Consider the following 53,853-nt stretch of genomic DNA (forward strand, 5'->3'; position numbering starts at 1 on the left):
TGTTGCTTGATTTACTGCCATTGTCCAAATATCAGTACCTGCTGCCCCTGTGTACAACATATTTACGGCTAAATCTCGATTATATGAATAAAGAGAATTGACCAAACTTGTTATTCCGTCAGGAGTCTCAGCATATATTGAAGTAATTTCACCTTTTGGTTCCTCTTCCAAATAATCTTCACACCCTGTAAATGCAATCAATACTACAATTAGTAAAATTAATTTATAAAGTTTCATAATATTATAGTTTAAAGGTTAAGGTTAATATTCATACCAAATAGCATTGTAAATGGGATGGTCCGCTGAAGGTCAGGAGCCTCTGGATGAACGTCCTTATTAGCCGCTTTATAAAGAAAAAACGGATTATTTACTTGTACATAAGCCCTAACGCGATTTATTGGGGAAAACTTAGAAAATGCTTCGCCAAGATCATAACCTAGAGTTATTTGACGCACTCTAAAAAAGTCTCCTGACATATAATTCAAAACCTGTTGATTATTGTACAAGTTAGCGCCAGCATTGGCAGCGGGGTATTGATTCGATGGATTATCAGGTGTCCAATAATTAATATTGGGCAACCATCTTGATCCAGAAAATGACAAATCGGATCCAAAAGTATCAGATGAAATTAAATATCCCCACCGCGCATTGGCGTTGACCAACAAATCGAAATTTTTATATCTTAAAGATGTGGTGAAACCAAGTATATGTTTTGGCATTAACTGACCAAGAACTCGTCTATCATCTTCAGGACTAATATTACCATTATCATTTTGATCTTTGAGTTTAATCATGCCTGGTATTTCGCCATATTCAGCGGCTTCATCTACTTCGTCGGTCTGCCAAATTCCATCAAACTCATAGTCGTAAATGATATTTAATGGTTGTCCTACAATTAAGGAATTTTCGGCACCATTGATAATTCGATCGGTATCTCCTGTTAGTTTTAAGATTTCCTGTTGATTATTTGCGTAGTTGACGTCAAATGACCAAGTTACATTATCAGTTTGAACGGGAACAAATCCCAATGACACCTCAAGACCTTCATTTTGAGTTTCTGCAATGTTTTGGGTTGTTGAAGTATAGCCGGATAGTATGGGCAGGTTTCGTGCTAAAATGACATCATTTGTATTTGTTCTATAAACATCAACGGTTAGTTTAATTCTATTATTTAATAAACCAACATCAAGTCCAAAATCTATTGTCTTTGAAATTTCCCAACCTAAATTAGGATTGGAAAGAGATGAACTTGGGTTATAATAGTAAGCACCCATTTCATCAAAACTATATTGTAGAGGCGATAAGGATGGCAGGGTCGAATAAGGATCCACAGATGTATTTCCAACGGAACCATAAGAAGCTCTTAATTTAAGGTTGTTAACAAAGTCATTAGAAACAAATTCCTCTTCACTTAATCTCCAGGCAGCAGAAACACCAGGAAAATTTGACCATTTTCTTCCATCGGATAACCTACTTGATCCATCGCGTCTAATAGAAGCATTTAATAAGTACTTGTTTTTATAATTATAACGTACCCTACCAACCAAAGAGGCTAAATTCCATTTTGTAAAATTACTTGCTATGCGTACATCTTCTGTGCTAGATTCTAATCTATTATAGCCAGTTGCCTCAACAGGTTGATTTCTACCAAAAGCTTCCGTGCTTTCTGATTTCCATGATACTGTTTCGAAAATACCGTCAATATCGAAAGAATGATCATCGATATCATGATGATAGTTCGCTACAACGTTAAACGTATTATTATTTAGAGTACTATTAAATTTCCTTGCTTCATTTACCTTATTACTTCTTTCAAAAGATTTACTCCCATAGAAACGATTTTCCTCTGAGTTTCGATCTCGTATCCCAATTGTCGGTTTAATACTTAAACCTTTAAAGGGTCGATAATTCAAAAAGAATAAATATTCTTTCGTTTTTTCTACCCTAAAATCCTCATAAACATTAGATCTTGTATTCGCTAAAATATTATACGCCGCACCTTCTACGGCAGAAGGAAAATCGATTAAATCACCGTTATCATCATAAGGATTACTAAAGGGATTCATAAAGAAAAGTTCTGCATTGCTAGGGGTTGCCAAGCCTTCAAGCTTATTTCTAGTGTAACGTAAGGTGGCGCCAAAATCTAATTTGTCGGATAAACTATGATCAATGGAGAAATTTAAATTATCCTTTGTAAATTCATTGGTTGGAATATACCCTTTATCATTCATCAATGTACCTGAAAGAGTAAATGATGTTTTTGCCTCTTTATATCCTAAATTAAAATTATGTTGTTGAACCCATCCATCACGAAAAAATAAATCTTGCCAGTCATTATATTGTCCTGAATCAATCGTTTCAATTTCTTCAGGGAAGAAAACCGCATCATTTGTAGGTTCACCTGATGCCCAGCCATTATTAAATCGAACACCATCACGTCTAAATTGAGCATATTCTTCACCAGACATCATGTTGACTAAATTGGGTTTATTAATACCTATAGAAGTATTATAGCTAACAGAATATTTGGTATTTGGAGCCCGCTTAGTAGTAACCAATATTACACCATTGGCCGCTCGAGTTCCGAATACAGCTGCAGATGAAGCATCTTTCAAAACTTCAATCGATTTTATATCATAAGGACTAATAGTAGCCAGACTCCCGGGTACACCATCAACAATTACCAAAGGACTATTAGAAGCATTAAGAGATCGAACCCCTCTAATGGTAATATTTGGCTGTTCTCCTGAATATGTAGAACTGGAGATATCTACACCAGCCATTTTACCAATCAAACCTTCAGAAATTACCGCGGAAGAAGGTTCTAATAATTTTTCACCTTTTAAAGATTCAATCGCACCTGTTTGACTGCTTTTACTGGTGACTCCATATCCAATAATTACAACTTCCTCTAGACCCTGTGAGTCCGGTAACATTTGGATATCGATGACCGAAGTTTGGTATACCACTTTCTCCTGACTTTGAAACCCTAAATAAGAGAAAATCAACACAGGTGCTTCACCTTCCAAACTTATGGTATAATTACCATCAAAATCAGTCTGAGTACCATTGGTCGTTCCTTTTTCAATTATGTTAGCACCCGGTAGGGGTTGACCATTATCATCTGTAACTTTTCCTGAAATTGAGAATTGAACGTTTGAGAGTTTTTCGCCAACGACGTTTGATGTTTGCATGGCTATAGAAAAACTCTTTAGTACTATTTGCCTCTTTATAACTTTATAAGACACATTCTGATTCTCAAAAAGAAGTTGTAGAATTTCCTTAATTGAAGTGTCTGTCACTTTAATTGTTACCTTTCTATTGACATCAATTTCTTCAGTTTTATAGAAAAAATTGAACTTGCTTTGGGATTCAATTTTCTCTAAAACACTTTCAATAGATTCATCATTTGCTTCCAATGATATTTTCTTGTTTTGCGCATAAGAATTGGCATGTAGATTGAAAAGTGCCAAGGCAAACAAAAGAAAGGAAAGCTTCATTGTTCGGTTTTTATTAAGTATTCTTCCCATAAATAGGAGAAACCAATGCTTTTTTTGCATAATTTTGTTTGGTTTTAATTAGTTAATTGTATCTGGTTAAAATTTATATTGGTCGGGAAACGTTGCCGCGTTTCTCGACTTTTTTTAAGTTACTTATCTTCCATAGGGTCTATCATTATTTTATTGTCAACTATTTTATATTCGAAACCTGCGCTTTCTTGAAATGTATTTAATATGTCAGTTATGGTTTCTTCTTGTTTAAATTCACCTCTGAATTTCACCTCGTTGATATCCGTATAATTATTCTCAATCGACACTCCGAAATGGCGCTCTATTTTACTAACTATATTTACAAATGATTCGTTAGTAAAAGTCAAACGGCCTTCACGCCAACTTAAATAGTCATGTATATTCACCTTATCAACTGAAATAGCATTTTGATCCAAAGTTGCTATTTCTCCAGGGAGTATAATAGTAGGTTTTCGTAAATCATTTTTCTGATGATGTACAGCGACACTTCCTTCTGCTAATAGTGCATACGGTTTAGCTCCATCATAAGAACTCACACTAAAATGTGTGCCCAATACTTCAATTTCGATTTCATCTGTAGTCACAAGAAAACGTGTTAATGAATCTTTTGCAACTTCAAAATATGCTTCCCCTTGTAAGAACACTTGTCTTTCTTCTCCAGTAATAAAGTTTACGGGATATTTAAGCGTAGACCGAGAATTCATATGTACCAATGTGCCATCAGAAAGTGTAATTTCAAATTTCTTACCATCAGGGACAATTAACTCATTAAATACTAATTCCTGTAATTGTTCATTGTCATTGTATATTAATTGATTTCCTTTTTGCTTACCAATAACTTTACCTTCTTTGTCAAATAAATCTTGTTCAGCATCCGAGCTTATATTTTTTACAGCATTATTCGACGTTTTTAAAATCACTTCGGCATCCGAAACCGCATTAGTACTAGGTATTTCTTCTTTAGTATATGATTGATACCATAAAAAACTTCCAACTAATCCAATAAAAACAGCAGCGTATTTTAAGTATTGCTTTATTGAAAATCTATTTTCTTCACCTTTGGAATCAATGTCGGACTTAATTTTCATCCATAATTGATCCTTAATTTCTTCATCATACCTTAACTCAGACCATAGCCTTTCTTTATCTTGGTATGATTGCAAATACTTATCAAGCATCTCAATTTCTTGAACTGAACACTCATTTTTTAAATACTTATCAAAAAGTTGCTTTGCTTGTTTTTTGTTCATCAAATAGTTAATTACAATTATGGCCGTAAATAGTGTCGTTATAAATAAGTACCCAAAAACCAAAAAAGGTACACGTCCAATGTTAACTTTTTTTGAATATTTGGTAATTAATAGTGCTTTATATTGATATTATATCAGATAATTTACAATTAAATGTCAATTTAATAATACACCTGTACTAACCTAAAATCTCCCTAAAATGCTATTAGCGAACATTTTAGATTTAATATAGATTAATGTATATAAGAGAATAGAAGGCTAAAAAGTAGTTGCGAAAAAAATAAGATATAAAACTCCCTCTTCTAAAACGATGTTCTTTCTTAAAAAGGAAAGTGCTTTTGAAATTTGATTTTTTACCGCCTGTACAGAAATGCCTAGTTCGGATGCTATTTCTTTATTTGACATGTGCTGAAATCGACTGAGCACAAAAATCTGCTGACACCTCGTAGGAAGTTTATTTACTTGAATGTTTATTAACTCCTGTAGCTCATCAAATTCCAATTTTTGTGTAATGCTCATGGAAATATCAACAATTGTAAGTCTTGTTAAATCTTCATCCGAAATTTTACGATTTCTAAGTTGATTGAAAATTTGATATTTCACCGCTTGAAAAAGATAAGGTTTCAATTGTTTAACCTCTACTTCTTTTCGTTTCGTCCAAAAGTCTATAAACACATTTTGAACTATATCTTCGCAAATTTCTCTCTTTTTAAAAATGTTCATCGCAAAAAGAAACATGCTTTTAGAATATCTGTCATATATAGTCTCGAATGCTGGAACATTATCTTGAGCTATAAGTTTTAATAAATCACAATCATTGAGCTGAGCAGTCATTAAGTTGTTTAATAAGTTGAGTTGAATATATTAATTTGACAACATAAACATACAAATAATATTAATACCGTAATTACCTAATTAAAAACTGTAGCTCATAAAGAGCAGAAATAAATTGTAAAAACATCAAACTTTTACATTTATTCCCACTTTATTTTAAGCACCCTAACTTCGCTTAAAATACTTTAAATAATTAGGATTGCTAAACTCATAAAAAGAAATAACAAGAAAATCAAAAACCTTTATTTTTTGGTCTTAACTTTTACCACAGTACTTTTTTGATTTCTAAAAATAGTTATATTCACAACTCCTTTCCACTGATGTTCCTGTACCACCTTTAATAAATCATAAATAGTTTCAACCTCATTTTCTTCTGCTGAAATTATAACATCACCCAACTCCATTTCTGAATAAGATAAAATACTTTTCTCGTCAATTTCTGTTAGCAAAACTCCGGAGGTTTTACTCAGACCAAAAGCAGATCTATCGGCCAGCGATTCTATATTTTTAAAATTACCACCTAACCAATTTACTGTTTTATTTCCACCTACTTTTTCATCAGAAAGAGACCATAATTTTGGCAGTAAAGGTTGCTTGGACAATTTACGAAGACTTGGTTTTTTTACTCCAAAACTATCCATAGAAAAATTCTTAAATCCGATAGTATATGCAGGTGAATCTTCTGCTACGGTATAATCTCCGTTTAAAGGATCAATAAAATTTGGATTACCATACACACTATGCTTGTCAGTCCCATTTTCATGTGCTTCGGTAAGGGATTCGGCATCTGGAAAAAGATTATAATCTACTTCTTTACCCCATGCGTGCAGTCGAATATCTTTATGATCTGTCATAACAATATTTCTTCTAAAAATATCGCCACTATTTTTAAACCAAACATGCGGATGAAAACCATTATTAATCATAATATTATTCTCAACTGTTCTATAGAAACCTTCTCTCAGTTTTAGGCCCCCATTTAAGCATACATTATTATAAATTTTATAATTACTTGATCCATCATCCAAATCTATATCCCAACCATGTTCACATTTGAATCGATTATTTCGGATGATGGTCGTATGCACAGCATCCCACAAAGGCATAGTTGGATTTTCCATTGCTAAACTATCCATAGTAGGTCTATCTGGATGCCAAAATCGATCCCTCCCCCAGGAATTAAAGGCCCCATGATCGCCAGATTCCAAAACAGTTTTAAAGACATCATTATATTCAATTACATGACCGCCCCATGTTCCTTCACTTATATTAATTCCTGCTCTTGGGACTTCATAAACACTATTATTGCTAACCGTAATATCCATAGCCATGGAAATTTCGACACCTGCAGTTTGTTTTTCTAATCTACCAATTCGATATATTAAATTATTATCTACGAAACACTTACTTGGATACTTATTATTAAGCGGACCTTTAATGGTATCTAGTTTTGAAAATGCAACAAACTCCCGGTATTGAAACGAAGGTGAGCGAACTGCGCTAGGACTCCCAACAAAGCTAACACCAGATGCACCGCAATTGTAAATATGGTTGCCTACTATAGTTGCATTTCGGTTATAATTACTAACAAAAATTGCATTTCCTCCCAAATTTGTAAACGTACAATCCTTTATTTCCACTTGCTCAGAACCTTCAATTAATACTGCCCCTCCTCTATAAATGGTCCAATCGCTACGTAATAAAGGTTCATATTTTTCATTTATAGTTCGTTGAGCATGTTCAAAGTTTATACCTTCAATTACGATGTTCGTTACTGGATTTTCCTCACTTCCTTTTACAGTAATTAAATTCTTTAATCGAACCCCTTCAAAAACACTTTCAGCAATATTTTCCTCTTCTAATGGCCAATAATATAAAATGCGATTACTTCTATTAAAAAACCATTCTCCAGTGCTATCTAGTTCTTCGTAAACATTTTCAACCATGCGATAATTTTCATGTATTCCTGCACTTTTACGATTGTTTTGATGACCTCCTTTTAAAATGGCTTCCCCATTTTCATCTACTCCAGATACCTCAAAATGAAAACCTCCCCACTCTCCTGTATGCATTACATGAAAAATAGCACCTACAGGATTTGACCATGTTTTAATACGTTCAGGTGAAATAGCATCTGCAGCATGACCTTGCCAATGCCCGCCGTCTTCATTGTAATTTGGATACCGAGCTAAATTTTGCTTTTTATTGTTTACAAATAACTGATCGAACTCAATGCTATCTGGCAGTTTAGCTTGCCATAAATTTTCATCTTTTTTCGTCCATGCTAAATCTAGTTTTTGAGATCCTTTTATTGTTACATTCCCATCACTTTTAATATGTAGCCCATTTAATTCTGGAGTAATTAGTATAGGAGCTTTTAGGTAATAATTTTCGTTTGTTAGATTAATAACCAAAGGGCTTTCGTTATCGTTTTCACGAATCTTTTTTGCAGCTTGTAAGGCCTCTTCAATCGTTTTAAAAGAATACTCCGCAGAATTAGTTGCCGCTTTGTTTACTTGAATTTCTATAACTTCCTTTTTATTATCACAGCTTTGAAATAGAAAAATTACAAACACGCAAAACAAATGCTTTACCCTAGAGTTCATTTTTAAAATTTTAAACTTAATGTATATTGATGAAAATTGAGACTTTTTAAAAATCTCAGATGGAAGATATTCAATTTAAAAGAATTTTAATCTAATAAATAGATGTTGAATTATTTTTGTAGCGAAATATTGAAAGTAGAATAACCTTATTTTCTACTCAACTTCTTTTTGGTAAAATCAGTTTTAAAGTAAACTGCCATTCTCAAACGGTCGTAATTACCACTATCGAAATGGTTATTTAAGTAACCTATATCCAACAGCAAATTTTTTGAAAAACGATAACCTAATCCACAGAAAAATCTATTCTGATTAAAATAAGGCGATTTTAAATTAATAAAAATCTCGTTGTAAGATTTCAAGTAAAAATTTTCAGTTAACGGAAATTTACCTTGTAATCTGTATCTAATTCGATCATTTACATATATGTTTTCTGAATTACTAATCCATCTCGATTCTAAACGTACTCTATTCGAAATGGATACTTTTTTAATTTTTGACAAATAAGTCACTTCCTCGTATATCCATATTTGCCTATTTGGCATTGCCGTTGCACTTTCAACATAAGGATCAGAATCTAAATATGCCGCACCACCAGAAACATAAAAATTGTTATTTACCTTATATGTAAGGCCTGTTCTAAAAAATGAAAACTCATAATTTTCGAACATCTTATAATGCCTCAAAATACCTACCGTAGGAATACTTAAGCGATTCGAAATTTTGTTATTTCCTGAAATAACAACCCACGACCCTACTATACTTTCACGATCTTTTTGACCATAATTAAAACTAGTTAACATTAAACATAAAATCACAAGAGAAACTCTAACAACTTTTTTCAGCTCACAAAAACTTCCGTTTGGTACTATAAATTTTATCATTTTAAAAACTGTGACTTAAATACCCCGCAAGTTTTTAAAAAATAAACAGTATAAAATATGATAAAAAACAGCTCTTGAATAAACTTTAAGGAACTATTGTTTAATAAAAGGTTAAATGATGTTCGCATTGGAATCTAAATAGTCAAACATGACCGTTGTCATATTATAAAATCGTATGCGCATATACTTTTGAAGAAAATAGTTGAAACCTTAACACCTAATTTCTTATGAATACGATTTCTAAAATATTGGTTCCTTATGATTTTTCCGATAGCGCTAAAAGAGCTCTAGATTATGCAATTGATTTTATCGGGAACGCCGAAATAAAAATTGACCTTATACATGTATCTGATAATCCTGATGAAAAAAAGATGCGGGCTACGTATGAGGCACTATGCGAAGAATATAAAAGTAAACTTAAAGTACCTATGCGCTGGACTTTAGGATGGGATGGTGCTGTTACCAATATTATCATTGAAGCTCAACAAGAAAAAAAGGCCGATTTAATTATTATGGGAACCTCTGGATCATCAGATGAGAAAGAGCTTTCTCAAACCGCTATATTGGTTAAGGATGCAAGTTGTCCGGTTCTGGTAATACCAGAAAATTCTGAAAAAGAAACCGTCAAGAATATTAGTCTAGTATTAGGTAAAAATGAAATTGACAAACCCAATTCTTTAAATACTTTATTAGGTATTTGTCAAAAGTTTAATGCTAAAGTTCATGTACTAACCATTCAAAATACACCAGGAACATTTGGCTATTCTAAAAATGATGAGAAGAATGAAAATACGCTCATGTATTATTTAGAAAATTTTTACAGCGAACATACTTTTATTGAAAATACAGATGTCGTAGATGGGATTTTCTCATATGTAGAAAAACATGATATTGATATGATTGCTATCCTTCCACGAAATCATACAAAAAATGCTGCACCATCTGACGGCTTGCTTACTAAAGAATTAGTATTAAAGGCTAATGTTCCTGTTCTAACAATTGAATAACCAATCCAAATTCTAGCATATTGTTAACCGTATCCATCATTCTAACCATTACTATTGTTCTTTTTATTTGGGGAAAATATCCTCCAGATGTAGTTGCAATTTTATCGATGCTAACCCTTTTCTTAATGGGAATACTCGATTTAAAAGAAACCCTAAGTGGCTTTAGTAACCCGACGGTAATAATGATTGCCGCACTATTTATTATTGGTGAAGGTTTATCGCGTACTGGATGGACGGCTTTAGCCGGTAGAAAATTTGTGGAGTGGGCAGGAAATAGCATTCCCAGATTATTAATAATTGTAACGTTTGGTTCTAGTGTGCTATCTGGTTTTGTGAGCAATACAGGCACAATAGCAGCCTTGTTGCCAGTAACTGTTTCGGCTGCTTGGAATGCAGCTACACTACCTTCTAAATTGTTAATGCCTATAGCTTTTAGTTCTAATACTGGAGGGTTACTCACATTAACCGGTACGCCTCCTAATATTATTGCTAGCAACGTTTTAGTAGAGTCGGGCATGGAAGGGTTTTCTTTTTTCGAATTTGGTTTAATTGGATTGCCATTATTACTTATAGCCCTACTATACTTTAGATATATAGGATATAAGTTACTTCCTTCTAACAAAACAAAAGACCGTCCTATAAATATTGATTCGGAAATGCATAAATGGATTGAAAATTATAGCATTGGAGATAACATGTACCGCTTTCGGATTCGCTCGATGTCGCCTTTTATCAATACAAAAATTGGCGAATGGAATTTTGAAGACGTTTCAAAAGTGACCATCCTTCGTTTACGCCGCAGACACCCAAATAAACTAAAGCGAATTCCTGAATTTGTTGAATTCCCGAAACCTGATACAGAAATGCGCTACCACGATATCATAACTGTAAAAGGAGAACCGAATGAAGTAGATGCGTTAATGTTGAAATACAAATTAGGGATTATTCCTTTTGAGCACACAGATAACGAATTAAAAGATGAACTAATTAATCAAGAAGTAGGATTATCTCAAATGCTCATTACACCGAACTCCGCTTTTGTTGGTCGAAAAATGCTTCTTGGCAGCTACTTAAATAGTAAGATTCAACTCTTAGGGTTATCACGAAATAATGGTCCATTAGTAGCAAAAGAAGTAACTATAAAACCGGGGGATGCTTTTATCATTCGTGGATCTTGGGATGCTATTGAAGATTTACAACAGGAATATGAACATGTGGTTATCTCTGGTAGTCCTGAAGCAATGGCAAAAAATGTAGATCAGCTTACTTCAAAATCATATATAGCATTAGCAACATTGCTTTTAATGATTGTGCTTTTAGTATTTAAATTGTTACCAGGAGCTATTGCAGCCTTGGTATGTGCAGGCATCTTAATGCTAACAGGCTGTGTACCAATCTCCAAGGCATACAAAGGAATTAGCTGGACCAGTGTTGTGATGATTGCTGCTATGATACCTATGGGTACTGCATTGCAAAAAACAGGAATCGCACAATGGGCAGCAAACAACCTAGTGGATTATCTAGGCTCCATAAGTCCTATTATGTTGTTGGGTGGTATCTTTTTACTTACTACAGCTTTTAGTCAAACAATAAATAACTCGGCTACTGCCGTGCTCATGGCTCCTATAGCGTTAATTGCTGCCTCGTCGTTAGGTGTTTCCCCTAAGCCTTTTATGATTGTAGTAGCCGTCTCCGCTTCAACTGCTTTTTTAACTCCTGTAGGTACTACTACCAATGCAATGGTAATGGCTGCAGGCGGATATAAATTCATGGATTATGTAAGAGTTGGTGGACCACTACTCTTCTTATTCTTTATTACAACAATAGTATTAGTGCCATTAATTTGGCCATTTTAAATAGTAACTCAAAAATTAAAAATTATGGAAATTCTATCGAGAAAACCCAATGTTACCAACCTTGAAAAATACGGTATAACAGAAGCTACAGCTCACTGGAATCTGGACGCGGAAACTTTGCAAAAAATTACCCTAGAAAAGGGAATGGGCACCGTAACAGAAAATGGAACCCTTTGTGTAAACACCGGAAAATTTACTGGTAGATCGCCACAAGATCGTTTTTTAGTAAAAGACGACTATACAAAAGATAAAGTTTTTTGGAATCGTACAAACAAAGCCATTGCGCCAGAAAATTTTGAGAAATTATATGATGAAGTGGTTAACTATCTTTCTAATAAAGAAATTTATGTGCACGATGGTTATGTTGGTGCTGCTCCGGAATATCGTTTAAACGTTCGCACTATTACTGAATTTCCTTGGTCGAATTATTTCGTAAATAATATGTTTTTAAGACTTGAAGATTCAGAGATAGCTGATTTTTCGGAAGATTGGCTTGTACTATGTGCACCAGGATACGAAGCTCCTAATCCTTCGGAATTTGGAATACGACAAGGCAATTTTTCAATTTTAGATTTTACAAAGAAGGTAGCTTTAATTGGTGGTTCTGCATATACCGGCGAAATGAAAAAAGGTATATTTAGTGCTCTTAACCTTATTCTTCCGATAGAAAGAAATGTACTGCCGATGCACTGCTCAGCTAATGTTGGTGAAGATGGAGAAACGGCAATTTTCTTTGGTTTATCAGGTACAGGTAAAACTACTTTATCTGCCGACCCTAATAGAAAACTAATTGGTGATGATGAACATGGTTGGACAGCAGAGAATATAATTTTCAATTTTGAAGGTGGATGCTATGCTAAAGTCATTGACTTAACAGAAGAAAAAGAGCCGGATATATTTCGTGCTATTCGTCCAGGAGCAATGTTAGAAAATGTTGTTTTTAAAGAAGGTACAAAAGAAGTTGATTTTGCGGATACTTCCATAACCCAAAATACAAGAGTTAGTTATCCGATTCATCATATCGATAATATTGTTCAACCATCATACGCAGGAAATCCTAAGAACATTTTCTTTTTAACTTGTGATGCTTTTGGTGTGTTACCTCCGATATCTAAACTAACACCTGGGCAAGCTGCTTACCATTTTATTTCTGGTTACACCGCTAAAGTTGCAGGGACCGAAGCTGGCATAACAGAGCCAGTACCTTCATTTTCAGCTTGTTTTGGAGAACCATTTATGCCATTACACCCAACAGCATACGCAGAAATGTTAAGTAAAAAAATGACCGAAGCTGGAGTAAATGTCTGGTTAATTAATACAGGATGGAGCGGCGGCCCTTATGGTGTTGGTTCACGAATTAAATTGAAGTATACCAGAGCTATGATAACGCAAGCAATGAATGGAAATTTAAACGATGTTGATTATGACCAACATCCAATTTTCGGACTTCATATGCCTAAATATTGTCATGATGTACCTACAGAAATGCTGGACCCTATGAACACCTGGTTGCAAAAAGGTGCTTATATCAGTAAAGCAATTCAATTAGCTCACTCATTTCATTTGAACTTTGATAAATTTATCGATCAAGCTTCTAATGACATTATGAATGGTGGACCACTTATTGATTCTCATCAGGTATTAGATCACATGTAAAAAAGAAAAATAATTAGACTTTTATCATAAAAATGCTGCTGTTTTTACTTTTTTAGTAAAATGTAAAACTTTATTTATTCGCCTCAAATGTTTTAATTACGAATAACTATTTTTAGTTAGCTAATTAAGCTTATTTGAGGCTTATAAATTAGATTCGGTCCGAATATCCGTATATTAAATTATTTATGGAAAAGAATTTTACAATAATATCACTTGGAGAAGCACTAATTAAATCACCGCTTGGGCTTAGTAAAATTCAAGGTGATAATATTTATAATTTTATACCTGATGACGAACGAGTTTTGAACAATCTTTCATTAAAAGGATTTAATAAGAGTAAAGAAGAAAATAGTGATCCAGTTTGTTTTGAAAAAGCAGGCCCAAGGGAAAATTTATTTTTTGAGCCAAAAAACGTAAGAGCTGCCATAGTAACTTGTGGTGGACTTTGCCCAGGAATAAACAATGTTATAAGAAGCATTGTTATGGCCCTGCACTATTTCTACGGAGTAGAGGATATAATTGGCATCCCCTATGGCTACGAAGGCTTAAACCCTGAAAAAGAAAGAGGATTTATTCAACTGACACCAGATAAAGTAAAAGACATACATGAGTTTGGTGGTACCATTTTAGGTTCTTCTCGAGGCGCACAACGAGTTGAAGTAATGGTCGACACCTTGGTCGATAACAAAATAAATATTCTATTTACCATTGGAGGTGATGGGACTTTAAAAGGCACCAATGCTATTGGAATGGAGATAGCAAAAAGAGGTTTAAACATCAGTGTTGTTGGAATACCAAAAACTATCGACAATGACATAGACCTTATTGATAAATCTTTTGGTTTTGAAACATCATTCGATGTGGCTACCCCAATATTACGTGATGCACACAATGAAGCAATGGGTGCCTACAACGGCATTGCAATAGTAAAATTAATGGGCAGAGATAGTGGTTTTATAGCTGCTTCTGCAGCACTTTCTAAACCCGTAGTAAATTTTGTACTTGTACCCGAAATGGACTTTAACTTAGAAGGTGAGAATGGTTTACTTCAATTATTAAAAAAACGATTAGACCAAAAACACCACGCTGTAATTGTTGTAGCAGAAGGTGCAGGGCAATCTTTAATAAAAAATCAAAAAAATATTATCAAAGATGCTTCCGGGAATATAAAACATAACGATATTGGTATTTTCTTAAAAGATGAAATTTCAAAATACTTCAAAAAAAACAATCAAGAAGTTACGATAAAATATATCGACCCTAGTTACATCATAAGAAGTGCAGCTGCGAATGCTAGCGATAGCGTTTTTTGTAGTAGGTTAGCTTATCATGCTGTTCACGGTGCCATGGCAGGAAAAACCAGATTTGTTGTAGGTATGGTTAATGGCAAATTCGTTTACTTACCCATTCCCGCAGTTGTAAATAATAGAAAAAAAATTGATTTAGAAAGTGAGTTTTGGTTTGCTGTTATTCAAAGTACAGGACAATCCTATACCATGAAATAAATAGTAACAATCCATCTACTTCTATTGTTACTAACCACTCCACTTACTGTTAAATACTACCAATTACCTAAAAATACAAATCAAACTTATTATTTTAGTTTATCAGATTGAAAGTTATAATTCACCTAAAATAGATTTTTATAATAGTGGACATGGTTATGAAGAAAGAATGTTTCGTAATACTGACCTTATTATTTCTCGGTTTCATTTGTTTTTCTTTCACGTCTTTTAAAGGAAATCAAAAAGCAAATACAGACAAAAAAGTATTCACTACTATATTGAATGATTCCGTTTCTATTGACATGTATTTAGTCTATAATGTTAACTCGGATCCCTTAAAATATTATGCGAACGTTATTACACCTGTATGTGAAGAAGGACTGTGCTATATCATAACCCTAGATATTTATTGGGACCTATTAGGTAATTTTCTGTCTTATGAAGAATCAGCTGAAGACCCATTAACAAAATTTGACCATGAACAATTGACATCTTCCGACCATATTAAATTAAAGGAAATATTATCAGACAAACATTCTTTATTAAAAAATTACAATGTTGAAGATTTAGTAGACAAAACAAAAACTATTGCTTCAGAAGCTGTTTTGGATGCTGTAGCAAGTGCGACGTACCCACCTTTAAAAACTGCTATTGTTAGTGGTGCCGTATATAGCTCTTATACTTTGTGGCATATTGTAAATGGTCAGGTAGCCCATAATATAAAAGAATATACAGAATCCATTTTGAATGATAAATTGATTAAAGACATGATGAGGTCTGACAATTTCAACCAACAGTTTTATGCTTTGAACAAAATAACCGATGACGATACGAAATTTGTTCCTGAAATAATTAATTTGATTTCGAATGGGGATTCATATGTACCCTATTTTGCCATTGATAAATTAGGCGATAGTATTTGGAAAATACCTGTTCATCAAAAAAGCTTAATTAAGCTACTAAGCAAAGTAGATTTTAAAATGCAAAACGAAATACTCAATAGACTCAACACACATACTCTATATAACTCAAATCAGAAGGTATTAATTTCTCAATTAAAAATTCTTGATATTAATCAACAAAAAAAGGCCTTAAAACTTATAGATAAAGATAGTATTTCGTACGAAATATTATATGAGTTGTCTAAGCTTCTAAACACAAGTGATTCGACCTTATCGAAATCAGTCTATCGCATTCTCGATGCCAAAGGAAAAGAATATAAGGACATTTCCAATAAATTGAAAAATTACCACCTAACGAATTAATTATTACGTACGCTATGAAAAAGAGGGAATTTATTAAAACTATAGGTATCGGTACTGGTGCCATGATTACAAATATTACCACCTTGTACGGTAATGATAATAAAAGTGGTACATCTAATTTAGATGCTAACATTTCAGACCATTCAAAAGGTGATTTTAAATTGGATAATAGTCCCTACAAAAAGAAACAATATAAGTGTGATGTTATGATTGCTGGTGGAGGCATGGCTGGTTTATGTGCTGCCCTGGCTGCCGCTAGAAATGGTTCTAAAGTAGTTTTAGTACAAGATCGTTCGCGTTTGGGTGGTAACGCTAGCAGCGAAATTAGAATGCATATTTCCGGTGCTAGTCAATTAAATCAGGTTTGGAGAGAAACCGGTATACTGGAAGAACTCGTTTTAACTGAAGCTAACGATAATCCGCAAAGATGTTATGAAATGTGGGATTTTGTATTGTACGATAAAGTAATTTCCGAAAAAAACATCACCCTATTATTAGATACTGTTTTATACAATAGTGAGGTTGAAAACGGACAAATAAAAAAAGTTCAAGCCATTTGTTCAGCAACAGAAGAAATCTCAGAAATTACAGCTGATTTTTTTGCTGACTGTACAGGAGATGGAACTTTGGCTGTAGAATCAGGAGCAGAATATATGCGTGGACGGGAAAGTAAAACGGAATGGGGCGAATCTTTGGCCGTAGATGTCGCCGATCAAAAAACAATGGGTAATAGTCTCCTATTTACCGCTACAAAATGGGATAAAAAAATGCCATACACTCCCCCAGTATGGGCCAGAAAATACACAACAAAAGACTTCATCCATAGAAATATCGGTTCATATGAATATGGATATTGGTGGCTAGAATTAGGAGGTGAAATTGATATTGTTCGCGATGGACAACAAAATCGTCATGATTTGCTAGCCGTATTGTTTGGAGTCTGGGATTATATTAAGAACTCTGAAAATCACCCGGAGTCGGCAAATTGGGCACTATCATGGGTAGGAATGATTCCTGGAAAAAGGGAAAGCCGAAGGATTGTCGGCGATTATATAATGAAACAAGAGGACATTCAATCAGCAAAATCTTTTTATGACCGAGTTGCCTACGGTGGATGGCCACTAGATGATCACCCACCAGGCGGAATGGATACAACAGGAGAAGTACCTTATGTTTCTATTCCGTTAAAAGGCCCATATTCAATTCCTTTCCGATCGCTGTATAGTAAAAATGTAAGTAATCTTTTAATGGCCGGTAGAAATATAAGTGTTTCACATGTAGCACTCTCTTCAACTCGGGTTATGGCCACATGCGCTGGTTTAGGACAAGCCATAGGCACGGCAATGGCGTATTGTAAAACCAATGCTATTTTGCCAACCATACTTGGTAATGATAAAAAACGCATGGCCAAATTACAACAGATTTTACTACTACAAGATCAGCCCATTTTGGAAGTTAGAAATGAAGATGAAAATGATTTAGCAAAAAAAGCGACATTAAAAGCTTCTTCCGAGGTAGAAAATTCATTGGCTGCAAATGTTACAGATGGAATTAATAGAGATATTAATGACGGAAATTTACATGAATGGAAGGGTAAAATGGACAGTAATGGTGCATGGATTGAACTACGCTGGAAAAAACCAATCAATTTAAAAATGATTCAGATTACTTTTGATACCGGACTAAATAGATTTTTACGCCTATCACCTCAAGACTGGGTATATAAAGATCAAGTAAGAGGACCGCAACCCGAGACAATCGCGGATTATACAATAAGTACTGTAATAAATAATAAAAACATTAGCATTGCCAAAATAGAAAATAATTATTTACGACGACAAGTACATAACTTTGAACCAATTAAAACCGATAAAGTGCGAATAGACATTCATAGAACAAATGGTGATGCTATGGCTAAAATCTTCGAAATTCGATGTTATTAGTAAATAACTCAAAACTAGAAGCGTCTAAATAATTGGTTGTACGAATACCAGTAAGAAACAATTTTCTATAGCATTTTTACATTTTAAATTCAAATTGCTCATTTGAGAATATTTTTATTACGATAACCTTTTGTATGAAATAGCACCAAAAAGTTCAATATCATTAATTATTTTTGGGTCTTAAAACTAAAAAATGGCCTCAGGATTTTTTGCTATACTTGATGATATAGCTACTTTATTAGATGATGTTGCCGCGATGAGCAAAATTGCAACAAAAAAAACTGCTGGCATACTTGGTGATGATTTAGCTGTTAATGCTGAAAAAGCATCAGGCTTTGTTTCTAAACGAGAGCTTCCTGTTTTATGGGCGATTACTAAAGGTTCGCTTTTAAATAAATTAATAATATTACCAATTGCTTTTTTATTAAGTGCATTTTTACCTTGGGCAGTTACCTTAGCTCTTATTTTAGGTGGGCTTTATTTAGCTTTCGAAGGTGCTGAAAAAATTTATGAGTTCTTCGTTCCACATACCGAAGAACATGCAATTACAGACGCCATGGTTAAGAGTGAAGCGGAAATTCTTGAAATGGAAAAAGCAAAAATAAAATCTGCTATTGTTACTGATTTTATCTTATCTGTTGAAATTGTAATTATTGCATTAGGCACTGTTATCGAAGAACCATTAATCAATCAAATAGCAGTAGTATCTGTTGTCGCTCTTATTGCTACTATTGGTGTTTACGGAATAGTTGCATTAATTGTGCGAATGGACGACTTTGGATTCCGACTTATAAATTTTAATGAGGAAGACAATAGTATTTCTGATAAAATTGGAAGACTTTTTGTAAACGCTTTACCTAAAGTAATTAAATCATTATCCGTAATTGGTACAATTGCATTACTCCTAGTTTCTGGCGGTATTTTTGTTCACAACATTCCTTTTTTACATCATATTATTCCGGGTGTACCCAATATTATTATAGAATTTTTAGTCGGACTAATCATAGGGTTTTTGGTTTTTCTAGTATACAAGGGAGTTAAAAAATTACTTCCAAAAAATTAACCAAATATTGCTCAATTCATTTATCATAATTGACTTAATTTTTCAACGGAGACACACGTAATAATACAGTAGATTTTGGCTTTATATTTAACTCTAACTGTTTGGTTGATTCGGACAATATCTCGTTATTTATTGGATCTATTACTTGTGCATAATATGGAAAATCAACTTCTCGTTTTCCTCCCGCTACACTATGTATACTAATCCAATTTCTGCCAATGTAAAAAACATCATCAGTTTGTATATAGCGGTGGACTCCGGCTTTTGCCCATAGATTTCCTAACTCAACGGCCGACCATTTAAACATATCTTCCATAAAAATTTGATTGCCATTTGGTTCAAATATCTCTGTTCCTCTTCCATTTGTCCACAGCACAGTTATATCCAAGTTATTCCATTCCTGTATTTTTTTTATTTCATCTTTTTTTAAATTCAACACACCCATTAACCAAATCACTTTATACTGTGGGATTGGCATATCATTTATATCCGTTCTGAGAAATAAATCATAGGAGTTCCCTGTTTTGGCAAGCGGATACCTATTTGACAAAATATTTTCTGTTAGTCTACCGTAAGTGGGGTCCCAAAAACAAAGTTCTTCATCAACCACTACACCTACTTGAGCTTTCATTTTCGAATCAATTTTTAAGTTCGAAAATGCACTCAATTTTTGTGTTTCCTCAATTACATTTAAAAGTTGTGGATTACTAAACCATCCACCCCACATATCAAACCACCAACCACCATAACCATAGGCAAGCATTCGAGCTGTGTTTTTCCACAAGAGGGACACCGAAGTTTCTATATCCTCAGGTCCTAACCAAACACCCGATTCATATTGTCCAGGAGGCGCGATACCTTCCGATTGATCTTTTAGTAAGGTTGTAATTGAAGTGCGAGTATCATTTTCAGCAAGCCATAATTTTCCATGTAGCTGTACAGAATTAATTGCCAACATCGGCGCCCAGTCTTCACCCAAAACGCGATTATATACATTCGGACTTGACAAATAATCTATATACGGTGATTTTAATAATTTAGCTAAAGCTCCATGACCTCTTCGAGCATCACCTACGAAATAATGATATCCAGAAAAAGCACCTGTTAATAAATCACCATTACTGGCATCTTTAACAATTTTGCTGAAATAAATAATATTGTCAACCAATACCTCTGCCAGATATCGATAGGTATCTATATAAATAATATCCTTATTTGGGTCACGCCATGTATTATTATTGGTTGATTCATCAACATTTGCCAATTGTGCATTTTCAAGTGTCACAGTAGGATTATTCCATGATTTCTGTAATTCACTATTGCTCTTGTATTTTTCTTTTAACCATTGTCTAAAACCATCCACTCTTGCACTATTTTGATCTTGATATTGTTTGGGATGATAAAACCATTCTTCAGTAAAACCACTCGCAACATGTATCCCTATCAAATACTTAGCGTACTTAGAATGTAACACCCAATTAAGACAATCACGCAATACCTTTCCTGTTTCAATTTTCCATAATTCAGAAGAGAAGCACTGACGAAAAGTACTTCCGTCTGCTAATTGAGCAGAGGCTTCAGGGTTTTTTGATGTCCACCATTCTGGAGGATCGAGGTAAAACCGAATAACAACTTTGGCTTTTTTGTCGGCCTTAATAATTTTCTCAAAATCCAAAACTAAACTTGAAAAATCATAATTTTCTTCACCAATCCAGATTGGAGATCTAAATGCACCAATTCCAGATATAGTATTAATTCCTCCATCTGCTAAGTAAGCTGGTATATTATAAATATGAACACCTGAAGCTGCTATTTCTTTGTAATATTCCTTTTCGCCTAAATAGGACATATAGGCAAATGGAGGATAATTCTTACCATCAATTAGTAACGATGGACTACTATTCTTTAAACTTACTTTAGCTTTCGACTGTGCCGAAACGGTAAACTGTAGCATAAAAAATCCTAGAAGAAATAAATGATAGCACCTAAAATGAATTTGCATGTTGAACAAATCTTATATTTAAAAAGTAAATTTTTCACTAGTATTCGATTACTAATTCGAAATAAAACTAAAATTCGAGCTCAAACATTATAGGCGAATCTATGACGTTAGAACAATTAATTTAATCTAATAGTACATAGAAATAATATCATCTTCTAAAAAAATAGGAAAAGATTTTAAGTTAAATAAAGACTAAGGATGAATGAAACAAAAAGGATAAACTTGATTAAAGTTTATCCTTTTAATGATTGATGAAATTGATTAATGAATGAAAATAATAATTACCGCTAAGTTCTAAATAGACATTACAACATTGCCCTTTTTTCTTCCTGTTTCTATATAGCGATGCGCCTCAACTATTTGCTCCATAGCATAACGTTTATCTATTACAGCATTTAATTGTCCTGCAGTCATCAACTCTTTTATTTCATTTAGAAAACTTTTAATTGTTGCAATTGGTAGTGTTCCTGTTGCGGAAAAAATTGCTTTTTTTACACCGAAAACAGATGTTTTTATCATTTGAAAAAGAAGTGTAACACTAAGTACTGGCGAAATATAAGCGCCATTTTCAGTCAATGATGTTTTACATTTCGCAAATGAACTTTTACCCAACGTATCATAAATAACATCGTATAGCACTCCGTTTTTGGTAAAATCTCCTTGAGTGTAGTCAATTACATTATCTGCTCCTAAAGATTTTACTAAATCCAGGTTTCGAGTACTACATACCCCTGTAACAATACCTCCAAAATGTTTTGCGAGCTGCACTGCCGCGGTGCCCAGACTACCAGAAGCACCAATTATTAGAATGCGCTGTCCCCGTTTAATTTTTGCAAGATTCTTGAGAAAATTTAAAGATGTTACATATCCATCACCAACAACCGCTGCTTGTTCATGTGAGATATTATCAGGCTTTAGAGCAATTATTCCATCCTCCTTAATACAAACATATTCTGCGTGAGTTCCAAAATGAGAAAGTGATTCACCAAATACAGCATCTCCTATTTTAAATAATTTCACACCTTTACCAATCGCTTCTACCTCCCCTGAAAACCCACTTCCTGAAACTGCATGTTTTGGCTTGGTAACTCCCATGAATAATCTACCGATTAATGGATACCCAGTTCGCATCATTGTTTCGGCTGTAGTAATAGTCGCTGCATAAATCTTTATAAGCACTTCGTTATCTTTTGGAATAGGTTTTTCGATATCTCGTAATTCTAAGACATCTGGCGACCCGTATTTCGTAGTTATAATTGCTTTCATCTTTTCGTTTTATTATGCCTCAAAAGTATGAGACACTTGATAACGAATCGTTCTGTTTTGAAAATCAGTACTAATTAAAAGTATCGAGTAGTAGTACTAATATCGTTTGTTATGATTCTTTAGATTTTCTCAAAATTTTCACAATACGATTAATTACGATTTCAGATAAGTTCCATTCGTAACCTTCAAAATCGGTTGTATTTATGAATTGTACGACCACGGTATCGATGTCTTCATGGTATTCTGCGAGACTCTGATAGCCAACTACTAGACCACCATGTTCGTACTTATAGATGGAGGAATAAATTTCCTGTTCCCCTTCTTTGAATACAGAACCGTCGTTCAATGCTCTAAGAAATATGCCAACATCCTCTGCTGTAGCCAACATCCCATATTCTCTAGCCTTAAAATCTTCATCATAACCAACATAATAGCCACTCATCACATCATCCAATTCGACTTCATCAAGTGAAAAGAAAGTCTTGTTTAAACCAAGGGGAATCAGAATTTCCTCTTTAATATACTGTTCATGGTTATACCCTATTACTTTTTCGATTATCTGGCGAAGCAATAAATAATTCGTATTCGAATATCCATATGCCTTGTCCGGTTCAAAACTAGCAGGCAGATCAAGAGCGAATTCTAAAGCTTTTTTACCATTTTCCTGTTCGTTTTCCCAATACTTGGGATTATCGGTGAAATTGGGAATACCGCTTCGGTGTTGCACCATTAATTTTACTGTTATCTCTTCTGCATTCTCAATTCTCCCTACTAGTTCAGGAAAATAATCCGCCAAGGATTGATTCAAAGACAATCGTTTGTCATTAACCAATTTAGTAATGGCAACGGCTACATACAACTTACTGATACTAGCAATTTTGAATAATGATTCATAATCTGTAGGAATTTTTTCTTCTCTATTTTTCCAACCTCCAGTATAATAGGCAGGTGGCTTTCCTCCTTCATCCACATAAACAATCATTCCATCAAACCCATGTCCAATTGCCTCATCTACTTGTTCTTGAACAGTATCTGGCAATGGTAATATCCATGCTTTCACTAAGATCCATGGCACGAACCATAAAGAACCTATACTAGCACTAATAAATAATATTCTAAGAATATTTTTTGTTCGCTTCTTCATATTTTTTAGTATTATTTACTTTACTCTAGATTAGTTTAAACTTATAAATATTCGTTTTACGCTAATACTAACTATTTTTAAAAAGACCAACACTCTTACATTCAAGGATATTTTTCCTCGTGTTTGTCTGTTATATTATACCCCCGTAATTTTATTATTGCTGCAATATATCGTTCGCAATAAGCTCATTTTGAATTCTATTTTGAACATGTTTAGAATTTTCAATTAATTGAATTTTTTTTAAAGATGGAAATATCTTTTTTGCTCTTTTAATCATTTTAGGACCAGGAAAAACGATATCATTCGCTGCTGCAAAAATGGATATTGGTGTTTTAATAGCATTGGCTTTTGTTGAACTAATTAATGGCACCGGAGTAAAATCCATATTAAAATATACAAATACTTTTGATAAATAATTGATGGCAAAATCATCAGGTTCTGTAAAAACTTCTGCTAAGAATTTTTCAACATATTTTGTTTTTTTCGTTTTCATAAAACGCTTCATTGGTATAAAAAACTTGAATAAAGCCTTAATTGGATTCCCATTTACAATATATGCTGGTGCAGATAGAAAAACTTCTTTGATTTTGCTTTCATCAAATTCAAGTGTTTTTAAAATAATTAAACCGCCAAAAGAAAATCCTGCCAAAGTCACATTTTCAATATTGAGAGCATCTATAATTTCAATAATCCATTTTCCGTATGACTCATCATTCATACTCAATCTTGTTTCAGCACTCTTATTTGGTTGAGCTAAAACATCTATGGCATAAAGTTTAAACTTAGAACTTAAACCAGCATATGTTTCTAGAGCTATGGGAGCACAACCATTGGAGCCATGAATTAAAAATATTGGCGGATTTGAGTCTTTCCCTGTGGTAATAATATTAGTGGTTCCATAACTAGTATCAATATTAAGGTAGATGTAATCTATTTTAAGCTCTTCCAATTTTTGGTCATACAATTGGATAATTTCCGCTTTCCCTTTCTCTGATTTAAATAATGAATTCATAGCTTAACAATAAATATATATAAATTTTAGTCTTCTAAATCTACTAGGCAAATGATGAGCTAATGACATGAGAAACAACATCAAAAGCTATAAGTGTACTATTGTCACTAAAAGGCATATACAAAATCGCCCCAATTAAAAATAGGGCAAGTATGGTCACGGCAATGCTTCAGCGATATTCTTTTTTCGCTGGTTTATTTTTTCTTATTGTTGTAATAAAAACGTTTCTCATAAAACTACCGTGATTTTTCAAGAACTAATGTTTCCTATACTATTTTGATATTCTTGGATTTATCCACAATGCATTTGTGATGACCAATCTACAAACCGATTGTCTAATTTTTTTCAAAACTACTGTGAATTAAAGAGTGAAGCGTTCCGATTTATGATTCAGAACTAATTTTCAACTACAGACTTCCAATATGCTCTTGGGGTAATGCCCATTGCTTTCTTAAAATATGTATTGAAAACCGTTTTGGAATTAAACCCACTGTCGTAAGCCAAGGCTAGAATAGTTAGGTGCTGTTGTGAAGCGTCTGCAACTTTTGATTTAAAACTTCTCAGTCTAAAAGAATTAATGAACTCGGAAAAATTTTTATTAAAACCTTCATTTAATAATTGTGATAAATGGTTCGGCGGAATTTCTAACATCTCAGCCAAGTCACGAAGTGTAAGGTTTGGATCAAGATATGGCTCTTCTTCGGTTATCAAATAATCTAATTGTTTTCGATAGGTTTCTAATAATTCTTTATTGAATAATGGCTTTTGATATTTTCTTTCAGAAATCTCAATACTTTTTTCCTTTTTAAAAACTTGCTGCATCAACTCTTGAAAATGAGAATTAGTTCTAAGTGGTTTTAAAATAGGCTCGGTTTGGAACAATAATACCCTAGGGAATCTATATTCGATTCCTTTTGCAATCAACGCAATTGCCGCATCATGATTTCCATTCATTGTATGGCAAAGAATTAAAAAGAACATTGCGTTCCCCATAGCATCAGTTTGTAAAGCATCTTTTAATTTAGAAAGACCTTCATCTGTTTTGTTTGTATCACCAAGCGCTATTTGCGCCATTGTAGTCCCTCCTAACTTTGTTAAGTTACCTTTTCCTAAAACTGGGAGATTTTGAAAAAAAGAAAGCGCTTTTTTCCCTTGACCCTTTATCACCATTATACTGCCAATATAAAACGGTGGAAAAACTAAATCAGGATCAAGTACGAGAGCTTTTTCAAAAAAAGGAAGGGCTTTTTCATATTTCTCCATAAGGTAAAATAGAAACCCCTTATAGTGATTGTTCATTGCTGAGAATGGATCCAATTCAAGCGCTTTGTTTATATAATTTAGCGCAGCTTTTAGTTTACCTTCAACGGTTAGTATATTTGAAAAGGTTAAATATATTTCATCTGTAGGTTGCACATGTAAAGCGTTATTGAGATGCTGATAAGCTTTGGCAATATCCCAGTTTTGCCAGCAACTTATCCAAGCAAGATTAAGTTGTGATTTTGGTAAATCCTTATCCAATTCAAGTGCCTTTTCCAAATAAGGTTTAGCTTTTTCAAAAGCTATGGGAGCAGGCAACATTCCCATTGTACCCAAATATGCATATCCTTGGTTAACATCGAGATAAGGCAAAGGAAAATTAGGTTCATCACTAATTACTTCATTAAAAATTGAAATAGCTTTTTCAGTCTCTATCAAATTCAATTTCATTAAATGATACCGACCTTTTAGATATTTCTTATAAACACTAACAGAAACATCAGGTGCGTCTATTAGCTTGTCATCCATATTAAAATGACCAATATGCTCTCGTAATTTATCAGCAATAAGAAGACTCACTTCATCTTGCACCGCAAAAATATCTTCTATTGAATGGTCAAAGGTTTCCGACCAAAAATGAAAATCATCAACCACATCAATTAACTGAGCGGTTATTCTCATTTTCTTCCCAGACAACCTTATGCTTCCTTCTAAAATTGTAGACACATTCAATGCTTGTCCAATTTCTGAAATCGGTATATTTTTATTCTTAAAATAAAAAGAAGATGTTCTTGAAGTTACTTTTAGTCCTTTAATTTTCGCCAGAGCATTAATAATTTCCTCGGTCATGCCGTCAGAAAAATATTCGTTCTCTATATCGGCGCTCATATTTACAAAAGGCAACACAGCAATTGTCTTATTCTCCTTTTTCGTAATATTATTGAGGTCCAAACTACTAGGTACCATGATACCCTCACTCTTTACTGCAAAAATCTCGATAGGTTTTGCGATATTTTTCAACCCAAAATAACCCAGGGATTTTGTCTCAATTTGAGGCTGATTTCGAAGCTCATCGTTTAATTTTCCTGAAATCAAAATTGAGCCAGACACCCCCAAATTCTCTATCCTAGAAGCTAAGTTTACACCACTACCATAAACCTCGGTACCATCATATACAATATCACCTATATGTATACCAATTCGCAAGGGTAATGGATTATCCTTTTGAAGCGCTCTTTGAATATCAATAGCGCAAGCTACAGCCTCCACTCCACTTGAAAAAGCACTTAATGTACCATCGCCGTAATATTGAATTATTTCACCATAATGTTCCTCGTGACCTTTCTGAAACTCAGCACGATGACGACTTCTCATTTTCATCGCAGCAGTCTCATCTTTTTGCATTAATGCAGTATAGCCCACAATATCCGTGAACATTATAGCAGCGATACTACGGTTTTTTCTAATTGACATAAAACTTGTGTACTTTGTTCGGGGAAAGAACTGAAATAATTTGGTCGTATTTATAAAATCTAAAATACAACAATTATATACTTCAGAAAATACTCATCCTAAACTATAATACCGCTAATTATTTCGAAGTATGAAAATAATTGTTCTAGATAAGTAGGGTATCTCCTCTCTACTTTATTTCTACATATGTTTTAATTTAGACATGAAAAAGAAGATTATGCTACAAATTTAAGTTTGATTTAAAAATTAAGGTAAATCTTAAAAAGAAAGAAAAATCCTACAAAATGTAATTTGACAGGTCAATAAAATGAAAAAATTAACGTTTTTTACGTTCTAAGGGTCATAAAACATACATAAAGTGGTTAATGTTAACATAAATTTTCACTATATACCAATAATTAAATTCTATTTGTTATATTCCGCCAGTAAACGCAATAGCATTAATTTTAAATAAAAATGGAATTACTTAAAGAAGCACTTGAGCTCGAGAACATGAAGATGAGTAATATGTCAACTAGTGATAGGGTTGTAGCCTCGAGATTAGCCAAAAGATTGATTCTTGAAATCAACGAAATTTATAAGGAAACTAAGGATCCTGAACTTATGGATGTCATGAAAAGACTGACAGAAAAGAAGAAAAAGATTGAAAAAAGGTTAAAAGGAAGACCAGCAGCTTAGATTTTTTTAATCAGACTGCAAAAAGCTCTCAAATTTTGTTAACAACGAAATTTGAGAGCTTTTTCTTTTTAAATACCTTAAAAGAATGGACATTTCAACATGTAATGATTACAATCCTCTTTACTTTCTTTAAATACTCTACATTGGTATTTATCAGAAATATACCCAATATTGGGTATTGATTCTATAAAAATGGTTTCGTAAATTTATTACATAATTAACTAACCATGCAAACCATAATTTCATCAGTATTAAGTAGTATTAATTCAAAAGAACTAAAACGGATTAAAAAGGATTTCGGATTAACAGAAAAAGAATTGTCTTATTTATTAAACCTAAGCCAGCGCTACAGGCAAAATTCTAGTTTTATTCTAAAAAAACTTATTGTAAAGTAACATTTACGAAAACCTCTTATGTAAATTTAACTGTAGGTCGGGGGAAATACAGTTTTATTAAGTGAGGGGTTTTACTTTACTTTCAACGTGCTAAACATTTCGATTTTATCACTAAAAAATCGATAAAATACACCATTACAGCCGTTTACCCATTCTTCATAACGTTTATCGCATTTATTACTAAAAGCCGATAAAACAGCGGAATTTTGTACAAAATAATGTAGTATGAAAACAATGCTGATTAGGATTAAAAAAGAAATTCATAAAACTGATACCTTAGCTGCTGTCAGTTGTTTAGTTATATCAATAACTATATTTTTTATCATTAAAGTTCTCGGTAATACTTATGGTTTCTAAAAAGGAAATAAACCAAGCTTTTCTATATATGCCGGCAAGAATGAAACCTTGTCGGCATTTTTTTTTACCAATCTGTTTGGAATACCTTTTTCATAGGCAACCATTTTTCACCTGGTTTTGCAAAAGGCAAAGCTTGTTGGTAATTCCACATTAATTCTTCCCATTTTTCATTTTCAGGATAATTAGCATCTACCGCAGCTTTCTTTTCAAATGTAAAGTCATCATCTACTTCCATAATCATAAACATTCGATTACCTACTCTATATATCTGCATTTCCAAAATGCCTGACTCTTTAATACTTGCCAAAATTTCTGGCCATACTTCTCTATGGTATTCTTCATATTTTTCAATTAAATCTGGGTCATCTTTTAAATCTAAAGCCAAGCAATGTCTCTGCATAATATTTATTTTGATTGTTTTATTTCTCTGTAATTATATCTATTTCAGCGAAAGAAGTTCTAAAGTCTAAATCTTTTAAAACACCTTCATGACTAGCACCTGGATCAACTTTTACGCCTCTTAGTTTTATATACCTCGCCTTGGTTTTATCAAATTCTATTGTTTGAGCTATTCGACTATTTACAATATTTGAAAATTCACCAGAAGCCACTTTTTTCCATTTGCCACCATTAAGACTAGTTGAGAATTCATATTCAGTTATAATTCCCATTGGATATCTATCTTGACTAGGCCAATAGGTGAAACCCTTTACAGCATAGGTATTACCTAAATCAATTACTACTTCCTGCGGATGTTTAACTTCAGAATCAGTCATCCAATACGTATTTGGATTTTCATCAATAATTAAATTCGTTTTAGTCGGATCACCTGAATTTGAATTGATAACACTCCAGTCTTCTTTAGAAATGTCGAAATAACGTTCTTTTGGCTCCGTTACAGCTTTACTTTTAGGGTCCACTGCAACAACCTTTAAAGTAGTTGGTGTATTAATTAGAAAAGGGGTTTCATATCTATTTGAAGCCTCCGTAGGTATACTTCCATCTAGTGTATAATAAATAGAAACTTCGCTATCAGGTATTGTAATACTTACCATACCAGGTATATTCCTTGAAATTTTAGGTGCGACCAAAAAATTAGGAGCTCTATAAATTTCAAGATTAGAAATTACAATAGGGCCTTTTGCTTTTTTAAAATCAACCTTTAATTGAGTAACCTCTACAGTTTTAAACTGAAGAATTCTACGATTACCCACTGTAGTTTGTCCATCTATCTCTATCCATTCTCCATTAACTTCTGCCTCCACAATAAAATGTTGAATGCGCTGACCTAAAGGAATATATTCTTGAAGTACTAATCTATTAACTTCTGTAGGTTCTTCAAACTTCACAACCAATTCAGCACTTGTTACCTCATCATCAGTAGCCCAATAAGTTTCCGGATTTCCATCTATTGCATTTTCTGGCTTATATCCAGCACTATTACCTCGATAATTGGAAGCTATAATCTCATTTTCAATTGCTAGTTCATGTTCAAAATCTTTATCTATTTGAGTTTTAAGTGCATTCAATTGTTCTACGTCTTTTTCATGAACTAATCCACGCTTATCAACTGGAAGATTTAATAGAAAATTACCATTACGGCCAATGGACTCATAATACGTTCTTACCAATCGCTCTAATGATTTAACCTGGTGATCTTCACGAGCATGATAATACCAACCGGGGCGTATGGATGTATTAACTTCTGCAGGAAGCCAATGGGTACCATCTGCGTGTCCAGATCTGAGTTCAACATATCTAGGCCAACCTGGATATATCTCATCTCTTCGCATAATGCTCCAATTCGTTTCGTTAGCCCAACCTTCTTCGGTTCCAACCCATCGAATATCTGGACCGCCATCACTAAATATTACTGCATTGGGTTGAAGTTCTCTAACAATTTGCTGTGTTTTATCCCATTGATAATACGTTTTATTATCAATCTTCCTCGTTTCATTGGCTCCTCCATAATAACCTGAACCACCATTTGCCCCATCGAACCACACCTCAAAAACCTCCCCATAATTAGTTAGTATCTCCCTTAGTTGCTCATGAAAATCAGCTACATATTCAGGCGTACCATAATTAGCAGCATTTCGATCCCATGGGGATAAGTAAACACCAAATTTGAGTCCGTATTCTTTGCAAGCTTCAGACAAATCTTTTAGTAAATCACCTTTACCATCTTTCCACGGCGAATTCTTTACCGAATGTTCAGTTGTTTTTGTAGGCCATAAACAAAAACCATCGTGATGTTTTGCTGTAATTATTATACCAGTCATCCCTGCATCCTTAGCTACTTTAGCCCATTGTCTCGTATCTAATTCTGTAGGATTAAACTGTTCTGGAGATTCCCCTCCTGTACCCCACTCCATATCGGTGAAGGTGTTCATATTAAAATGAACAAAAGCATAATATTTCATATCATGCCAAGCCAATTGTCGTTTTGAAGGCAATGGTTCAATTGGTTGTGGCGGCTCTACTTGGCCGCATGAAACTAATACCAGCAGAAAAATTACAGAAACAAAAAACTTATAACCTAATTTCATATTACACAATTTAGCGAATCAAATACCAAGTATATGATTGAGCAGGAATACTTATATTTATACTTACTTCAAAATTCCGATTAGACTGACGCTGAATCTCCAACCCGCCCTCTTTAGACAATAAAACCTCATCTTTCACACCGGCATAATATACCGGCACATTAATCTGTTCAATAACAACTTTTTCTGTTGGATTAAAAAGCATAATTAATCCCTTGTTTTCATTATCAGGAGTAACATGCATAAATCCATCCCAACTACGTCCATTAGGTCGACGTAAATGAATGATATCCCCATTAAGAGTATTTCTGAATTTCTTATAATGTTCAACTTGTTGAATCACCAATTCTTTTGTTTCCTTGGTATCATAGAGCCTGGGACCTCGATAGCACGCTTGCACACCTGACCCATAATTCTGAACCATATGAGCCTCATAAGCAATTAGATGTTCTGAAAGTGGTTCTAAAGTCGCTTCTGCTCCACCACCATGGTATTCTGTAAGCGGTACAAATGTCCATGCCATAGAAGGTGATTTATCCCAAGTACCATCATAAATATTTTGTCTTCCTAAAATAATTTGTTGATCTCTAGGTAAAGACCAATTTACTTCTCGATATCCTATTCCACATTTATTAGAACCTTGTAAGAAATAAAAATCGGGAGCATTTAAATAAATATCTTTTTCCTTTAACCAATGGTAAAAATCTTTAGTCATGGACCATTGCACCCATTGCGAATCTTCATAACCTTTATGATATTTATGAGTAGTAGAGGCACAAAAATCTCCAGGATAAGGCCCATCATGCTCTAACAAATCGAAACCTGTTTTTTCAAAAAACACTTTTAATTTCTCGAGATAATTATAACCCCACTGGCTTGCTAAACAGGGTGCATTATTAAATTTAGTTCCGCCAGGTTTACCCGTTTCTTTATTAATAGCATCTACTTCTTCATTAATAGTTCTACTTGAAAAAAGAGAATATCCACCCAATTCTATTCCTTTTTTATGCGCATAATCAGCAAGCTTTTTAAACTTTTTAATATTTGTCGCGGATGTATCCTCCATATTTAAGCCGCTACCAAAACTTAAAATAACCATCTCATACCCAGTAGTCACACATTGATCTATCGCGGTTTTTACTACGTCTGGCTCTGTAGAGGTTAGGTGCATAAATATGGGGTTCTCAGTTGACCAAGGTGCTAATGCTCGATACATTTTGCGAACACCTAAGGCATTACGTTCGCGATCATTTCCGTTCTGTAATAATTCATACGTACGAAAACTTTCAAAAGCACCACTATTTGAAATTGTTACATTTGGCCCAATCGGCAACTTAGCCTCTAACAGGCATTCAGTTTCCAATTTCCAATTTACTTGCGACGTGTATTCCGGATCTTCTTCCCAAAAAATTGTTTGATTAGCTTGGTCCGCTGTAAATCCGCCAAAAGCAAAATCACTTTCTACATGAATATTTGGACGTAGCCATCTACTTGGAGCGTCAGTTGGATTTTGAGCTTCAGGAAATGCAAGAATTTCACTTTTAAAAGTATTTAATACTACGGATTTCTCGTTTACATTTTCTACAGAAATTCTTTTAGAAATAAGGGGCATGCCATCATATATTTCATAATGAACAAAAACAGTAATACCCATTAATTCTTCTGAGGGATGTGTAAATTTAATACGAAGCTCTTTACCTTTTGCAAAATCAGATTTGGATGTATTCCACCTTTTTTTTGAATTCCATTTTATCAATTGCTTAATTGAAGTAATCTGATAAGAATCATATCGAAATGAATTCGGCTCGATTTTTAAATCTGCAATCCAATTATTTAAAAAATATCCATGTTCTTTAAGCCCAATTAATCCACCAACAGGATAAACTTTATTGTTTAGTGTAACCTCAGCCTCAGGCTTGATGCTACGTAGGTAGGTTTCTCCAGTAACTAAATTTTTATACTCAGTTGTAGCAACATTAGGTTTAATAGTAATCTGCCTTAATGCTAACCCATTTGAAAGAATTAAGTTGTTTCCTTCTATGTCTATTTTAGCTACATATTCCCCATTATCAATTAACCAATCTTTATGTTCATTTGACTGTCCAAAAATTGTTACACAGAAAAAAATATTTAATAAGATAAAAAAACAACGCATTAATTCTCTGGTATTTCGTCAACAATTAAAACAGTATCTTGTTTTATACTATCCAATACTTCATCAGGATAGGGAATCATTAAACCTGTATCTTTTTTCAAGGGCATTTGCGCTTCGACTTCTCTTAAGTAATCGGACAAAATCTTAGCTAGCTCCTTGGTTTTCTCAGGTTGTTCTAAAATGAGGTTTGTTGATTCGCCAATATCTTCATTTAAATCAAAAAGTTCCAATTTCGAATCAGCATGGTAATACACAAGTTTCATTGTTCCGTTTCTAATAGCACTACTTGCTCCAATTCCAGGGCCAGATGGTCCCCACTCATTAGGAAAATGCCAAAATAGCGACCTTCCATTATCCTTTAATTCTCCTTCCAAGACAGAAACAAAACTTTTACCGTCAATTTTCTGAACGGTTTCAGCGCTATCAATTTGAGCCATCTCCAAAATTGTCGGATAAAAATCTTCAATAATTACGCGGGCATCACTCATAGAATTTGGTGCTGTTATCTCGGGCCATTTTACAAGCATCGGCTCTCGAATTCCACCCTCGTAAACAGAACCCTTTCCGCTATTTAAAGGTTTATTATGGGTATGCAAATCGCCAGCTCTAGTATGTACACTTAAACCACCATTATCAGACATGAATAAAATAATAGTATTATCTACGATATCTTTTTCTTCTATATAATCCATGATATCACCAAGACTTTTGTCCATTCCCTCAACCATACTGGCATACTTCGCTTCAACAGTATCAATACCTTTTTCAAGATATTTTTGATAGAATCTAGCATCTTCAATAATTGGCGTATGCACCGCATAATGCGACATATATAAAAAGAATGGGCGTTGCGTTACAACAGCCGAATCCATTGCCATTAATGCCTCTTGTGTAATTGCTTCCGTAAGATAAATATCCTCGCCATGGTATTTTTCCAAGCCAGGAACCGCCCATATTTCTTTTCCTTCTTTTCCATTGCCAAAATTATCGGTTCCCAAATAACTCTCAGGTGCACCTGCAGCATGCCCTGCAATATTAACATCAAAACCTAAGTTTTTAGGATCCGCTCCTGGAGTACCAATCGCACCTAAATGTGCTTTTCCAGCATGTATCGTATAATAGCCAACATCATGCAGTATTTGCGGTAAGGGACTTGCGTGTACCGAATTCAGAATTCCAGACACAGGACTCAATCCATTTACATTCCATGTTGGAAAACTTAATTTTTTATGATTGGTTTCCATGGGCTTAATAGAATCCTTCTTTAATGTCCAATTTGTTACACGATGTCTCGCTGCGTTCATACCCGTCATTAAACTAACTCTACTTGGAGAACAAACTGGTGTTGCATAGGCTTGTGTAAATTTCATTCCTTCAAGAGCTAAGCGCTCCATATTGGGGGTTTCATAAATATCATTAAAACTAGTGCGTTCTTTATAAAATGGTACAGAAGTATCTTGCCAACCCATATCGTCTACTAAAAACAGTACTATATTTGGGGGTGCTTCAGTAATCTCCTCTGGTTCACAGGAACCAAAAAAGGCAATTAAAAGTAATAAGAATAGGGCGTGGTAAAATTTCATTTAATTTAGCTAGGGTCTGTTTGTAATTATAAAGTAAATCTGTTTATTCTTTCATTCTAATTTTATCTCCCAGTCGTCAGTTCTAAAAGCACTTGCTGGAAGTCCCTCTTTGTTTGTTAAGTTTGGCAGAGCAGTATCAGTGAACGCAAACCTAACAGCACGAGGCCTTTTCACTTTCGTAGATGATACCTGCACCTTATCATCTATAATTTTAGCTTTTGCGGGATAAAACTTTTTGTCTTCTCCAGCAATAAAAAATTCAGTTAGCGTCTTTCCATTTTTGGTAAGTCCAGATTCAGCATTATCAAAAGCTACCATTATCTTATTCTTTTTTATCGACATAGACTTATAAACTGGACCGCTATAAACAATGTCCTTGTTATACGTTTTAGCCAAAGCCCAAAGTGCTAATCGTATTCCAACATCCTGTTTATTAGTAGGGTGAATATTTTCTACATTACCAATATCATTAGTCACTACCATCCCTGTATTAGAAACATTGAGCATGGTTTGCATTTGCGCATCTCGTACAACTGCTGCCGCTACATTTTTCACCGAATCATATCGATTAGGAGCAATTTGCACGAAATAAAAAGGCAATTCCTTTTCCCATTTTTCTCGCCAGCTATTAATTAGCAAAGGAAAAGATTTGTAGTAAGCAAATGGGTTACCTCTATTAGATTCTCCCTGATACCATAAAAATCCAGCTATATTGAATTTTGTAATAGGGTTTATCATTGCATTAAAGTTTACACCTGCAGTTGTAGGCCAGTTTCCATTTTCATTTAACTTCTTCGCTGCCATTTTCAAATCTTCGTTTTGAAAAAGTGTTTCTTTTTCAATCCAAACTTCAACCGGTGTTCCTCCCCAACTCGAATTAATTAATCCAACCGGAACATTTAAATCCTTAAATAATTCTCTTCCAAAGAAATAAGCTACTGAACTAAATTTTCGCATCGTTTCTGGAGTACAAACAACCCACTCGCCCACCAAATCATCTTGTGGATTTTGCGATTTTTTCCGCAGAACGCTAAAAAAACGAATATTTGGGTAATCGGCATTTGCAATTTCTTCATCAGCATTATCTAAACCGTTTTCAGGCGTCCATTGCATGTTCGATTGTCCTGACCCTAACCAAACTTCACCTATTAATATATTATTGATAACCACTTCTTCATGTCCACTTACCGTTAATGTATAGGTGCCTCCTGCGTCTGGGGTCATTATTTTCCCAGACCATATTCCTTGATGTGCTTTGATGTTTACGGGACTATTATTCCAAGACTCCGTTATTGTAATTGCCTCATTCGTAGCTGTTGTCCATCCCCATATAGTAACTTCAGAATTTTGTTGTAACACCATGTTATCAGACAATATGGAAGGCATCCATATTTTACCAAAGCAAAGTTGAATTGAAAATAATAGGATTATGGTAAGGAAATTTTTCATTTTATTAGAGTAATCTATTTAATGTTCGGACTAAGTATAAGCTTCAATATTTGTATTATATTTATTCGTGGTTCTGGTTTTCAAAAACTAACAACTGTTTCCATTCGGCATCTTTAAAATTAGGATCATTACTTTGTTTTGACCCCTTAGAACTACGTCCATTATCAATTGTATTTTTTAATAATAATTTTAACTCTTCAACTACCTCAGGTTTTTCCGAATACAAATTATGTTCTTCCGTTGGGTCTTTACTTAAATCGAAAAGTTGAATTTGTGGTAATGTTTCAATGTCTTTATCATTTGGTTTCGGGTAACTCCAACCCCCAGAACCAGCTGACATTACAAGTTTATAATTGCTCTTTCTAATAGCAAAACTTCCATTAATTGAACTATGTATTGTTGCTTTACGTTCGTATTTATCTATTTTATCTTTTGAAAAAAGTGGTAGCATTGAAAAACTATCTTCTCCTTCATTATCTTTTAATTCCAAATTTGCTATGTCTGCACAGGTTGCTAAAAAATCGGTTGTACAAATGGTAGCATTTGAGATACCACCTGCCTGAATTCGCTTTGGCCAACTTACAATAAAAGGCACCCTGTGGCCTCCTTCGTAAATATCAGCTTTATGTCCTCTATAAATAGCACTCGGGTCATGCCCCTTCTCACCTAATATTTCAAAATCGGCTTGTGGAGAACAACCATTATCACTAGTAAAAATTACAATAGTGTTTTCTGCTATTCCTTTTTCTTCAAGTAAGGCTTTTAGTTTCCCTATATAATCATCTATTTGCATAACAAAATCCGCATACGGATTCAAATTACTTTTACCAAACCAATCTTCGGTTGGTAAAATTGGTGTATGTGGTGATGGTAAAGCGAGATACAGAAAAAATGGGGTATCGGATTCTGATTGCTTTTCTATATATGAAAATGATTTTCTGAAAAAATTAGGGGTAACATCTTCATGCTTAAAGTCTTCACCAGTAGGCCCTTCACGCCACCATGTATATTTTCCTTTATCGACGGTAATTTTTTGCGGAATTGAAGTAGGAATACTATTCTCCACATACACATATGGAGCCATATCTAAGGAACCAGAATGACCATACGAATAATCGAAACCTACATCTTTTGGACCATTTGTAATTGGTTTAGAAAAATCAATATTCTTATAATCGGTAGGATTCCAACCAGTACCTCCCACACTATCACCTTCTAATAACGCCCAATCCCAACCTAAATGCCATTTACCAACAAAACTAGTATTATAACCTGCTCTCTTTAATAAAGACGCAGCAGTAGTTCTATCATTAGGAATTAATGCTTTTGACACACCCGTAAGCACACCCTGTTTTAGCGGACTTCGCCAATTATAGCGGCCTGTTAAAATTCCATACCGGGTTGGCGTACAAACTGCAGACGATGTATGTGCATCCGTAAATTTTAATCCCTCAGCTGCCAAAGCATCGATATGAGGTGTTTTTATTTTGCCGTTTTCATTAAATGTATTTATATCGCCGTAGCCCAAATCATCTGTAAGCACGTATATAATATTAGGTAATTTTTCAGGCGCTGCAGTTTTTTTCTGCTCCACATTATCCTTACATCCAATTATTAGAAAACTACAGACCGCAGTAAACAGTATTATACACCAAAATTTATACGTAAACATTATCTTATTTTCCCCCATCCATTAAAAATAAACATTCTCTATTATTCAGTTGTAATATCGACCAAAAAACTATCAAATAATGCTGAATTATTATTATAACTTTATGACTTGAAAGAAGTTTATGTACACAATAATTGATATTGAAACTACTGGAAATGGAATTGAAGGAAATAGGATAACTGAAATTTCTATTTTCAAATACGATGGACATGAAATTATTGATGAATTTACCTCGCTTGTAAATCCTGAAATGCCAATACCCTATTTCATAACAGGATTAACAGGAATTGACGATGATATGGTGCGGAATGCTCCTAGGTTAATTGAGCTGATTCCTAAAATTATTGAAATTACAAATGATACTATTTTTGTAGCTCACAGTGTTAATTTCGACTACAACGTAATTAAAAATGAGTTCAAAAATTTAGGGTTTGATTTTGTAAAAAAGAAACTTTGTACGGTACGACTCTCCCGCAAGCTTTTTCCTGGATATAAATCGTATAGTTTGGGAAAATTATGCACTTCTTTAAACATACCTCTAAAAGACCGACATCGTGCAAGAGGTGATGCACATGCTACCGTTCTTCTATTTGAAAAATTACTTAGAGCCGATGGTGCTGCTAAAGTCTTTAAAACGTTTTTAAATTCTCGCTCTCAAGAGGCTACATTACCCCCATTACTTTCACGGAAAGTGTATGATGATCTACCGACAAAACCCGGTGTATATTATTTTAAAAACAGCAATGGTAAAATAATATATGTAGGTAAAGCCATAAATATTAAAAAGCGCATAACGGGACATTTTTATGATAAATCGGAGAAGGAAATAAAACTCTGTCGCGAAACTGCACATATAGATTTTGAACTCTCAGGCAGTGAGGTTCTTGCTTTGCTTATGGAATCTGCAGCCATTAAACATTACTATCCAAAATACAATTCTGCCCAAAAAAGAAAGACGCAACAATATGGAATTTTTACCTACGTAGACCAAAACGATATTATGCATTTGGCTCCCAACAAATTAAAAGCAATGCCCAACGCCCTAGCAACTTTCAAAAGTATAACAGAATGCAGAACATATCTTGAAAATATTTGTAGAGACTTTAAATTATGTCCTAAGTTTTGTCATTTACAGGAGAATGTTTCCACCTGTTCGCACTACAGCATTGTTAATTGTGAGGGTATTTGTAGCAGTGAAGAAAATGTACGCGACTACAATCTAAAAGTTGAAAATGCGATTGCATTCATGCGTTCAAAAAAAGAGAACTTTTTTATTAAAGAAAAAGGCAGAACTCTGAAGGAGGAGGCTATTATTTTGGTTAAAGATGGTGCGTACAATGGATATGCTTTTGTTGAAAAGGAAATAAGTATTTCCAATTTAATTGACCTCGAAGCTTATATAAAATTGCAAAAAAGCACTATAGAAACACAACAAATAATTGATTCGTACTTAATTAAGAATGACAAAAATGTTCATTCATTTGAAAGTGAATCGAATTATTAATTACAAATTAATAAGAACAAAATTCTCCTTCATAATCTAAATATTACTGGGCAAAATCTTACAATGTAGTTGGACAAACAAAATCTGTCACTGCAGCTCCCGTATCTTTTAAAGCTCCAAAACCACCCTCTACATTTATTAAATTATGATAACCACGACTTTTTAAGATTGAGGCAGCTATTACTGAACGATATCCCCCCGCACAGTGAACATAAAACGTTTCATCTGGCAATTCTGAAAGATGAGCATTAAGAGAACTTAAAGGTGCATTTAAAGCTTCAGTTAAATGCTCTGAACCAAATTCAGTTTCTTTTCGCACATCGAAAACAGGGTTCTTATTCAAATTAATTCTTTCTGTTGCTTTCGCAGCAGAAACAGAATTTATGGTATCAATATCTTTTCCAGCATTTTGCCACGCTGTTAATCCACCTTCAAGATACCCGATAGTACCATCAAAACCTACACGCGATAATCTAGTAACAGCCTCTTTTTCTTTACCTTCTGGAGTAATCAATAATAATGGTTGCGCAACATCACCAATCAATGCCCCTACCCATGGCGCAAAATCACCATTAAGACCAATAAAAATTGAACGAGGAATGTGCCCTTTTACAAAATCATCTTGGTGACGCACATCTAAAATTAAAGCACCTGTTTCATTAGCCGCAATTTCAAATGCCTCTGGTGATAATGCCGTTGTACCTCTATCCAAAACCTCAGCGATGTCTTCATACCCCTCTTTGTTCATTTTAACGTTTAACGGAAAATATTGCGGTGGTGGTAACAAACCGTCTGTTACCTCTTTCACAAATTCTTCTTTTGTCATATCGGCTCGCAAGGCATAGTTCATTTTCTTTTGATTACCCAAAGAGTCTACTGTCTCTTTCATCATATTCTTACCACATGCTGATCCAGCACCGTGAGCGGGATATACAATTACATCATCAGCTAAAGGCATAATTTTTTCACGAAGACTTTCGAATAAAATTCCGGCCAAATCTTCTTTCGTTATATCTGCAGCTTTTTGAGCTAAATCAGGTCTTCCTACGTCTCCTAGAAACAAAGTATCACCAGAAAAGATAGCGTGATCTTTTCCATTTTCATCTTTGAGCAAATAGGTGGTGCTCTCCATTGTATGTCCTGGAGTATGTAACGCTTTAATGGTGATTTTACCCAGCTTAAATTCTTGACCATCTTTAGCTATAACTGCCTTAAATGACGGATTTGCATTTGGACCATAAATTATAGGTGCACCTGTCTCTTTTGAAAGAGTAACATGTCCGCTAACAAAATCTGCATGAAAATGTGTTTCAAAAATATATTTGATAATAGCTCCATTTTCTGATGCCTTTTTTAAATAGTTTGTAACCTCACGTAAGGGGTCAACAATGGCAACCTCTCCTTCACTTTCTATATAATATGCCCCTTGGGCTAAACAACCAGTATAAATCTGCTCAATTACCATAAAAACTAATTTTTAGTACTATTAAAAGTACTTTTTAATATTTCTAAAAAGAACGATAATCAATTACCGTTTTTCTGATATGCTACTTTATCTCGCAACAAATTTACACGCTCTGGGTTATCAAAAAAATCTACAGCTTCCTTCGTTTTCACAAATAGAAAATCTTTTTGCAAAGCGCTAATAATTTCGCTGCTAAAAATTATATCTCTAGTTGGCCCAATGGCTCCTGCAATTATAAACTGTAAACCTCTCTCGTGCAATTCTACTATTATTTGAACCAACATTGTTGCTGCACTCGAATCTATATAGTTAATAGCCTCTGCGTTTAAAATCACCCCTTTTAAATTACTCCCTTTGGCTGTAATATATTTGAATAATTCTTCTCTAAAATATTTCTTATTTCCGAAATACAATTGCGAATCAAAACGCACTATTAACAAATCGTCACGAACAATAATTTCCTCTCCAAAACGATCTATATTTTTGTAATAGTCAGAATTTTTAATATTCCCTAACTCCGCAAAATGTGGTTTTGATGTTCTATATACCATTACTAAAAGAGAGAACAATACACCAGCTAATATTCCTTGTGGAATACCAATAAACAAAGTAATTAAAAAGGTCAAAAACAAAACCAAAAACTCATCTTTTCTATTTTTCCACAACCTTTTGGGGTAGCTAACATTTAATAAACCGAAAACCGAAACCATTATAATGGCTCCGAGAACAGCCTTTGGTAAATAATAGAATAATGGTGCTAAAAAAAATAATGTTACTACCACTAAAATCATCGTAAAAAAACCTGATAGGTTTGTTTTTCCACCAGCTTCTCCACTTATTGCCGAACGTGAAAAACTTGCTGTTACCGGATAAGATTGAAAAAATGAACCTACCAAATTAGATGCTCCAATGGCCACCAATTCTTGATTCGCATCTAAATTGTTATCATTATTTTTTTCTTCCAACGCAGTACCTATTGAAATAGCTTCTAAATAACCTACCAAAGCAATGGTTAAAGCGATTGGCCACATACTAATTATATTTTCAAAACTAATTTGTGGGATATTAAACGATGGTAAACCAGTAGGAATTGCTCCTACTATTTTTATACCATTTACATCTAAATGAAGTGAATAGACTAGCAGGACACCAACCACTACTGCTAATAGTATTGCTGGGATTCTTTTGTTCCATTTTTTTAGTAAAACAATTAAGATAATCGCTGACAATCCAATTACCAAATCATAGATATTTGTTTGATCAATTTTCGAAAAAACATTACCCACCAACTCAAAAAATTGAGGACTATTTTCAACATCGGTCCCCAAAATATGTTTTACCTGACTAAAAATTATTATCAGAGCAGCTCCTGACGTAAAACCGCTAATCACTGGTTTAGAAAGAAAATTCACCAAAAACCCCATCCGAAAAACTCCTAATAGAAGTTGAATTGAACCCACCAAAAAAGCTAGGAAAATTGCCATTGCAATATAGTTCTCGATGCCATTAATTGCTAGAGCCCCTAAACTAGCTGCAACTAATAAAGAATCCATTGCAACGGGACCAATAGCTAATTGTCTTGAGGTTCCCAAAAAAGTATATATGAATAAGGGAAATAGCGATGCATATAGTCCATAAACTGGTGGTAAACCTGCAATCATAGCATAAGCCATCGCCTGCGGGATTAAGATTATTGCCACAGTTAAACCAGCAAAGATATCTTTTTTTAAAAATGCCCAACTATATGTTGGAACCCATTTTAGAAAAGGAAGGAATTTTTGCATTATTCAAATTTAACAAATATCTGAAGATACTTCGCTCTATAAACGGTTATGTAGTGCATGCTGGAAGCCAATTATTACGATCTAATTATCATACTATTATTTGCAACATTGCACCTCTACTTAATTTCAATAAAAAAGCAGGAACCAATACCTTTCTTTAATACTCATTTCTAGCCCTTTATAAAGTGATTTAGGTAAAATATAAACTAGATCTTTGAATGACTATTCTTAATGATCTAGGCTTCAAGTAATACCAATAAATACAAAACTAAAAGTGACTCTGATGGTTTCAAAATTATGCTTCCCATACGTTCTAAACTTGAAATTATATACTAACCTGATTATTCTGATCTTTCAATAAACACCAGTAACTATTTATAAATCAAGTTCTAAAACAGTTGCACAACTTTTACATATTTGCTCTCAACAATTACACTTTATTAAATATTGAAAACCAAAACACATATACATTCCCATAAATATTGAACTGAATTGTAGAGCGAATTTCAATTCAATTTATAATTAAATTACCTTTTGCTAAAAAGAAATATTAGATCAAGAAGATCTTTTAATAGTAGCAATTAACGATCTAGTTTTCAAGTAATAAATAGCGTCCGAAATAAATTATTGATGCAATCAATAAACAATACTGTATCTGATTGGTTAGCTATTAAAAATATTCAGAGTTTTAAGTTAACCCGATAGTTTTACAATATTCGCTTGCTAAAAAAAATGTATTGTAAAACTAAAATCAAACAAGTATAAAATAACAATTAAATTAATTCGATAAAAATCCGGTACATCCAATTTTTACATCAATAGTATGATTATAATACCTTTTCAAAACACACACTATTCTCCACTCCTTTATACTGCCCGTAGTTTTCTATAACTACATATTTATTCTTTGTATATAAAGCGATTGCATCTTGCTGTCGTTTGCCTGTTTCTAGAATGCATTTAGCGAAACCCAATTCACGGGCCCAATTTTCTAATGCTAGTAAAGTTTTTGACCCTAAACCTTGACCCCTATACTCCGGAAGCGTGTACATCCGTTTAATTTCCATCGCGTTTTGCCCATGCTGTTTAATTGCTCCACAGGCAATACCGGTGGACCCTTGATAGAAAACGACAGCATGCTTTATAGCATCTAGGCCATTGTACTGATGATAAAAGGAATGATCTTCTCCATCGATTACCGCCAACTCTGCATCTAGCATTGCCACCAGACTTTTGAAAGTTACATCCGATGAATTTGATCTTTTAATAGTCTCCATTACTAATCTAATTTTCAGGTGATAAGTTAGTTATAAATAACCATGAGAATACTATTTAGTTTTTTTACAGTTTCATCTAAACCATTAGCCATAAAGGTATAGGGGCAATGCACGTTAATTTGATCTTTTAATAACCTATTTTAAAGATCTAATTTTCAGGTGTTAGATAAACTTTAAATTCTTTTGATTCGGCTTCAAGTTTCATAAATCCTTTATGCAATTCACTAGCCTCTACCGCATATGGATAAAAAGTAATTGGCTCTACACAAACCATATTTGAAACTTCTGTCCATAGCATAAAATTGCCAAAACCTTCCGTCTTAATTTTTAAACGCTTCTTGTCATGCAACACAACTTCTGCGCAATCTTTCACCTGATACGCTCTACTTCCTACCGCTAAAATCTCTGATAAAGAAATTCGCTGCTCCCTTGTTTCAACAGTAGGTTTCTCAGTTACTAATTTAAAAGCCGGATGATACCCTAACATAAAAGGCATTCCTTTTTCTCCGTCTACTACAAAGGTAATTACCAACCCATCTGCAGTTAACTTATATTGTTTTTTAAACGTAAAATCATATGGCCAAATAAGGTTTTCCACTGTGGATTTATTTGGAAATTTTGAATTTAAAACGTTTGTATTTGCTGTATACGATTTTATATAATTTGCAGCTATATCTGTCTGCTCATTTAATTCATACTTTAATTCACGCAACAAACCATGCTGATCTTGAATAGCATAGCCTTTTTCTGTTTTCACTTGAAAGTCTGCCTCATTAGTTGGACCAATTATTGGGAACATTTCGGTGTCCGCATTTCGCCAACCTGGACTACCCTTTTGGTGTATAAATTCATGGTCAGCAATTTTATAGCTAATCAATTCACCATTTTCAATGCTAACACTCGCATTTTGTAATACTAACTTTTCCATCACAAACTAATTTATATTTCCTCCTACTGCAAGTCCACTTGGTACTGCTTCTGGAATTTCTTTATCAAACGATTCGTCGTTCAAGGTATTCAAAAAAGATATTATTAAGGACATTTCTTTGACCGATAATTTTAATTCATGCACAAAAGGGTCGAATTTTTCAGAAGGTATAGCTGCGTTTCTTTCTTTGCCATTTGAAATATCCTCATAAAACTCAAGTACCCTTTTTAAAGTAGTTAAACTTCCATTGTGCATATATGGAGCCGTAAATCTTAAATTACGCAAACTAGGTGTTCTAAACGCAAAAGTATCTTGAATGCCTTTATCTATTTCTGGTAGCTTATTATTTTTTGGAACTCCCAGAACATGTGGCAAATAATCAGAAAACATAGGTCCGTTATGACAATTAATACATCCAACTGACTTAAATAGATCAAAACCATCTTTTTCAGAAATATGAATGGCATCTTTATCTCCACGCATATACTGATCAAATCTTGAATTATTAGCCACCAAGGTGCGTTCGAACGCAGCAATAGCTTTGGACAAATTAGATATGGTAACTGAGTTTGTGCTATCGAATGCAAGATCAAAAAGCGCTTGGTATTCAGGTATTACTTTTAATCGTTGGACAATGACATCTAAAATTTCGTCCTCCGAAAAATTATTACCTCGCATTTCTTCTAAAGCCTTTATAGGCTCTAAGGCTTGTTTTTCTAAACTTCTTACACGCTCATCCCAGAACATAGTTGCATGCTCTGGATCATATCTATTATTTGCGTCGATACCATTAAAAGCTGTATTCAATATCGTTTGGGCATTTCTTTCTACGAAAGGAATATTATTAGGACTTTTAAACCGTCGTTTAGAACCTAAACCTCTAGCATTTGGTCCAATAGATAAATCCAAAAACTCGGAATAACCTGTACTAGGATGATGACAAGTAGCACAAGCAACATCTTTATCGCCGGAAAGTATGGGATCGTAAAAAAGTAATTTTCCTAATGCTACCTTATCAGCTGTCTGTTTATTATTTGCAGGAGATTTTACATCGTGCGGTAAAGCGGAAACCCGGTTTAATAACGCTGCTTTTCTTTTCGATCGCTCCGTTGAATCTGACTTATTCTCTTTTGAAGAATTGCATCCGATTAACAATATAAACATGTAAAATATTATGTGATATCGAATTTTAAACATGTGAAAACCATGAATTTCTAATCAAGTTATGTTGGCAATAAGAAATTCAATATACCAAAAACTACTCTAAAAACCCTTTTTCACGCATCCAGTCATCATTAAACATTTTTCCGACATAGCGACTACCATGGTCATGAAAAAGCACCACCACAATATCATCTTTAGTAAAATGTTCGCTTAATTGTAAAACACCTTTAATAGCAGCACCAGCAGAATTACCTAAAAACATACCCTCTTTTTTAGCTAGAAGTTGTGTGTAGATTGCAGCATCTTTATCTGTTACCTTAGTAAAACCATCAATAACCTTAAAATCTACATTCTTCGGCAATATATCTTCACCTATTCCTTCGGTAATATAGGGGTAGATTTCATTTTCATCAAAAATACCAGTTTCATGATATTTTTTAAAAACCGATCCGTAGGTATCAACACCCCAAACTTTAATATCTGGATTTTTGCTCTTTAAAAAATTTCCTACCCCAGATATGGTGCCTCCTGTTCCAACACCTACAACAAAATGGGTTATTTTACCAGCTGTTTGTTCCCATATTTCTGGACCCGTACTCATAAAATGAGCCTTCGTATTCGAAGGATTGTCGTATTGATTAACATACCAAGAATTCGGAATTTCTTTAGCTAATCTTTTTGCTGTAGAATAATAGCTTCTTGGATCACCGGGTGCTACATCCGTTGGACAAAGATGAACCTCACTGCCCATAGCCCGAAGTATATCCATTTTTTCTTTGGATTGTTTGTCGCTTAATACGCATATTAATTTATAGCCTTTAATTACGGCTACGAGTGCCAATCCCATTCCAGTATTTCCAGAAGTTCCTTCAATAATCGTACCTCCAGGTTTTAATAACCCTTCTTTTTCCGCATCTTCTACCAATTGCAATGCCATACGATCTTTTACCGAATTACCAGGATTAAATGTTTCATACTTAGCTAACACCAAGCAAGGTAAATCTTCAACTAATTTATTTAGTTTAACCATGGGTGTATTACCAATAGTTTCTAAAATATTCTTTGCATACTTCATTCGTAGAATCAATAATTTTCTAATTAAACACTACTGCAATACAACTATTCGAATTTAATCGCTTTTACTGGAGAAATTTTTGAAATAATTAATGATGGAATCAATAACATTAAAAAACAAAGCAGTAACACTCCTAAATTTAACAACACAATAGACGTTATATCAATATGTACAGGTATGTAATCAATATAATATTGTTCAGGGTTAGGAAACTTAAACCATTTAAACTTTTGTTGCAATAACAACAAGCCTAATCCAATTAGGTTACCCCAAAAAAGTCCAATTCCGATTAAATAAGTCGCATTGTATAAAAATACCTTTCTAACCATTAAATCTGACGCACCCATTGCCTTTAAAACACCAATCATTTGTGTTCTTTCTAAAATTAAAACCAATAGCGCGGTAATCATATTAATGCCACCTACAATTATCATTATACCGATAATCATTGCGATATTAAAATCGAATAGACTCATCCATTCAAAGGTGTCGTAATATTTTGTTTTTATGTTTTGAGCATCTAAACTGGAGACTGTGTGTCCGTAAATTTCTTTACTTTTCTCATCAATGTCATCAAAATTATCTAGGAATACTTCAAAATTGCCAATCTCATCTTCTGACCATTTATTCATCCTCTGGATATGACGTATGTCTGTAAAGAAAAAAGTACCGTCAAATTCTTCAAATCTACTATCGTATAATCCTACAATAGTAAACTTTCGCTGATTTGGGGTTTTCAAATCGTCCTCTTTCGGAAAAAAGGTGAAAAACGAATCACCGACTTTTAGTTTTAACCGATTTGCCATCAATTTTGATAACAAAACCTCATCATTTAATTTAGAAGCATAATCAGGCAAACGACCTTCCACAATATATTCCTCAAGCAAACTCCAATCGTAATCCGTACCTACTCCCTTCGCAATTGTGCCTTCAAAAGTTTCTTCGGTTCTAATTACACCACCTTTAGTAGCTACAGCCTGAATGTGCGAAATGCCGGAAATACTTTTAAACTCAGGATAAAATTCTTGATGCAAAGAAACTGGTGCAACGGAAATATCAGAATTATTATTATCGTAATTTTGTATTTGAATGTGACCGTTGAATGCTGTAAGTTTTTCGCGTATTTTATGCTTAAGACCAACACCAGTGGCAATTGCCATTAACATCATAATAATACTTACTGCAATAGCGACTATTGCAATTTTTATTATTGTTGCAGATATACTAATTTTATGCTCCGCCCCCGTAATTAGCCTTTTAGCGATAAAGAATTCTAAATTCAAAAGATGCCCATTTTTTCCAATTTCAAAAATACAGTTTTATTATGGGTTTTAATTCCCATAATCATTGTCAGTTCTTGTGGCAATCAGAGCAAAACTAAAAATATAAAAGGCGATGCTACATATATTAAAAACGAGCTAACACAATCGCGCATTATCGTTGGGGCAAATAATATGAATGCCTATCTACCGCAGCTAGAAGGCCAAAGAGTTGCAGTTGTCGCGAACCAAACGAGTGTTATATTTAAGGAGCAAAACCAATACACGCATTTGGTAGATTCCTTGATAGAATTAAATGTGAATGTTAAAAAAGTTTTTGCTCCAGAGCATGGTTTTAGAGGCGCAGCAGATGCTGGTGAGCATGTAAAGGATGGCTACGACACCAAAACTGGAGTACCATTAATATCGCTTTATGGTAAAAATAGAAAGCCTACTCCTTCGCAACTCGCAAATATCGACGTCGTTATTTTTGATATACAAGATGTTGGCGTTCGTTTTTACACTTACATTGCAACATTACAACTGGTAATGGAAGCATGTGCTGAAAGTAAAAGAAAAATTATTGTGCTTGATCGGCCAAATCCTAATGGACATTATATTGATGGCCCAACAATGAAAACTGAAAATCAAGGTTTCTTAGGCATGACCAATATTCCTTTGGTTTATGGCATGACGATTGGCGAATATGCTAATATGGTTAATGGTGAAGGTTGGCTTGGCGGTAACAGACATGTAAACCTTACAATTGTGCCGTTGGATAAATACTCGCATGATTCGGAATATGAGTTACCCATTAGACCCTCGCCCAACCTGCCAAATACTAAATCCATAAATCTCTACCCAAGTTTGGGTTTGTTTGAAGGAACAAATATAAATGCAGGACGTGGTACAGAATTTCAATTTCAACGCTACGGAGCTTCATTTTTGGACTCTACACAATACAGCTTTAAATATTTTCCTAGACCTAATTTTGGCTCGAAAAGCCCTAAAGAAAATGGAAAAAAATGTTATGGTAAAGACCTATCGGCTATTCCAAGATTAAACGAAGTTTCTTTAAAATGGATAATTGATGCTTATGCCAATTGCACAGATAAAACATTGTTCTTTAACACCAGTGGATTTACAAAACATGCAGGTACCGATTTACTACAAAAACAATTAGAACAAGGATTGTCTGAAGATAAAATAAAAGCAACATGGCAAGAAGATATAGCCAATTTTAAATTAATCCGTTCGAAATATCTATTGTATTAAAAATAGTTGTAGTCTATTATTTTTGGGTAGGTTTATTGGTTGGTTTTCGATACTTATGAAAAGGTTGTTTTAAGAGAACAGATAATTTAGCATTTTCTTCTTCATCAAAAAAAGTATCTACTCCATATACAATTTTTTCAGTTTCCAACTTCATAAATGTACCCAGTAGTCGATCCCATATAGAAAAAATGTTTCCATAATTAGAGTCGGTATAGGGCAACATATGATGATGATGTACTTTATGCATGTCTGGCGAAACAATTACCCAACTTAAAATTTCATCAACCTTTTTCGGCAAACTAATATTTGCATGTCCAAATTGCGTTGCTACTAATGATAATGATTGATATAGCATTATTACGCCCATTGGAGCGCCCACCAAGTAAACACCAAATAGAGTGAATGCATACCGAATCATACTCTCCAACGGATGGTGCCTATTTGCCGTTGTCGTATCTACATTATGGTCGGTATGATGCACTAAATGAACCATCCATAATGGTTTAACATTGTGCTCGACAAAATGTACTAAATATGCTCCAATAAAATCTAGCAACATAACTCCTAAAAGAACATAGAGCCATAAAGGCATTTCAGGCAACCAATTTATAATACCGAAATCATTAGCCACAGCCCAATCACTTGTTTTTAACAATAAAAAAGCTAAAAAGAAATTAATAAGAATCGTGGTTATCGTAAAAAATAGATTTGGCCAAGCGTGTTTCCATTTCTTATAATTAAATTTATAAAGTGGTACTAGTCCCTCAAGAATCCAAAAAAAAGTTAACCCACCTACTAATATTAAACTTCGATGAGCGGGTGGAATATTTTCAAAATAATTTAGTACTATTTCCATCTTTTAATATTAAGGAACTTTACTTTGTAATTGATTAATCAATTCTTTATTGCTTTTTTCATCGCTTCAACAATATTAAAAGCAGCCGGGCAAATAGCTACATTCTTCATCGTTAGACTACTTATTTGTTGAAACTTCTTTCTATCCGTATGCGGAAACTCGCGACATGCTTTGGGTCTAACATCATAGATAGAACAATAATTCTGATGATCCAAAAAAGTACAGGGCACACCTTGTAAAACATAATCATTTTCTTCATCTACGCGCAAATAAGTCGCAATGAACCTTTGTGGTTTTAATCTTAAATATTTGGCAATTCTTTCAATATCGGCATTTGTAAAGAGAGGACCTGTCGTTTTACAACAATTAGCACAATCGAGACAATCTGTTTTCTCAAATTCAGCTTCATGTAAATCTTGCATTACATAATCCAAATTTTTTGGCGGTTTCTTCTTTAACTTTGCAAAGAACTTTTTATTCTCAGCTTGTTTTTCTTTGGCCTTTTTTTCAAGATCCTTTAATTGCTCATTCACTTTTCAATAAACTTACTGCCGTTTCATATAAATCTCTACTCCAGTTTTCAGAAGCTATCGCAATTTCAGCAGATAAGGATTGTTGTTTTTCAACAATTTTCTGTCCTACCTCAGTATTGTAGTACGAATTTAATTCATGCTTCTGGGAATCACTCATTTTAGTGCGGTCTAACATCAACTGTTTTCCCGTATCAGTTTGGTAAAAATTAATCATTTGTTTTAAATCTGAGGTGGAAAAATTTGAATTGTAAATTGGTACCAATAACGATTTCATATCAGCAATTGCTTCTTTCTTATTCTCGTTGAGAAACTGCCACCCTTGGGTATTTTCTTCCGTTTCTGGATATTGTTTATGAAGCATTGACAACAATTGACTATAGGCATAGTCGTATTGATTAAGACTGCCATTAGCTTCTAAATAGGATGCAGCCAGTGAATCATCGGTTGTATTTTGAGCGAATACAATAGTAGCGCAGCATACAAACAGTCCGAAAGTTAAGAATGTGAATTTTTTCATAATGTGCGGGGTTTATACTTTTTCAATCAAATCAAAAGTGCCACATTTGTATGCAAAGTACGAATAATATGGCTATCGACGTTTTTGGCAATGCCCTTGTTGATTATCAAAAAGGAAACTATACCGAGGATATTGTCACGAATTCTTCATTAGAAGAGGAAGATGTTATACCACTTCCTCACCTTTTTAGAAGTTTTGAACAAATGCCTAAAATTGAACAAATTGCATTAGATAAATGCCAAGGCAATGTTCTTGATATTGGTTGTGGTGCTGGGAGTCACAGTTTGCATCTACAAAAAAAAGGATTAACTGTTACTGCTCTTGACATTAGTGAAGGAGCTATTTCTGTAACTAGTTTGAGAGGTGTAAATCAAACGGTTTGTGCTGATATAATGCATTTTTCAAGTGAAAATTACGATACTCTTTTACTCTTAATGAATGGAATCGGTATTGTAGGAAATCTATCCAAATTAAGTGCTTTTTTAAATCATTTTAAGAAACTACTAGCACCTAAAGGTTCCATTATACTCGATTCTAGTGATATAATTTATATGTATGAAACAGAAAACGGTTATTTTGACATTTCTGATATCCAAAATTATTACGGTGAAGTAGAATTTACGATGTCATATAAAAATGAAGTCAGCAAGCCATTTAATTGGCTTTACATAGATTTTGATACCTTAAAAGCTGTGGCATTTGAAAATGGATTTGATTGCGAAATGTTATTTGAAGGGAATCATTTCGACTATTTAGCAAAGTTATCGCCATCCATATAATAGTGGGCACGGTAATTGCGTTCTTAATTTAAAGCAAATGATGAATATGCGTAAAATTGGTTTTTATACTCTACTGCTAAGTTTTTTTGTACTAACCAATTGCTCTAAAAATTCTGATGACGATTCTAGTCAAAAAGTTGACAAAACTTTAAACCTTCAGGCAACGGGTGATTCTGCAAATGATATTCTCTCTAACGACAAATACACCAAATTACTAATAGAAATAGGCTACGTAACAGGTTTTAAACCAACAACTGAATCTATTACCAATTTTACTGAGTTTTTAAAAGAACATACTTTCAAGGAAGATATTGAGATAATCTATAAAGAATTAGTCTCGCCCGAGAAAGATTCGCTATCCCTTAATGAAATCGCTGATTTAGAAACTACAAATCGCACTCAATATAATAGTGGAGAAACGTTGGCCATATACATTTATTTTAGTGATGCCCCTGCCGAAGATGATGATGAAGAGGAAGGTTTAGTAACACTTGGTGCCGTCTACAGAAATACTTCTATGATTATACATGAAGCAACTGTTCGAAGTCTATCTGCTCAAAGCTTCTTTATTACCGATGCTGACATTGAAACAGCTACATTAAATCATGAATTCGGACATTTATTTGGATTGGTAGATTTGGGCTCACCAGAAGTTAATCCACATGAAGATTCAGATTCCGAAAATCATTGCGATGTTGAAGGTTGTTTAATGCGTGCTGAACTACAATTTGGCGGACCTTCGAATAAAGGACTAATTGCTAGCTCAAGCACCACTAATACAGGTACAATAGAATCCGCCTGTTCTTTAAGTGGAAAAACTATTTTAAGCCTACTATCGAATAAAAATGCTAAAGGTGCAGCTACCGTATCCTTAGACGATGAATGTATTCTAGACCTACAAGCTAATGGCGGGCGTTAGTTTTGGTTGATGGTTGATGGTTGATGGTTGATGGTTGATGGTTGATGGTTGATGGTTGATGGTTGATGGTTGATGGTTGATGGTTGATGGTTGATGGTTGATGGTTGATGGTTGATGGTTGATGGTT

General features: G+C 34.0%; 38 protein-coding genes and 1 pseudogene. 12 read left to right on the forward strand and 27 right to left on the reverse strand.

Going from position 1 to position 53,853, the window contains the following annotated elements:
• The 6 genes and pseudogenes from ABJF52_RS06935 to ABJF52_RS06960 form a co-directional block, all read right to left on the reverse strand.
• Nucleotides 1–237, reverse strand: a pseudogene (locus tag ABJF52_RS06935) (hypothetical protein); the annotation flags it as partial.
• A gap of 11 nt (nt 238–248) precedes the next feature.
• A complete protein-coding gene (locus ABJF52_RS06940; RefSeq protein WP_348148264.1) occupies nt 249–3,560 on the reverse strand; it encodes a TonB-dependent receptor in 3,312 nt (1,103 codons plus the stop codon).
• An 89-nt stretch (nt 3,561–3,649) separates the two neighbouring features.
• The gene (locus ABJF52_RS06945; RefSeq protein ID WP_348148266.1) at nt 3,650–4,780 is read right to left on the reverse strand and encodes a FecR domain-containing protein; all 1,131 of its coding nucleotides are present in this window, start codon (nt 4,778–4,780) and stop codon (nt 3,650–3,652) included.
• Between the two features lie 258 nt (nt 4,781–5,038).
• A complete protein-coding gene (locus ABJF52_RS06950; protein WP_348148269.1) occupies nt 5,039–5,614 on the reverse strand; it encodes an RNA polymerase sigma-70 factor in 576 nt (191 codons plus the stop codon).
• A 242-nt stretch (nt 5,615–5,856) separates the two neighbouring features.
• On the reverse strand, nt 5,857–8,220 hold the full coding sequence (locus ABJF52_RS06955) for a right-handed parallel beta-helix repeat-containing protein (RefSeq protein ID WP_348148272.1): 2,364 nt from the start codon (nt 8,218–8,220) through the stop codon (nt 5,857–5,859).
• Nucleotides 8,221–8,366: 146 nt separating this feature from the next.
• On the reverse strand, nt 8,367–9,101 hold the full coding sequence (locus ABJF52_RS06960) for a DUF2490 domain-containing protein (protein ID WP_348148274.1): 735 nt from the start codon (nt 9,099–9,101) through the stop codon (nt 8,367–8,369).
• Nucleotides 9,102–9,328: 227 nt separating this feature from the next.
• On the opposite strand from ABJF52_RS06960, the gene ABJF52_RS06965 reads away from it, so the two are divergent.
• The 7 genes from ABJF52_RS06965 (at nt 9,329) to ABJF52_RS06995 (ending at nt 19,396) form a co-directional block, all read left to right on the forward strand.
• The gene (locus tag ABJF52_RS06965; RefSeq protein WP_348148277.1) at nt 9,329–10,108 is read left to right on the forward strand and encodes a universal stress protein; all 780 of its coding nucleotides are present in this window, start codon (nt 9,329–9,331) and stop codon (nt 10,106–10,108) included.
• Between the two features lie 20 nt (nt 10,109–10,128).
• On the forward strand, nt 10,129–11,964 hold the full coding sequence (locus tag ABJF52_RS06970) for an SLC13 family permease (protein WP_348148280.1): 1,836 nt from the start codon (nt 10,129–10,131) through the stop codon (nt 11,962–11,964).
• A 24-nt stretch (nt 11,965–11,988) separates the two neighbouring features.
• Entirely contained in the window at nt 11,989–13,620 is a 1,632-nt protein-coding gene (pckA, locus tag ABJF52_RS06975; protein WP_348148283.1) for a phosphoenolpyruvate carboxykinase (ATP), read from the forward strand.
• Between the two features lie 185 nt (nt 13,621–13,805).
• Nucleotides 13,806–15,125 (forward strand): ATP-dependent 6-phosphofructokinase, encoded by a 1,320-nt coding sequence (locus ABJF52_RS06980; RefSeq protein ID WP_348148286.1) that lies wholly within the window; start codon nt 13,806–13,808, stop codon nt 15,123–15,125.
• A 158-nt stretch (nt 15,126–15,283) separates the two neighbouring features.
• Nucleotides 15,284–16,390: a hypothetical protein gene (locus ABJF52_RS06985; protein WP_348148289.1), complete on the forward strand. Its 1,107-nt coding sequence runs from the start codon at nt 15,284–15,286 to the stop codon at nt 16,388–16,390.
• A 14-nt stretch (nt 16,391–16,404) separates the two neighbouring features.
• Nucleotides 16,405–18,333, forward strand: a complete 1,929-nt coding sequence (locus ABJF52_RS06990; protein WP_348148292.1) for an FAD-dependent oxidoreductase — start codon at nt 16,405–16,407, stop codon at nt 18,331–18,333.
• A gap of 193 nt (nt 18,334–18,526) precedes the next feature.
• The gene (locus ABJF52_RS06995) at nt 18,527–19,396 is read left to right on the forward strand and encodes a DUF808 domain-containing protein (protein ID WP_348148295.1); all 870 of its coding nucleotides are present in this window, start codon (nt 18,527–18,529) and stop codon (nt 19,394–19,396) included.
• A 34-nt stretch (nt 19,397–19,430) separates the two neighbouring features.
• Here ABJF52_RS06995 and ABJF52_RS07000 read toward each other — a convergent pair whose 3' ends face one another.
• The 5 genes from ABJF52_RS07000 to ABJF52_RS07020 form a co-directional block, all read right to left on the reverse strand.
• A complete protein-coding gene (locus ABJF52_RS07000; protein WP_348148298.1) occupies nt 19,431–21,350 on the reverse strand; it encodes a beta-galactosidase in 1,920 nt (639 codons plus the stop codon).
• 342 nt (nt 21,351–21,692) lie between these two features.
• Nucleotides 21,693–22,664 carry an NAD(P)-dependent alcohol dehydrogenase gene (locus ABJF52_RS07005; protein WP_348148300.1) on the reverse strand — a complete coding sequence of 324 codons (972 nt, stop codon included), beginning with the start codon at nt 22,662–22,664 and terminating at the stop codon, nt 21,693–21,695.
• Between the two features lie 109 nt (nt 22,665–22,773).
• Nucleotides 22,774–23,808 carry a serine hydrolase domain-containing protein gene (locus ABJF52_RS07010; RefSeq protein ID WP_348148303.1) on the reverse strand — a complete coding sequence of 345 codons (1,035 nt, stop codon included), beginning with the start codon at nt 23,806–23,808 and terminating at the stop codon, nt 22,774–22,776.
• A 154-nt stretch (nt 23,809–23,962) separates the two neighbouring features.
• Nucleotides 23,963–24,820 (reverse strand): alpha/beta hydrolase, encoded by an 858-nt coding sequence (locus ABJF52_RS07015; RefSeq protein WP_348148306.1) that lies wholly within the window; start codon nt 24,818–24,820, stop codon nt 23,963–23,965.
• Between the two features lie 396 nt (nt 24,821–25,216).
• A complete protein-coding gene (locus tag ABJF52_RS07020) occupies nt 25,217–27,553 on the reverse strand; it encodes a helix-turn-helix domain-containing protein (RefSeq protein ID WP_348148309.1) in 2,337 nt (778 codons plus the stop codon).
• A 456-nt stretch (nt 27,554–28,009) separates the two neighbouring features.
• Here ABJF52_RS07020 and ABJF52_RS07025 point away from each other — a divergent pair, with 456 nt between their 5' ends.
• On the forward strand, nt 28,010–28,231 hold the full coding sequence (locus ABJF52_RS07025; protein ID WP_153757364.1) for a hypothetical protein: 222 nt from the start codon (nt 28,010–28,012) through the stop codon (nt 28,229–28,231).
• Between the two features lie 816 nt (nt 28,232–29,047).
• On the opposite strand, the gene ABJF52_RS07030 is transcribed toward ABJF52_RS07025, so the two are convergent.
• The 6 genes from ABJF52_RS07030 to ABJF52_RS07055 all read right to left on the reverse strand — a co-directional run bounded on the left by ABJF52_RS07030 (nt 29,048) and on the right by ABJF52_RS07055 (nt 38,391).
• Nucleotides 29,048–29,383 carry an L-rhamnose mutarotase gene (locus tag ABJF52_RS07030; protein WP_348148312.1) on the reverse strand — a complete coding sequence of 112 codons (336 nt, stop codon included), beginning with the start codon at nt 29,381–29,383 and terminating at the stop codon, nt 29,048–29,050.
• 19 nt (nt 29,384–29,402) lie between these two features.
• Nucleotides 29,403–31,532 (reverse strand): alpha-L-fucosidase, encoded by a 2,130-nt coding sequence (locus tag ABJF52_RS07035; protein ID WP_348148315.1) that lies wholly within the window; start codon nt 31,530–31,532, stop codon nt 29,403–29,405.
• A gap of 10 nt (nt 31,533–31,542) precedes the next feature.
• A complete protein-coding gene (locus ABJF52_RS07040) occupies nt 31,543–33,687 on the reverse strand; it encodes an alpha-galactosidase (protein ID WP_348148317.1) in 2,145 nt (714 codons plus the stop codon).
• Nucleotides 33,687–35,270, reverse strand: coding sequence for a sulfatase (locus ABJF52_RS07045; protein WP_348148320.1), 1,584 nt, complete (start codon nt 35,268–35,270; stop codon nt 33,687–33,689). Before ABJF52_RS07045 ends, ABJF52_RS07040 begins: the two co-directional genes overlap by 1 nt.
• 51 nt (nt 35,271–35,321) lie before the next feature.
• Nucleotides 35,322–36,719, reverse strand: a complete 1,398-nt coding sequence (locus tag ABJF52_RS07050) for a sialate O-acetylesterase (protein ID WP_348148323.1) — start codon at nt 36,717–36,719, stop codon at nt 35,322–35,324.
• A 61-nt stretch (nt 36,720–36,780) separates the two neighbouring features.
• A complete protein-coding gene (locus ABJF52_RS07055) occupies nt 36,781–38,391 on the reverse strand; it encodes an arylsulfatase (RefSeq protein WP_348148326.1) in 1,611 nt (536 codons plus the stop codon).
• 121 nt (nt 38,392–38,512) lie between these two features.
• Between ABJF52_RS07055 and ABJF52_RS07060 the strand changes: the two genes are divergently transcribed.
• The gene (locus tag ABJF52_RS07060) at nt 38,513–39,895 is read left to right on the forward strand and encodes an exonuclease domain-containing protein (RefSeq protein WP_348148329.1); all 1,383 of its coding nucleotides are present in this window, start codon (nt 38,513–38,515) and stop codon (nt 39,893–39,895) included.
• Between the two features lie 58 nt (nt 39,896–39,953).
• Here ABJF52_RS07060 and ABJF52_RS07065 read toward each other — a convergent pair whose 3' ends face one another.
• The 7 genes from ABJF52_RS07065 to ABJF52_RS07095 form a co-directional block, all read right to left on the reverse strand.
• Nucleotides 39,954–41,360, reverse strand: a complete 1,407-nt coding sequence (locus ABJF52_RS07065) for an MBL fold metallo-hydrolase (protein ID WP_348148332.1) — start codon at nt 41,358–41,360, stop codon at nt 39,954–39,956.
• Between the two features lie 59 nt (nt 41,361–41,419).
• On the reverse strand, nt 41,420–43,144 hold the full coding sequence (locus ABJF52_RS07070; protein WP_348148335.1) for a solute carrier family 26 protein: 1,725 nt from the start codon (nt 43,142–43,144) through the stop codon (nt 41,420–41,422).
• Between the two features lie 827 nt (nt 43,145–43,971).
• Entirely contained in the window at nt 43,972–44,421 is a 450-nt protein-coding gene (locus tag ABJF52_RS07075) for a GNAT family N-acetyltransferase (protein WP_348148337.1), read from the reverse strand.
• Between the two features lie 148 nt (nt 44,422–44,569).
• The gene (locus tag ABJF52_RS07080) at nt 44,570–45,349 is read right to left on the reverse strand and encodes an aldose 1-epimerase (RefSeq protein ID WP_348148340.1); all 780 of its coding nucleotides are present in this window, start codon (nt 45,347–45,349) and stop codon (nt 44,570–44,572) included.
• Between the two features lie 6 nt (nt 45,350–45,355).
• Entirely contained in the window at nt 45,356–46,513 is a 1,158-nt protein-coding gene (locus ABJF52_RS07085) for a cytochrome-c peroxidase (RefSeq protein ID WP_348148343.1), read from the reverse strand.
• Nucleotides 46,514–46,607: 94 nt separating this feature from the next.
• A complete protein-coding gene (locus tag ABJF52_RS07090; protein ID WP_348148346.1) occupies nt 46,608–47,588 on the reverse strand; it encodes a cysteine synthase family protein in 981 nt (326 codons plus the stop codon).
• 44 nt (nt 47,589–47,632) lie between these two features.
• Nucleotides 47,633–48,871, reverse strand: coding sequence for an FtsX-like permease family protein (locus ABJF52_RS07095; protein ID WP_348148349.1), 1,239 nt, complete (start codon nt 48,869–48,871; stop codon nt 47,633–47,635).
• A gap of 3 nt (nt 48,872–48,874) precedes the next feature.
• Between ABJF52_RS07095 and ABJF52_RS07100 the strand changes: the two genes are divergently transcribed.
• Nucleotides 48,875–50,122 (forward strand): DUF1343 domain-containing protein, encoded by a 1,248-nt coding sequence (locus ABJF52_RS07100; protein WP_348148352.1) that lies wholly within the window; start codon nt 48,875–48,877, stop codon nt 50,120–50,122.
• A 16-nt stretch (nt 50,123–50,138) separates the two neighbouring features.
• Here ABJF52_RS07100 and ABJF52_RS07105 read toward each other — a convergent pair whose 3' ends face one another.
• Genes ABJF52_RS07105 through ABJF52_RS07115 form a run of 3 tightly spaced genes read right to left on the reverse strand, consistent with a single transcriptional unit; the run spans nt 50,139 to nt 52,028 of the window.
• The gene (locus tag ABJF52_RS07105) at nt 50,139–50,978 is read right to left on the reverse strand and encodes a sterol desaturase family protein (protein ID WP_348148355.1); all 840 of its coding nucleotides are present in this window, start codon (nt 50,976–50,978) and stop codon (nt 50,139–50,141) included.
• A gap of 38 nt (nt 50,979–51,016) precedes the next feature.
• Nucleotides 51,017–51,511, reverse strand: coding sequence for a YkgJ family cysteine cluster protein (locus ABJF52_RS07110; RefSeq protein ID WP_348148358.1), 495 nt, complete (start codon nt 51,509–51,511; stop codon nt 51,017–51,019).
• Nucleotides 51,504–52,028 carry a DUF2059 domain-containing protein gene (locus ABJF52_RS07115; protein WP_348148361.1) on the reverse strand — a complete coding sequence of 175 codons (525 nt, stop codon included), beginning with the start codon at nt 52,026–52,028 and terminating at the stop codon, nt 51,504–51,506. The genes ABJF52_RS07110 and ABJF52_RS07115 overlap by 8 nt, the downstream gene beginning before the upstream one ends.
• Nucleotides 52,029–52,078: 50 nt before the next feature.
• On the opposite strand from ABJF52_RS07115, the gene ABJF52_RS07120 reads away from it, so the two are divergent.
• Both ABJF52_RS07120 and ABJF52_RS07125 read left to right on the forward strand, forming a co-directional pair.
• Nucleotides 52,079–52,807 (forward strand): class I SAM-dependent methyltransferase, encoded by a 729-nt coding sequence (locus ABJF52_RS07120; protein ID WP_348148364.1) that lies wholly within the window; start codon nt 52,079–52,081, stop codon nt 52,805–52,807.
• A gap of 37 nt (nt 52,808–52,844) precedes the next feature.
• Nucleotides 52,845–53,726, forward strand: coding sequence for a hypothetical protein (locus tag ABJF52_RS07125; RefSeq protein WP_348148367.1), 882 nt, complete (start codon nt 52,845–52,847; stop codon nt 53,724–53,726).
• The last annotated feature ends 127 nt before the right edge of the window (nt 53,727–53,853 follow it).

This window comes from Aurantibacter sp. (genome assembly GCF_039941195.1).
Taxonomy (GTDB): Bacteria; Bacteroidota; Bacteroidia; order Flavobacteriales; family Flavobacteriaceae; genus Aurantibacter_A.

Excerpts from the sequence above, each read along its gene's own strand:
- ABJF52_RS06940 (WP_348148264.1), bottom strand. The coding sequence starts at position 3,560 with ATGCAAAAAAAGCATTGGTTTCTCCTATTTATGGGAAGAATACTTAAT.
- ABJF52_RS06945 (WP_348148266.1), bottom strand. The coding sequence starts at position 4,780 with ATGAACAAAAAACAAGCAAAGCAACTTTTTGATAAGTATTTAAAAAAT.
- ABJF52_RS06950 (WP_348148269.1), bottom strand. The coding sequence starts at position 5,614 with ATGACTGCTCAGCTCAATGATTGTGATTTATTAAAACTTATAGCTCAA.
- ABJF52_RS06955 (WP_348148272.1), bottom strand. The coding sequence starts at position 8,220 with ATGAACTCTAGGGTAAAGCATTTGTTTTGCGTGTTTGTAATTTTTCTA.
- ABJF52_RS06960 (WP_348148274.1), bottom strand. The coding sequence starts at position 9,101 with ATGATAAAATTTATAGTACCAAACGGAAGTTTTTGTGAGCTGAAAAAA.
- ABJF52_RS06965 (WP_348148277.1), top strand. The coding sequence starts at position 9,329 with ATGAATACGATTTCTAAAATATTGGTTCCTTATGATTTTTCCGATAGC.
- pckA (WP_348148283.1), top strand. The coding sequence starts at position 11,989 with ATGGAAATTCTATCGAGAAAACCCAATGTTACCAACCTTGAAAAATAC.
- ABJF52_RS06980 (WP_348148286.1), top strand. The coding sequence starts at position 13,806 with ATGGAAAAGAATTTTACAATAATATCACTTGGAGAAGCACTAATTAAA.
- ABJF52_RS06985 (WP_348148289.1), top strand. The coding sequence starts at position 15,284 with ATGAAGAAAGAATGTTTCGTAATACTGACCTTATTATTTCTCGGTTTC.
- ABJF52_RS06990 (WP_348148292.1), top strand. The coding sequence starts at position 16,405 with ATGAAAAAGAGGGAATTTATTAAAACTATAGGTATCGGTACTGGTGCC.
- ABJF52_RS06995 (WP_348148295.1), top strand. The coding sequence starts at position 18,527 with ATGGCCTCAGGATTTTTTGCTATACTTGATGATATAGCTACTTTATTA.
- ABJF52_RS07000 (WP_348148298.1), bottom strand. The coding sequence starts at position 21,350 with ATGCTACAGTTTACCGTTTCGGCACAGTCGAAAGCTAAAGTAAGTTTA.
- ABJF52_RS07005 (WP_348148300.1), bottom strand. The coding sequence starts at position 22,664 with ATGAAAGCAATTATAACTACGAAATACGGGTCGCCAGATGTCTTAGAA.
- ABJF52_RS07010 (WP_348148303.1), bottom strand. The coding sequence starts at position 23,808 with ATGAAGAAGCGAACAAAAAATATTCTTAGAATATTATTTATTAGTGCT.
- ABJF52_RS07015 (WP_348148306.1), bottom strand. The coding sequence starts at position 24,820 with ATGAATTCATTATTTAAATCAGAGAAAGGGAAAGCGGAAATTATCCAA.
- ABJF52_RS07020 (WP_348148309.1), bottom strand. The coding sequence starts at position 27,553 with ATGTCAATTAGAAAAAACCGTAGTATCGCTGCTATAATGTTCACGGAT.
- ABJF52_RS07025 (WP_153757364.1), top strand. The coding sequence starts at position 28,010 with ATGGAATTACTTAAAGAAGCACTTGAGCTCGAGAACATGAAGATGAGT.
- ABJF52_RS07030 (WP_348148312.1), bottom strand. The coding sequence starts at position 29,383 with ATGCAGAGACATTGCTTGGCTTTAGATTTAAAAGATGACCCAGATTTA.
- ABJF52_RS07035 (WP_348148315.1), bottom strand. The coding sequence starts at position 31,532 with ATGAAATTAGGTTATAAGTTTTTTGTTTCTGTAATTTTTCTGCTGGTA.
- ABJF52_RS07040 (WP_348148317.1), bottom strand. The coding sequence starts at position 33,687 with ATGCGTTGTTTTTTTATCTTATTAAATATTTTTTTCTGTGTAACAATT.
- ABJF52_RS07045 (WP_348148320.1), bottom strand. The coding sequence starts at position 35,270 with ATGAAATTTTACCACGCCCTATTCTTATTACTTTTAATTGCCTTTTTT.
- ABJF52_RS07050 (WP_348148323.1), bottom strand. The coding sequence starts at position 36,719 with ATGAAAAATTTCCTTACCATAATCCTATTATTTTCAATTCAACTTTGC.
- ABJF52_RS07055 (WP_348148326.1), bottom strand. The coding sequence starts at position 38,391 with ATGTTTACGTATAAATTTTGGTGTATAATACTGTTTACTGCGGTCTGT.
- ABJF52_RS07060 (WP_348148329.1), top strand. The coding sequence starts at position 38,513 with ATGTACACAATAATTGATATTGAAACTACTGGAAATGGAATTGAAGGA.
- ABJF52_RS07065 (WP_348148332.1), bottom strand. The coding sequence starts at position 41,360 with ATGGTAATTGAGCAGATTTATACTGGTTGTTTAGCCCAAGGGGCATAT.
- ABJF52_RS07070 (WP_348148335.1), bottom strand. The coding sequence starts at position 43,144 with ATGCAAAAATTCCTTCCTTTTCTAAAATGGGTTCCAACATATAGTTGG.
- ABJF52_RS07075 (WP_348148337.1), bottom strand. The coding sequence starts at position 44,421 with ATGGAGACTATTAAAAGATCAAATTCATCGGATGTAACTTTCAAAAGT.
- ABJF52_RS07080 (WP_348148340.1), bottom strand. The coding sequence starts at position 45,349 with ATGGAAAAGTTAGTATTACAAAATGCGAGTGTTAGCATTGAAAATGGT.
- ABJF52_RS07085 (WP_348148343.1), bottom strand. The coding sequence starts at position 46,513 with ATGTTTATATTGTTAATCGGATGCAATTCTTCAAAAGAGAATAAGTCA.
- ABJF52_RS07090 (WP_348148346.1), bottom strand. The coding sequence starts at position 47,588 with ATGAAGTATGCAAAGAATATTTTAGAAACTATTGGTAATACACCCATG.
- ABJF52_RS07100 (WP_348148352.1), top strand. The coding sequence starts at position 48,875 with ATGCCCATTTTTTCCAATTTCAAAAATACAGTTTTATTATGGGTTTTA.
- ABJF52_RS07105 (WP_348148355.1), bottom strand. The coding sequence starts at position 50,978 with ATGGAAATAGTACTAAATTATTTTGAAAATATTCCACCCGCTCATCGA.
- ABJF52_RS07115 (WP_348148361.1), bottom strand. The coding sequence starts at position 52,028 with ATGAAAAAATTCACATTCTTAACTTTCGGACTGTTTGTATGCTGCGCT.
- ABJF52_RS07120 (WP_348148364.1), top strand. The coding sequence starts at position 52,079 with ATGCAAAGTACGAATAATATGGCTATCGACGTTTTTGGCAATGCCCTT.
- ABJF52_RS07125 (WP_348148367.1), top strand. The coding sequence starts at position 52,845 with ATGATGAATATGCGTAAAATTGGTTTTTATACTCTACTGCTAAGTTTT.